60 protein-coding genes (2 of these 60 only partly in view) are annotated in these 55809 nt (G+C 60.4%); 43 read left to right on the top strand and 17 right to left on the bottom strand.

Translation table 11 applies throughout. The features are described 5' to 3' along the window. A protein-coding gene (locus HBO10_RS19560; protein ID WP_003192054.1) for a hypothetical protein crosses the window boundary here: on the top strand, positions 1-62 show its end. It extends 379 nt beyond the left edge of the window; only the last 62 of its 441 coding nucleotides appear in the window; its start codon lies off the left edge, out of view; its stop codon occupies positions 60-62. Next, entirely contained in the window at positions 59-463 is a 405-nt protein-coding gene (locus tag HBO10_RS19555) for an META domain-containing protein (protein WP_034127863.1), read from the top strand. Before HBO10_RS19560 ends, HBO10_RS19555 begins: the two co-directional genes overlap by 4 nt. A 132-nt stretch (positions 464-595) precedes the next feature. On the opposite strand, the gene HBO10_RS19550 is transcribed toward HBO10_RS19555, so the two are convergent. Further along, on the bottom strand, positions 596-1057 hold the full coding sequence (locus HBO10_RS19550; protein ID WP_003192057.1) for a TlpA disulfide reductase family protein: 462 nt from the start codon (positions 1055-1057) through the stop codon (positions 596-598). 115 nt (positions 1058-1172) lie between these two features. On the opposite strand from HBO10_RS19550, the gene arsC reads away from it, so the two are divergent. The 3 genes from arsC to HBO10_RS19535 are packed head-to-tail and all read left to right on the top strand — an operon-like array spanning position 1173 to position 2525. Further along, a complete protein-coding gene (gene arsC / locus HBO10_RS19545) occupies positions 1173-1526 on the top strand; it encodes an arsenate reductase (glutaredoxin) (protein ID WP_034127864.1) in 354 nt (117 codons plus the stop codon). After that, positions 1523-2137 (top strand): NAD(P)H:quinone oxidoreductase, encoded by a 615-nt coding sequence (gene wrbA, locus HBO10_RS19540; RefSeq protein WP_034127865.1) that lies wholly within the window; start codon positions 1523-1525, stop codon positions 2135-2137. Before arsC ends, wrbA begins: the two co-directional genes overlap by 4 nt. After that, positions 2121-2525: a DUF2069 domain-containing protein gene (locus HBO10_RS19535; protein WP_034127866.1), complete on the top strand. Its 405-nt coding sequence runs from the start codon at positions 2121-2123 to the stop codon at positions 2523-2525. Before wrbA ends, HBO10_RS19535 begins: the two co-directional genes overlap by 17 nt. Before the next feature lie 123 nt (positions 2526-2648). On the opposite strand, the gene HBO10_RS19530 is transcribed toward HBO10_RS19535, so the two are convergent. Further along, positions 2649-3320, bottom strand: a complete 672-nt coding sequence (locus HBO10_RS19530) for a DNA-3-methyladenine glycosylase I (protein ID WP_034127867.1) — start codon at positions 3318-3320, stop codon at positions 2649-2651. A gap of 67 nt (positions 3321-3387) precedes the next feature. After that, the gene (ttcA, locus tag HBO10_RS19525) at positions 3388-4212 is read right to left on the bottom strand and encodes a tRNA 2-thiocytidine(32) synthetase TtcA (RefSeq protein ID WP_014718888.1); all 825 of its coding nucleotides are present in this window, start codon (positions 4210-4212) and stop codon (positions 3388-3390) included. 362 nt (positions 4213-4574) lie between these two features. On the opposite strand from ttcA, the gene HBO10_RS19520 reads away from it, so the two are divergent. Then, positions 4575-5177, top strand: a complete 603-nt coding sequence (locus HBO10_RS19520; protein WP_014718889.1) for a Yip1 family protein — start codon at positions 4575-4577, stop codon at positions 5175-5177. A gap of 128 nt (positions 5178-5305) precedes the next feature. Further along, entirely contained in the window at positions 5306-5800 is a 495-nt protein-coding gene (locus HBO10_RS19515; protein WP_003192067.1) for a SprT family zinc-dependent metalloprotease, read from the top strand. 94 nt (positions 5801-5894) lie between these two features. On the opposite strand, the gene HBO10_RS19510 is transcribed toward HBO10_RS19515, so the two are convergent. After that, positions 5895-7070 (bottom strand): CaiB/BaiF CoA-transferase family protein, encoded by a 1176-nt coding sequence (locus tag HBO10_RS19510; protein ID WP_034127868.1) that lies wholly within the window; start codon positions 7068-7070, stop codon positions 5895-5897. Between the two features lie 157 nt (positions 7071-7227). Here HBO10_RS19510 and tusD point away from each other — a divergent pair, with 157 nt between their 5' ends. From tusD to HBO10_RS19480, 6 genes are all read left to right on the top strand, one after another. After that, positions 7228-7620 (top strand): sulfurtransferase complex subunit TusD, encoded by a 393-nt coding sequence (tusD, locus tag HBO10_RS19505; protein WP_034127869.1) that lies wholly within the window; start codon positions 7228-7230, stop codon positions 7618-7620. 1 nt (position 7621) lies between these two features. Then, complete coding sequence (gene tusC, locus HBO10_RS19500; RefSeq protein WP_034127870.1) at positions 7622-7972, top strand: sulfurtransferase complex subunit TusC; 351 nt, start codon at positions 7622-7624, stop codon at positions 7970-7972. Continuing rightward, complete coding sequence (gene tusB / locus HBO10_RS19495; protein WP_034127871.1) at positions 7972-8250, top strand: sulfurtransferase complex subunit TusB; 279 nt, start codon at positions 7972-7974, stop codon at positions 8248-8250. The genes tusC and tusB overlap by 1 nt, the downstream gene beginning before the upstream one ends. Beyond that, positions 8247-8582 carry a TusE/DsrC/DsvC family sulfur relay protein gene (locus HBO10_RS19490; protein ID WP_034127872.1) on the top strand — a complete coding sequence of 112 codons (336 nt, stop codon included), beginning with the start codon at positions 8247-8249 and terminating at the stop codon, positions 8580-8582. Before tusB ends, HBO10_RS19490 begins: the two co-directional genes overlap by 4 nt. Next, positions 8579-9580, top strand: a complete 1002-nt coding sequence (locus tag HBO10_RS19485) for a glycosyl transferase family protein (protein WP_034127873.1) — start codon at positions 8579-8581, stop codon at positions 9578-9580. Before HBO10_RS19490 ends, HBO10_RS19485 begins: the two co-directional genes overlap by 4 nt. Before the next feature lie 89 nt (positions 9581-9669). Continuing rightward, positions 9670-10665, top strand: coding sequence for a glutathione S-transferase family protein (locus HBO10_RS19480; protein WP_169922055.1), 996 nt, complete (start codon positions 9670-9672; stop codon positions 10663-10665). Between the two features lie 110 nt (positions 10666-10775). Here HBO10_RS19480 and cysG read toward each other — a convergent pair whose 3' ends face one another. From cysG to ftsK, 6 genes are read right to left on the bottom strand one after another with little or no spacing between them, the layout of a single operon-like run. Further along, positions 10776-12170 (bottom strand): siroheme synthase CysG, encoded by a 1395-nt coding sequence (gene cysG / locus HBO10_RS19475; RefSeq protein WP_034127875.1) that lies wholly within the window; start codon positions 12168-12170, stop codon positions 10776-10778. After that, on the bottom strand, positions 12171-13451 hold the full coding sequence (serS, locus tag HBO10_RS19470; protein ID WP_034127876.1) for a serine--tRNA ligase: 1281 nt from the start codon (positions 13449-13451) through the stop codon (positions 12171-12173). It lies immediately after the preceding gene. Positions 13452-13466: 15 nt separating this feature from the next. After that, the gene (gene crcB / locus HBO10_RS19465) at positions 13467-13841 is read right to left on the bottom strand and encodes a fluoride efflux transporter CrcB (RefSeq protein WP_034127877.1); all 375 of its coding nucleotides are present in this window, start codon (positions 13839-13841) and stop codon (positions 13467-13469) included. Continuing rightward, positions 13838-15163 (bottom strand): replication-associated recombination protein A, encoded by a 1326-nt coding sequence (locus HBO10_RS19460; protein ID WP_034127878.1) that lies wholly within the window; start codon positions 15161-15163, stop codon positions 13838-13840. Before HBO10_RS19460 ends, crcB begins: the two co-directional genes overlap by 4 nt. A 27-nt stretch (positions 15164-15190) precedes the next feature. Next, the gene (gene lolA / locus HBO10_RS19455) at positions 15191-15814 is read right to left on the bottom strand and encodes an outer membrane lipoprotein chaperone LolA (RefSeq protein ID WP_003174700.1); all 624 of its coding nucleotides are present in this window, start codon (positions 15812-15814) and stop codon (positions 15191-15193) included. 54 nt (positions 15815-15868) lie between these two features. Next, positions 15869-18277: a DNA translocase FtsK gene (gene ftsK, locus HBO10_RS19450; protein WP_003192084.1), complete on the bottom strand. Its 2409-nt coding sequence runs from the start codon at positions 18275-18277 to the stop codon at positions 15869-15871. Positions 18278-18753: 476 nt separating this feature from the next. Here ftsK and aat point away from each other — a divergent pair, with 476 nt between their 5' ends. From aat to infA, 3 genes are all read left to right on the top strand, one after another. Next, positions 18754-19434 carry a leucyl/phenylalanyl-tRNA--protein transferase gene (gene aat, locus HBO10_RS19445; protein ID WP_034127879.1) on the top strand — a complete coding sequence of 227 codons (681 nt, stop codon included), beginning with the start codon at positions 18754-18756 and terminating at the stop codon, positions 19432-19434. A 56-nt stretch (positions 19435-19490) separates the two neighbouring features. Further along, positions 19491-20198: an arginyltransferase gene (locus HBO10_RS19440; RefSeq protein WP_003192088.1), complete on the top strand. Its 708-nt coding sequence runs from the start codon at positions 19491-19493 to the stop codon at positions 20196-20198. Positions 20199-20298: 100 nt separating this feature from the next. Continuing rightward, positions 20299-20517 (top strand): translation initiation factor IF-1, encoded by a 219-nt coding sequence (gene infA / locus HBO10_RS19435; RefSeq protein WP_002553999.1) that lies wholly within the window; start codon positions 20299-20301, stop codon positions 20515-20517. Positions 20518-20761: 244 nt separating this feature from the next. Here the strand turns inward: infA and clpA are convergent, their stop codons facing one another. Both clpA and clpS read right to left on the bottom strand, forming a co-directional pair. Next, positions 20762-23032 carry an ATP-dependent Clp protease ATP-binding subunit ClpA gene (gene clpA / locus HBO10_RS19430; RefSeq protein WP_003192090.1) on the bottom strand — a complete coding sequence of 757 codons (2271 nt, stop codon included), beginning with the start codon at positions 23030-23032 and terminating at the stop codon, positions 20762-20764. Positions 23033-23061: 29 nt separating this feature from the next. Beyond that, complete coding sequence (gene clpS, locus HBO10_RS19425; protein ID WP_005789091.1) at positions 23062-23430, bottom strand: ATP-dependent Clp protease adapter ClpS; 369 nt, start codon at positions 23428-23430, stop codon at positions 23062-23064. A 225-nt stretch (positions 23431-23655) separates the two neighbouring features. On the opposite strand from clpS, the gene cspD reads away from it, so the two are divergent. After that, on the top strand, positions 23656-23931 hold the full coding sequence (gene cspD / locus HBO10_RS19420; RefSeq protein WP_034128147.1) for a cold shock domain-containing protein CspD: 276 nt from the start codon (positions 23656-23658) through the stop codon (positions 23929-23931). A 74-nt stretch (positions 23932-24005) separates the two neighbouring features. Here the strand turns inward: cspD and icd are convergent, their stop codons facing one another. Further along, positions 24006-25262 carry an NADP-dependent isocitrate dehydrogenase gene (gene icd, locus HBO10_RS19415; RefSeq protein WP_034128148.1) on the bottom strand — a complete coding sequence of 419 codons (1257 nt, stop codon included), beginning with the start codon at positions 25260-25262 and terminating at the stop codon, positions 24006-24008. Positions 25263-25745: 483 nt separating this feature from the next. Here icd and HBO10_RS19410 point away from each other — a divergent pair, with 483 nt between their 5' ends. The 24 genes from HBO10_RS19410 (at position 25746) to HBO10_RS19295 (ending at position 52951) form a co-directional block, all read left to right on the top strand. Beyond that, a complete protein-coding gene (locus tag HBO10_RS19410; protein ID WP_034127880.1) occupies positions 25746-27971 on the top strand; it encodes an NADP-dependent isocitrate dehydrogenase in 2226 nt (741 codons plus the stop codon). A gap of 289 nt (positions 27972-28260) precedes the next feature. Beyond that, positions 28261-28707: an NUDIX hydrolase gene (locus HBO10_RS19405; RefSeq protein ID WP_034127882.1), complete on the top strand. Its 447-nt coding sequence runs from the start codon at positions 28261-28263 to the stop codon at positions 28705-28707. A 59-nt stretch (positions 28708-28766) separates the two neighbouring features. Next, positions 28767-29891 carry a tRNA 2-thiouridine(34) synthase MnmA gene (gene mnmA / locus HBO10_RS19400; protein WP_034127883.1) on the top strand — a complete coding sequence of 375 codons (1125 nt, stop codon included), beginning with the start codon at positions 28767-28769 and terminating at the stop codon, positions 29889-29891. After that, positions 29888-30511, top strand: coding sequence for a high frequency lysogenization protein HflD (gene hflD / locus HBO10_RS19395; protein ID WP_003192101.1), 624 nt, complete (start codon positions 29888-29890; stop codon positions 30509-30511). The genes mnmA and hflD overlap by 4 nt, the downstream gene beginning before the upstream one ends. A 125-nt stretch (positions 30512-30636) precedes the next feature. After that, a complete protein-coding gene (gene purB / locus HBO10_RS19390) occupies positions 30637-32007 on the top strand; it encodes an adenylosuccinate lyase (protein WP_014718906.1) in 1371 nt (456 codons plus the stop codon). Between the two features lie 84 nt (positions 32008-32091). Continuing rightward, entirely contained in the window at positions 32092-33258 is a 1167-nt protein-coding gene (locus tag HBO10_RS19385) for a cupin domain-containing protein (RefSeq protein ID WP_014718907.1), read from the top strand. Continuing rightward, on the top strand, positions 33251-33673 hold the full coding sequence (locus HBO10_RS19380; protein WP_003192105.1) for a GNAT family N-acetyltransferase: 423 nt from the start codon (positions 33251-33253) through the stop codon (positions 33671-33673). Before HBO10_RS19385 ends, HBO10_RS19380 begins: the two co-directional genes overlap by 8 nt. 227 nt (positions 33674-33900) lie before the next feature. Then, a complete protein-coding gene (locus HBO10_RS19375) occupies positions 33901-34638 on the top strand; it encodes a secretin N-terminal domain-containing protein (RefSeq protein ID WP_014718909.1) in 738 nt (245 codons plus the stop codon). A gap of 493 nt (positions 34639-35131) precedes the next feature. After that, the gene (gene aceA, locus HBO10_RS19370; protein ID WP_003174717.1) at positions 35132-36457 is read left to right on the top strand and encodes an isocitrate lyase; all 1326 of its coding nucleotides are present in this window, start codon (positions 35132-35134) and stop codon (positions 36455-36457) included. A gap of 642 nt (positions 36458-37099) precedes the next feature. Beyond that, positions 37100-37513 carry an NADH-quinone oxidoreductase subunit A gene (locus HBO10_RS19365; RefSeq protein ID WP_003192109.1) on the top strand — a complete coding sequence of 138 codons (414 nt, stop codon included), beginning with the start codon at positions 37100-37102 and terminating at the stop codon, positions 37511-37513. A 10-nt stretch (positions 37514-37523) separates the two neighbouring features. Further along, positions 37524-38198 carry an NADH-quinone oxidoreductase subunit B gene (locus HBO10_RS19360; protein WP_003174719.1) on the top strand — a complete coding sequence of 225 codons (675 nt, stop codon included), beginning with the start codon at positions 37524-37526 and terminating at the stop codon, positions 38196-38198. A 72-nt stretch (positions 38199-38270) separates the two neighbouring features. Next, on the top strand, positions 38271-40055 hold the full coding sequence (gene nuoC, locus HBO10_RS19355) for an NADH-quinone oxidoreductase subunit C/D (RefSeq protein ID WP_003192111.1): 1785 nt from the start codon (positions 38271-38273) through the stop codon (positions 40053-40055). A 2-nt stretch (positions 40056-40057) separates the two neighbouring features. Continuing rightward, positions 40058-40555 (top strand): NADH-quinone oxidoreductase subunit NuoE, encoded by a 498-nt coding sequence (gene nuoE, locus HBO10_RS19350; protein ID WP_003174721.1) that lies wholly within the window; start codon positions 40058-40060, stop codon positions 40553-40555. Beyond that, positions 40552-41910: an NADH-quinone oxidoreductase subunit NuoF gene (nuoF, locus tag HBO10_RS19345; protein ID WP_034127885.1), complete on the top strand. Its 1359-nt coding sequence runs from the start codon at positions 40552-40554 to the stop codon at positions 41908-41910. Before nuoE ends, nuoF begins: the two co-directional genes overlap by 4 nt. Before the next feature lie 136 nt (positions 41911-42046). Beyond that, complete coding sequence (gene nuoG, locus HBO10_RS19340; protein WP_034127886.1) at positions 42047-44761, top strand: NADH-quinone oxidoreductase subunit NuoG; 2715 nt, start codon at positions 42047-42049, stop codon at positions 44759-44761. Then, positions 44758-45765, top strand: coding sequence for an NADH-quinone oxidoreductase subunit NuoH (gene nuoH / locus HBO10_RS19335; protein WP_003174724.1), 1008 nt, complete (start codon positions 44758-44760; stop codon positions 45763-45765). Before nuoG ends, nuoH begins: the two co-directional genes overlap by 4 nt. An 11-nt stretch (positions 45766-45776) precedes the next feature. Then, on the top strand, positions 45777-46325 hold the full coding sequence (gene nuoI / locus HBO10_RS19330; protein WP_003174725.1) for an NADH-quinone oxidoreductase subunit NuoI: 549 nt from the start codon (positions 45777-45779) through the stop codon (positions 46323-46325). Positions 46326-46334: 9 nt separating this feature from the next. Then, a complete protein-coding gene (gene nuoJ, locus HBO10_RS19325; RefSeq protein ID WP_003174726.1) occupies positions 46335-46838 on the top strand; it encodes an NADH-quinone oxidoreductase subunit J in 504 nt (167 codons plus the stop codon). Between the two features lie 2 nt (positions 46839-46840). Continuing rightward, positions 46841-47149: an NADH-quinone oxidoreductase subunit NuoK gene (gene nuoK / locus HBO10_RS19320; protein WP_003174727.1), complete on the top strand. Its 309-nt coding sequence runs from the start codon at positions 46841-46843 to the stop codon at positions 47147-47149. Beyond that, the gene (nuoL, locus tag HBO10_RS19315) at positions 47146-48999 is read left to right on the top strand and encodes an NADH-quinone oxidoreductase subunit L (RefSeq protein ID WP_034127887.1); all 1854 of its coding nucleotides are present in this window, start codon (positions 47146-47148) and stop codon (positions 48997-48999) included. The genes nuoK and nuoL overlap by 4 nt, the downstream gene beginning before the upstream one ends. Positions 49000-49054: 55 nt before the next feature. Beyond that, positions 49055-50587, top strand: a complete 1533-nt coding sequence (gene nuoM, locus HBO10_RS19310; RefSeq protein WP_014718913.1) for an NADH-quinone oxidoreductase subunit M — start codon at positions 49055-49057, stop codon at positions 50585-50587. Between the two features lie 7 nt (positions 50588-50594). Further along, on the top strand, positions 50595-52058 hold the full coding sequence (gene nuoN, locus HBO10_RS19305; RefSeq protein WP_003174731.1) for an NADH-quinone oxidoreductase subunit NuoN: 1464 nt from the start codon (positions 50595-50597) through the stop codon (positions 52056-52058). A gap of 238 nt (positions 52059-52296) precedes the next feature. Next, positions 52297-52647 carry a toxin gene (locus HBO10_RS19300; protein ID WP_034127888.1) on the top strand — a complete coding sequence of 117 codons (351 nt, stop codon included), beginning with the start codon at positions 52297-52299 and terminating at the stop codon, positions 52645-52647. Then, positions 52637-52951 carry a hypothetical protein gene (locus tag HBO10_RS19295; protein ID WP_003192124.1) on the top strand — a complete coding sequence of 105 codons (315 nt, stop codon included), beginning with the start codon at positions 52637-52639 and terminating at the stop codon, positions 52949-52951. The genes HBO10_RS19300 and HBO10_RS19295 overlap by 11 nt, the downstream gene beginning before the upstream one ends. A gap of 62 nt (positions 52952-53013) precedes the next feature. On the opposite strand, the gene HBO10_RS19290 is transcribed toward HBO10_RS19295, so the two are convergent. After that, a complete protein-coding gene (locus HBO10_RS19290) occupies positions 53014-53766 on the bottom strand; it encodes an outer membrane beta-barrel protein (RefSeq protein ID WP_034127889.1) in 753 nt (250 codons plus the stop codon). Positions 53767-53891: 125 nt separating this feature from the next. Then, positions 53892-54725, bottom strand: coding sequence for an arylamine N-acetyltransferase (locus HBO10_RS19285; RefSeq protein WP_034127890.1), 834 nt, complete (start codon positions 54723-54725; stop codon positions 53892-53894). 120 nt (positions 54726-54845) lie between these two features. Between HBO10_RS19285 and HBO10_RS19280 the strand changes: the two genes are divergently transcribed. Further along, positions 54846-55082 carry a DUF6555 family protein gene (locus HBO10_RS19280; RefSeq protein WP_003192128.1) on the top strand — a complete coding sequence of 79 codons (237 nt, stop codon included), beginning with the start codon at positions 54846-54848 and terminating at the stop codon, positions 55080-55082. Between the two features lie 30 nt (positions 55083-55112). Here the strand turns inward: HBO10_RS19280 and HBO10_RS19275 are convergent, their stop codons facing one another. Both HBO10_RS19275 and HBO10_RS19270 read right to left on the bottom strand, forming a co-directional pair. Next, positions 55113-55313: a DUF6021 family protein gene (locus tag HBO10_RS19275; protein WP_032902837.1), complete on the bottom strand. Its 201-nt coding sequence runs from the start codon at positions 55311-55313 to the stop codon at positions 55113-55115. A 12-nt stretch (positions 55314-55325) separates the two neighbouring features. Continuing rightward, a complete protein-coding gene (locus tag HBO10_RS19270; RefSeq protein ID WP_032902836.1) occupies positions 55326-55505 on the bottom strand; it encodes a hypothetical protein in 180 nt (59 codons plus the stop codon). 114 nt (positions 55506-55619) lie between these two features. Here HBO10_RS19270 and HBO10_RS19265 point away from each other — a divergent pair, with 114 nt between their 5' ends. Next, a protein-coding gene (locus HBO10_RS19265) for a DUF3087 family protein (RefSeq protein ID WP_034127891.1) crosses the window boundary here: on the top strand, positions 55620-55809 show its start. It continues 332 nt past the right edge of the window; only the first 190 of its 522 coding nucleotides appear in the window; it begins with the start codon at positions 55620-55622; the stop codon falls past the right edge of the window.

Below are 55809 nucleotides of genomic sequence, written 5' to 3'. Positions count from 1 at the left end.
TGGGCTGGGCCAGCGAAGGCGACAAGCACCGTTGCCCGAAATGCCAGCAGGCCGCGCAATGAAAGGTCGGCTGCTGCTCGCCGCCATCGGCATGGGCCTGGCAGGCTGCGCTGCCGATGGCGCCAAGCTCGAGCGCGACCACAGCTACGTCGTGGAATGGATCGGTGAGCGGCCGCTGATGGACTATGCGCACCTTACCGTCACCCTGGGCGCCGATGGCCGCGCCTATGGCAATGGCGGCTGTAACCACTGGTTTGCGCCGTACACGGTCGAAGGCGACAAGCTCAGCTTCGGCCCGGTCGGCAGCACCCGAAAAATGTGCGCCGAGGCCCTGATGGAGCAAGAGCATCGCTTCTTCCAGGCCCTGCAAGGCGTGCAGCGCTGGGACATCTCGCCGCTCGAGCAGACGCGGTTCTGGCCGGCCGAAGGCAAGCCGATCCGTTTGTGGCTCGAAGAAGGCTGACCTAGGCGCACTCTCCTGTACTAACGCGGTGTCCTCTGGCTCTGTGGGAGTTGGATTGCCTGCGATGCGGACGACGCGGTGTATCAGGTACACCGCAGCGATGCCATCGCAGGCAAGCCAGCTCCCATAGTTCTAGCCTTTCAGGGCCTTGAGCTTGGCCAACACCCCTTCCGCTGTCTGCTCACCCATCAACTGCTCACGCACCTTGCCCTTGTCGTCGATGATGTAGGTCACCGGCAAGGCCTCGCTGCGCGGAATCTCGAAGATCCCGTCCGGGTTCTGGGCCAGTACCGTGAACTTGATCCCCAGCTTGTCGCTGGCGGCCTTCAGTTCCTCACCCTGCACATTGTCGAAGTTGACGCCGAACACCCCGACATTCTGGCCTTTCAACTGTTCTGCCAGGGCATTGAGCTCGGGGATTTCCGTGCGGCACGGGCCACACCATTCGGCCCAGTAGTTGACCACCAGCCACTGTTTGTCCAGGCGTTCGGCCGCCACTTTCTGGCCGTATTGGTCAACGCCGTAATCGTTACCGCAGCCGCTGAGCAGCAGGGTTGTGATGATCGCCAATGCACCGATCAGTCGCCTTGTCATGGGGTATTCCTTCGCAAAAATGAACGTTGGCTGCGGCCTATCGCCTCTTACGGTTTAAGGACAGGCGCCAGCGCAGGTAGAATACCCGCCACCTTACGCAAGATGCGACCCGCACATGACCGATCTGACGCTTTATCACAACCCGCGCTGCTCGAAATCCCGCGGTGCGCTGGAACTGCTGGAAGCCCGCGGCCTCACCCCGACCGTCGTGCGCTACCTGGAAACCCCGCTGGATGCCGCGCAAATCGAGGCCCTGCTGAAAAAACTGGGGATCAGCGCACGCCAACTGCTGCGCACCGGCGAAGACGAATACAAAACCCTGAACCTGGCCGACGCCAGCCTCAGCGACACCCAACTGATCGCCGCCATCGCAGCCCATCCCAAGCTGATGGAACGCCCGATCCTGGAAACCGCCGACAAAGCCATCATTGGCCGCCCGCCCGAGAACGTGCTGGAGATCCTGCCGTGACTACGCCCTATGTGCTGGTGTTGTATTACAGCCGCAACGGCTCGGTGAGCGAGATGGCCCGACAGATTGCCCGCGGTATCGAGCAAGGCGGCATGGAAGCGCGGTTGCGCACCGTGCCAGCGATTTCCACCGACTGCGAAGCGGTGGCGCCGAGCATTCCCGACGAAGGCGCGCTGTATGCCAGCCTGGACGACCTGAAGCACTGCTCGGGCCTGGCCCTGGGCAGCCCGACCCGGTTCGGCAACATGGCCGCGCCGCTCAAGTACTTCCTCGATGGCACCAGCAACCTGTGGCTCACCGGCGCTCTGGTCGGCAAGCCAGCCGGCGTGTTCACCTCCACCGCCAGCCTGCATGGCGGCCAGGAAACCACGCTGATGTCGATGCTGCTGCCGCTGCTGCACCACGGCATGCTGATCACCGGCCTGCCCTACAGCGAGCAGGCGCTGCTCGACACCCAGGGCGGCGGCACGCCGTATGGCGCCAGCCACCATTCCGGGCCAGACGGCAAGCGTATGCTCGATCAACATGAAATCACCTTGTGCCGGGCCTTGGGCCTGCGCCTGGCCAAGACCGCCACGCTGTTGGAGAACGGCCGTGGCCAGGAAGCCTAAGGTCCTGCCGCCACGGGAGTGGCTGGAGCCACGGGTCAAGGTGGCACGCGCGCTGAGCCTGCTGGCGTTCTTGGGCCTGGTGGGCTTGTTGTGCGTGTACTACCTGTTGGTCGCCGACCTGCATGGGGCGCGCCCGTGGGTCATCCTGCTGATCGAGCTGGTGCCGCTGCTGATACTTGCGCCAGGCATGCTGATGGGCAGCGCACGCGGACATTCGTGGATGTGCTTTGTGGTGAACCTGTATTTCATCAAGGGCGCACTGGCGGCGTATGACCCGAACCGCCAGTGGTTTGGTGTTCTGGAAATGCTCGCGAGCCTGGCGGTGTTTTGCACGGCGTTGCTGTATGTGCGTTGGCGGCATCAATTGAACCGGCGACTGGCCGATTGACTGATCGTTCCCACGCTCCGCGTGGGAATGCTGCCCAGGACGCTCTGCGTCCCGGGCCTAGTGCAAGGGTGACGCGGAGCGTCACAGGATGCATTCCCACGCGGAGCGTGGGAACGATCAGTATCAATGGTTGACGGTATAGGCCAACATCATCGACAGCTGACACATCGGCCGCCCACTCTCGGCATGCCACTGGTTGAAGGCACCCTGTACTGTCGCCAAATCGCGCAGGCTGGTCGGCGCCTTGTCGACGATCTTCTGCGCATTCAACGCTGCCACCACGTCATCGCTCGGTACAAAGGTGTCCTTGCCGACCATGCGCAGGAAGCGAGGCGCCGACAGGCCGCCCAACTGGTGGCCGTGCTTGCTCAGGTACTTCCAGAGCCCGACGATATCGGTCACCGGCCAATCAGCGATAAACGCGCCGAAGCTGCCTTTCTCCTGCTCGATATCCAGGATCATCTGCGCGTTGCGCGGCACACTCTTGAGCTTGCCCAGGTGGCGGATGATGCGGGTGTCCTGCATCAGCCGTTCCAGGTGTTCGGCACCCATCAGCACGACTTTTTCCGGGTCGAAGCCAAAGAACACCTGCTCGAACGCCGGCCATTTGGCATCGACCACGCTGTGCTTCAAACCGGCGCGGAACACTCGCAGCGCCAAGGTCGACAGGTAACGGTCATCCGTTATCTTGCGCAATTGCGCCGGGGTCTTGGGCACCGGCAGATGGGCTTCCAGCTTGGCCGCCGAACCGAAGCGGTTCAGACAATATTCGTGCAGCCACTTGTAATCGCGCATGCCCTCTCCTGTCAGTCGAATTGAAAACGGCGCCCGCAAGCGCCGTGTACTAGAGCCTCGGGAAGACTCAGAGGTTCACTACATTGACGAAACGCGATGCGGCGGTCTCATCGATTTTCAAGCTGGTGAAGTCGAACAGGTTGCGGTCGGCCAATTGCGACGGGATCACGTTTTGCAGGCTGCGGAAGATACTTTCGGTACGCCCAGGGGTCTTGCGCTCCCAGTCCACCAGCATCTCCTTGACCACCTGGCGCTGCAGGTTTTCCTGGGAGCCGCACAGGTTGCACGGGATGATCGGGAATTGCTTGAAATCGGAGTAGGCCTGGATGTCCTTCTCGTTGCAATACGCCAGCGGGCGGATCACTACGTTGCGTCCGTCGTCGGCGCGCAGCTTGGGCGGCATGGCCTTGAGCGAGCCGTTGAAGAACATATTGAGGAAGAAGGTTTCGACGATGTCATCGCGGTGATGACCCAGGGCCATCTTGGTCGCGCCGATCTCATCGGCAAAGGTATAGAGCGTGCCACGGCGCAGGCGCGAGCACAGCGAGCAGGTGGTCTTGCCTTCCGGGATCAATTCCTTGACCACCGAGTAGGTGTCTTTCTCGACGATGTGATACTCGACGCCCAGTTCTTTCAGATAGGCCGGCAGCACATGCTCAGGGAAACCGGGTTGCTTCTGGTCCATGTTGACCGCCACGATCTCGAACTTGATTGGCGCGACCTTTTGCAGGTGCAGCAACACGTCGAGCATGGTGTAGCTGTCTTTGCCGCCGGAGAGGCAGACCATGACCTTGTCGCCATCCTCGATCATGTTGAAATCGGCGACCGCTTCACCGGCCAGGCGACGCAGGCGTTTTTGCAGTTTGTTCTGGTTGACTGTAAGAGTGCCCATGGCGCTTGGATCCGCAAAGGTGTGTGACGAAAAGCGCAGCATTTTACCGGTAAGACTGGCGCAGATCCAATGTGGAAGCTGGCTTGCCTGCGATAGCGGTGTGCCAGTCAACATCTCTGTTCCTGACAGGCCGCCATCGCAGGCAAGCCAGCTCCCACACTGGATCCCATGAACTCAGACAGACCACACCGCGATTAGCCCCCCTGTTTACAGCGCAATTTGCTCTAAAGGCCCTACGGTTATTCCGGTCATCCCTTTCTATACTGCGACTTGAGGTCGCACATCTATCCAGACCTTTCAGGCCATTTGGCCCGTGGGCGCTCCGATGGGGGGCGATGGTAATAACGACAGGAGTGACTGGCATGATCCATCACGTCGTGGGGCTGTTTACCCATCCCGACCAGGAATGGCGGGAAATCCGTGGCGATAAAGAAGAAAGCATCAGCCACATGTACCTCACTCATACCCTGATTCTCGCGGCGATCCCCGCCATTTCCGCCTTTATTGGCACCACTCAAGTCGGCTGGGTCATCGGCAACCGTGCCCCGGTGATGCTGACCCAGGAAAGCGCGCTGTGGATGACCCTTATGTCCTACGCGGCCATGCTGTGCGGCGTGGCGGTGATGGGCGCGTTCATTCACTGGATGGCCCGCACCTACGACGCCAGCCCAAGCATGGCCCGCTGCGTGGCATTTGCCACTTACACCGCCACACCCTTGTTTATCGGCGGGCTGGCGGCGCTCTACCCGCATATGTGGTTGGGCATGGTCGTGGGCACGGCGGCGATCTGCTACACGGTGTATCTGCTGTATGTGGGGCTGCCGACCTTCATGAGTATCGACCCGGATGAAGGCTTCCTGTTTTCCAGCTCGGTATTGGCCGTCGGCCTGGTGGTGCTGGTAGCGATCATGGCCTTTACCGTGATCGTCTGGGGCCTGGGCGTCGGGCCGATCTACACCAGTTGAACGAAAAACCCCGCAGGCAAGGCCACCGCAAGGTGGCTTTGTGCGTTATGCATGACCATTCGGCGCCTGACAGATTCGGAAACACCCAGCTTTGCGGCATACTGGGCGTCTCTGGAGATATGTACAGCATGCCCGAGCAACTCAATACCCGCGTCGAAGATTGTTTCCTGCAAGCCGAATCCTTTTTCAAACGAAGCTTCAAACGCCCCCAGGTCAGCCTCAAGCTGCGGGGCCAGAAAGCCGGTGTCGCGCATTTGCACGAGAACCTGCTGCGCTTCAACCCTCAGTTGTACCGTGAAAACAGCCAACACTTTCTCAAGCAGACCGTGGCCCACGAAGTGGCACACCTGATTGCCCACCAATTGTTTGGCGAGCGTATCCAGCCCCATGGCGAGGAATGGCAGTTGATCATGCGCGGGGTTTACGAGCTGCCGCCCGACCGTTGCCATACCTACGAGGTCAAGCGCCGGCAAGTGACTCGCTATATTTACCGCTGCCCGTGTGCGGACAGCGATTTTCCGTTTTCACCGCAGCGCCATGGGCTGGTGAACCAGGGGCGGCGGTATTTGTGTCGGCGGTGTCGGCAGACGCTGGTGTTCACCGGGGAAACTCGGGTGGAATGAGGGCCTCTTCGCAGGCAAGCCAGCTCCCACATCTGGATCTGTGAACACAATCCAAAATGTGGGAGCTGGCTTGCCTGCGAAAGCGTCGGCTCAGTCAACCTACAACCTTGGCCTGCCGCAATCGCTCTATCCGCTCAATACCGAACCCCAACTCCGCCAGCACCTCATCACTGTGCGCCCCCACCGCCACTCCAATATGCCTGGGCGCCGGCAACCCCTCTGAGAACTTCAGCGGGCAGGCCAATTGCGCTTGTGTCGAGCCATCACCCCGGGGCACCTGGCTGACCAGCTCCCGCGCCTTCAACTGTGGATGCTCCACCGCTTCGCTCAAACTCAACACCGGCTCAACACAGGCATCCGCCCCGGCAAACAACTCACACAACTGGTCAAAACTGCGCTTCTCGAACTCCACCTGCAACGCCTGTTTGAGCACGGCCTGGCGTTCGGGCGTCACACTGTGTGCCGCCAGTTCCGGGCGCCCCAAGGCCGCGCACAGCTGCTGCATAAACCCCGGCTCCAGACTGCCCACCGACATCCAGCGCCCATCGCGCGTGCGGTAATAGTCATAGAAACTCCCGCCATTGAGCACATGGTTCTCCCACCCAGGCTCGACCCCGCAAGCCAGGTAACCGGCACCGGCCATGGCGTTCAGGCTGAACGAGCAGTCGGTCATGCTCACATCCAGGTATTGGCCCACCCCACTCTGCTGCCTGGCAATCACTGCCGCCAGCAAGCCCACCACGGCATGCAGTGAACCGCCCGCCACATCCGCCAGCTGTACGCCCAGGGGCAACGGGCCGGTGTCCTGGCGCCCGGTATGGCTGGCGACGCCGGCCAACGCCAGGTAGTTGATATCGTGCCCGGCGCGGTCCTTATAGGGGCCGGTCTGGCCGTAGCCGGTGATCGACACATAGATCAGCCGCGGGTTGATCGCCTTCAGCGCCTCATAGCCCAGGCCCAGGCGCGCCATGACACCGGGGCGGAACTGCTCGAGCAGGATGTCATGGCCCTTGATCAACTCACGCACAATCTCCAGCGCCTCGGCCTGCTTGAGGTCCAGGGCCAGGCTGCGCTTGTTGCGGTTGAGGTAGGCGTGGCTGGCCGAGGTGCCACGATCATGGGGCGGCAACACACGCAACAGGTCCATCCGCGTGGGCGATTCGATACGCAGCACCTCGGCGCCCATGTCCGCCAGCATCAGGGAGGCAAACGGGCCGGGCAGCAAGGTGGAAAAATCCAACACTTTAAGGGACGCCAAGGGACCTGACATGGGGACTCCAGTTGGGTTGCGAATACCCACAGACTAGGCAGCCTGGCGCCTGCCGGCAATCGTCAGAACGATCAACCACAGTGACCGTTTTGATCACGGCGGGCTTTTTCGCGGCGGCGGCTTTATCATTGGCCGACGTTTGTTGGCAGAGTCTTCCATGAAGTTCGCGATTGCACTGTATAGCGCCGCCCACGCGCCCTCCTCGCGCCGCGCCCTGTTGTTCGCACAGGCGGCGCTGGCTGGCGGGCATGAGATCGTGCGGCTGTTTTTCTACCAGGACGGCGTGTACAGCGCGTCCAATAACATCGTCGCCCCCCAGGATGAGCAAGACCTTGCGCGTCAATGGCGCGAGTTTGTCAGCCAGCACCGGCTCGACGGCGTGGTGTGCATCGCCGCCGCGCTGCGCCGCGGGGTGCTTAATGCCGAAGAAGCTGCGCGTTACCAACGCAGCGCGATCAACCTGGAAGCACCCTGGGCGTTGTCGGGCCTGGGGCAATTGCATGACGCGATCCAGGACGCCGACCGCCTGATCTGTTTTGGAGGGCCGTGACATGTCCAGATCCTTGTTGGTGATCAGCCGCCAGGCCCCGTGGTCCGGGCCGAGTGCGCGGGAAGCACTGGATATCGTGCTGGCCGGTGGCGCGTTCGATCTGCCCATTGGCCTGTTGTTCCTGGATGACGGTGTGTTCCAACTGGCGCCGAACCAAGCGGCCAAGGCCGTGCAACAGAAAGACCTGAGTGCCAACCTGCAGGCCCTGGGCCTGTTCGGCATTGATGACGTGTTCGCGTGCAGCCATAGTCTTTCCGCACGCGGGTTGCCGCCACCCGCCAACGCACAGGTGCTCGACAGCCAAGCCATTTCCCAACTGATTGACCGTTACGACCAGGTGATTACCCTCTGATGTCGACTCTACATGTGGTGTCTCATTCCCCGTTTACCGACAGCCGCCTCGATAGCTGCCTGCGCATCTGTGGCGCCGAGGACGCAATCCTGCTGTGCGGCGACGGAGCCTACGGCCTGGACACGCCCGCCCTGCAAACCAAAGGCGTAAAGGTGTTTGTGCTGGCCGAAGACATGCAGGCGCGCAACCTGCCGCTGCCCGACTGGGCTGACAGCGTCGATTACCCAGGCTTCGTGCAACTGTCGATCGACTACGACAAGGTCAACACCTGGCTATGAACACCTTGACCGTCGGCGCACACACCCTGGAACTGGATAAGGACGGCTATCTCGTCGACCTCAACGACTGGTCCGATGAAGTGGCGAATGCCCTGGCCGCTGCCGAAGCCTTGGAGCTGACCCCGGCACACTGGGAAATCCTCACCCTGCTGCGCCAGTTCTACACCGAGTTCCAGCTGTCCCCCGCCACGCGCCCGCTGATCAAGTACACCGCCTTGAAGCTGGGCCCGGAAAAGGGCAACAGCCTGCACCTCAACAAACTGTTCAACGGCACTCCCGCCAAACTCGCCGCCAAGCTGGCGGGCCTGCCCAGGCCGACGAATTGCTTATGACCGACTTTGCCCCCCTGACTCTCGTAACGCCCCAAGAGCATCCCTTTGCGCAGTTCGTGCGCATCCTCGGCAAAGGCAAGCGTGGCGCGCGCAACCTCACCCGCGAGGAAGCGCGGGAAGCCATGGGCATGCTGCTCGACGAAAAAGTCGAGGACACCCAGCTCGGCGCCTTCCTGATGCTGCTGCGCCACAAGGAAGAAAGCCCGGAAGAACTCGCCGGTTTCACCGAAGCCGTACGTGAGCGCCTGCACGCGCCAGCGCTGAACGTCGATATCGACTGGCCCACCTACGCCGGTAAAAAGCGCCACCTGCCGTGGTTCCTGCTGGCAGCCAAATGCCTGGCACAGAACGGCGTGCGCATCCTGATGCACGGCGGCGGCGCCCACACTGCGGGGCGGTTGTACACCGAGCAATTGCTGGACAGCTTGCAGATCCCGCTGTGCCGCGATTGGCAACAGGTCGAAAGCGCCTTTGCCCACGGCAACCTGGCGTTTATCCCGCTGGGTGATTGGGCGCCACAGCTGCAACGCATGATTGACCTGCGCAACACTCTGGGCCTGCGTTCGCCTATCCACTCTCTGGCGCGCCTGCTCAACCCGCTGAATGCGCGCTGTGGCCTGCAAAGCATTTTCCACCCCGGTTACCAGGGCGTGCATCGCGATGCCAGTGGCTTGCTGGGTGACAACGTGATTGTGGTCAAGGGTGACGGCGGCGAGATCGAAATCAACCCCGACACCGTCAGTCATCTTTATGGCACCACTGGCGGCCAGAGCTGGGACGAAGAGTGGCCCGCCCTTTCCGTCCAGCGCCACGTCAAGCCGGCAACGCTTGAGCCCGAGCACCTAAAAGCGCTGTGGCGCGGCGACGTTGAGGACAGCTACCCGCAACTGGCGTTGATCGCCACCATGGCGTTAGCCCTGCGCGGCCTTGGTCACCCGCGGCAGCAGGCGTTCGAGTTGGCCCAGGAGTACTGGGACGCACGGGATAAATCGATTTAATCGATCATTCACGCCGGTTTTTTGCGCTTTTAGTTCGAACTCATCCCTTTAGACTGGGCTCCAACGCTTATCAGCCAAGGGAGCCAGTCATGGGTTTATTGATCGAAGGACAGTGGAAAGACCAGTGGTACGAAAGTAGCGCCGATGGCGCTTTCCAACGGGAACAGGCACAACGCCGCAACTGGGTGACCGCCGATGGCGCGCCAGGCCCGAGTGGTGAAGGCGGCTTCAAGGCCGAGGCCGGTCGCTATCACCTCTATGTATCCCTCGCCTGCCCGTGGGCGCACCGCACCTTGATCCTGCGCAAGCTCAAGGGCCTGGAAAGCCTGATCGACGTCTCGGTGGTCAGTTGGCTAATGCTGGAAAACGGCTGGACCTTCGACAAGGCCCACGGCTCCAGCGGCGACAAACTGGACGGTTTCAACTTCATGCACCAACGCTACACCGCCGATACCGCCGACTATACCGGGCGCGTAACCGTGCCGGTGCTGTGGGACAAAAAGCTCAAGCGCATCGTCAGCAATGAATCGGCGGAGATCATCCGCATGTTCAACAGTGCGTTCAATGCGCTGACCGGCAATACCCTGGATTTCTACCCCCAAGCCCTGCATTCGACCATCGACAGCCTCAACGAACGCATCTACCCCGCCGTGAACAACGGCGTGTACCGCGCAGGTTTCGCCACCTCACAACAGGCGTATGAAAGCGCGTTTGATGATGTGTTTGCCGAGCTGGATCATTTGGAACAGCACCTGGGCAGCCATCGCTATCTGGCCGGCGAGTACCTGACCGAAGCCGATGTGCGGCTGTTCACTACGCTGATTCGTTTTGATGCGGTGTACTACAGCCACTTCAAATACAACCTGCGGCGAATTGCCGACTATGGGAACTTGTCGAACTGGCTGCGGGAGATGTATCAGTGGCCAGGCGTGGCCGAGACGGTGGATTTCGAGCATATCAAGGGGCATTACTATGCCAGCCATCGCACGATCAACCCGACGGGGATTGTGCCGAAGGGGCCGTTGCAGGGGTTTGATACGAAGCATGATCGGGTGCGGCTGCCGGGTAAAGGTGTCTTTGGCTGATAACTCTTGTGGCGAGGGAGCTTGCTCCCGCTGGGCTGCGTAGCGGCCCCAAAATTTTGGGAGCGCTTCGCACTCCAACGGGAGCAAGCTCCCTCGCCACAAGAGCCGGTTCAGACTTGGGCCTGAGCGCCCTCGAACCACTTGAGCTTCTCACGCAACACCACCACTTCACCGACGATCACCAATGTCGGCGCATGCACTTCATGCTCCGCCACCATGCGCGGCAGGTCGGCCAGGGTGCCGGTGAACACGCGCTGGTTGGACGTGGTGCCCTGCTGGATCAGCGCCGCTGGGGTGTCCGACGCGCGCCCGTGCTTGATCAACTGCTCGCAAATGATCGGCAAGCCAATCAAGCCCATGTAGAACACCAGGGTCTGTGAGGGGCCGACCAGGTCTTGCCAAGGCAAGTCCGAGGTACCGTTCTTCAAGTGCCCGGTAATAAAACGTACAGATTGGGCATAGTCGCGATGAGTCAGCGGAATCCCGGCATAGGCCGCGCAACCACTGGCTGCCGTAATACCCGGCACCACCTGGAACGGGATGCCGTGGGCCGCCAACTCTTCGATCTCTTCGCCACCACGACCAAAGATGAACGGGTCCCCCCCCTTGAGGCGCAGCACGCGCTTGCCTTGCTTGGCCAGGTCTACCAGTTGCTGGTTGATCTGGTCCTGGGGCACCGCGTGATCGGCGCGACGCTTGCCGACGTACACGCGCTCGGCATCACGACGGCACAGTTCCAAAATCGCCGGTGCAACCAAACGGTCGTACAGCACCACGTCGGCTTGCTGCATCAGGCGCAATGCGCGGAAGGTCAGCAAATCCGGGTCGCCTGGGCCCGCACCCACCAGGTACACCTCACCGGGCGCGTAAGGCGGCGCGCCATTGACCTTTTCGATCAACAGGCGCTCGGCCTCCTCGCCCTGCCCGGCCAACTGGCGGTCGGCAATCGGGCCCTGGAACACTTCTTCCCAGAACGCCCGGCGTTGCTGCACATCCGGGTACAAACCTTTGACCTGAGCCCGAAAACGCGCGGCCAGCCCAGCCAATTGACCGTAGGTCGAGGGAATCCAGGTTTCCAGCTTGGCGCGGATCAGCCGTGCCAGTACCGGCGCGTCACCGCCGCTGGAGACGGCAATCACCAAGGGTGAACGGTCGACAATTGCCGGGAAGATCACGCTGCACAACGCTGGCGCGTCCACCACATTGACCGGCACGCAGCGACGCTTGGCATCACTGGATACTTGCGCATTTAGTGGCTCATCGTCGGTGGCTGCGATAATCAGGGTGCAACCGTCCAGGTCGGCCTCCTGATAACCGCGCAACATCAGTTCCCCGCCACTGCCCAGCACCAGCTCACGCAGCTGGCTTTCGATCTGGGGAGCAACCACCCGCAACACCGCGCCGGCGTCGGCCAGCAGCCGGGATTTGCGCAAGGCAATCTCCCCACCACCGACGACCAACACACGACTGCCGCGCAGGTTATGAAACAGCGGCAGAAATTCCATTTAGCGGATGACCTCAACGCCCGCCATGTACGGCTTGAGCACCTCAGGTACACGGATCGAACCGTCAGCCTGCTGGTAGTTTTCCAGCACGGCCACCAGGGTACGGCCTACGGCCAGGCCCGAACCGTTGAGGGTGTGCACCAGCTCCGGCTTGCCGGTTTCCGGGTTGCGGAAACGCGCCTGCATGCGACGGGCCTGGAAGTCACCGCAGTTGGAGCACGACGAAATCTCGCGGTATTTGTCCTGGCTCGGCACCCACACTTCCAGGTCGTAGGTTTTCACGGCGCTGAAGCCCATGTCGCCCGTGCACAGGGCCAGTACGCGGTAAGGCAGCTCCAGCAACTGCAGCACGCGCTCGGCGTTGGCAGTCAGGCCTTCCAGGGCCTCCATGGAGGTCGACGGCTCTACTACCTGGACCATTTCAACCTTGTCGAACTGATGCTGGCGGATCATGCCACGGGTGTCGCGACCCGACGCGCCGGCTTCGCTACGGAAGCACGGGCTGTGAGCAACCAGCTTCAACGGCAGTTGCTTGGCGTCGAGGATTTCGCCGGCGACGATATTGGTCAGCGACACTTCGGCGGTCGGGATCAGGTACAGGTCGGCTTCGCCGTCGCGGCTGATCTTGAACAGGTCTTCTTCGAATTTCGGCAGTTGGCTGGTGCCCATCAACGCCGGCGCCTGAACCAGGTACGGGGTGTAGGCTTCTTCGTAACCGTGTTCGCCGGTGTGCAGGTTGATCATGAACTGCGCCAGTGCACGGTGCATGCGCGCAATCGGGCCGCGCAACAAGGCAAAGCGTGCGCCGGACATTTTTGCCGCGGTTTCAAAATCCAGGCCACCGGTCAATTCGCCCAAGGCGACGTGGTCCTTGATCTCGAAATCGAAGGCTTTCGGCGTGCCCCAGCGGCGCACTTCGACGTTGCCTTCTTCATCTTCGCCGACCGGCACAGATTCGTGGGGCAGGTTCGGAATGCCCAGCAGGATCGAATCCAATTGGGTCTGAATGCCTTCCAGCTCGATTTTGCCATCGGACAGCTCAGTGCCCATGCGCTCGACATCCGCCATCAACGGCGCGATGTCTTCACCGCGCTGCTTGGCCTGGCCGATGGACTTGGAGCGCGCATTACGTTCAGCCTGCAGTGCTTCGGTGCGGGTCTGGACGGTCTTGCGCTGTTCTTCCAGCGCTTCGATGCGCGCAACATCCAAGGCAAAGCCACGGGATGCCAGGCGGTCCGCTACGTCCTGAAGGTTGCTACGTAACAGTTTGGAATCGAGCATGTCGGTCTCTCGTTATCAAAGTTTGGTCAAGGACAGGCCAGCCCAGGTGGCGAGCAGCCCGCCGAATACGCTGATGGCCGCATAGCCAATCGCCAGCGGCACTTGCCCGCTTTCCAGCAGGCGCACGGTATCCAGTGAAAAGGATGAAAAAGTCGTCAGGCCGCCAAGAAAGCCAACCATCAGGCCGGCACGTACCTCGACAGGCACTTCCGGGCGTAACAAAAACAGGCCGTATAACACGCCGATCAACAGGCAGCCCACGATATTAACGGCGAGCGTCGCCGCATAGAAGTGTTTCGGCCAATTGGCGTTGATCCAATTGCCGGTGGCGAAGCGCAGCAGTGTACCGGCGATACCTCCCGCCGAGACGGCGATCACCAAAGGAATCATGTTTTTCTCCGCTGCCTGGGGCTCAGACGGTCGAGGGTGGCCAGGTGGTTGAGCTTCTCGCCGATCTTCAGCTCCAGGCCACGGGGCACTGGCTGGTAGAACGGCTGCGGCTCCAGCTCATCGGGGAAGTAGTCTTCGCCGGCCGCGTAGGCGTCCGGCTCATCGTGGGCATAACGGTATTCGTCGCCATACCCCAGCTGCTTCATCAGCTTGGTCGGCGCGTTGCGCAGGTGCAGCGGCACTTCGAGGGAACCATGCTCGGCGGCCGCACGCAGGGCCGACTTGAAGCCCATGTACACCGCGTTGCTTTTGGGCGCGCAGGCCAGGTAAGTGATGGCCTGGGCGACCGCCAACTCGCCTTCCGGACTGCCGAGGCGCTCCTGCACCTCCCAGGCGGCCAGGCACAGGCTCAGGGCGCGCGGGTCGGCATTGCCGATGTCTTCGCTGGCCATGCGCACCACACGACGCGCCAGGTACAGCGGGTCGCAACCGCCATCGATCATGCGCGCAAACCAATACAGCGCGCCATCAGGGTTGGAACCGCGTACGGATTTGTGCAGCGCGGAAATCTGGTCGTAGAAGGCTTCGCCGCCCTTGTCGAAACGCCGGCGTGTGTCACCGAGCAAGCTTTGCAACAGGTCGACGCCAATCTCGCCGCCGTCTTCGGCCAGGTCGGAAGCATTCTCCAGCAAGTTGAGAAAGCGGCGCCCGTCGCCATCGGCGGCGGTCAGCAAAATCTTGAAACCTTCATCGCTGAGGCTCAGCTGGCGCTTGCCCAGCCCCTTGTCTTCGCTCAAGGCTCGGTGCAGCAGCTTTCGCATCGCCGCTTCATCCAGGCTCTTGAGCACATAGACCCGCGCCCGTGACAACAAGGCGTTGTTCAATTCAAAGGAAGGGTTTTCGGTGGTGGCGCCGATAAAGATCAGCGTACCGTCCTCGACATAAGGCAGGAACGCATCCTGCTGCGACTTGTTGAAGCGATGCACTTCGTCGACGAACAGGATAGTGCGTTTACCGTATTGCCCGGCCTGCTGCTTGGCGACTTCCACCGCCTGGCGGATCTCCTTGACCCCGGCGAGCACCGCCGAGACCGTTTCAAAGTGCGCATCCGAGACCTTCGCCAGCAACCGCGCCAGGGTGGTCTTGCCCACGCCCGGCGGCCCCCAGAAAATCATCGAATGCAGCGCACCCTGCTCCAGGGCTTCGCGCAAGGGCTTGCCCCGAGCGAGCAGGTGTTCCTGACCGACGTACTCATCCAGGTTGGTCGAACGCAAGCGCGCGGCCAACGGCTGGGCAATCGGGTCACTTCGAAACAGATCCATGGGCAGCGTTTGAAACCTCTGGGCAGTTTATTCCTGGATCACGTCGGCACCCTTGGGGATGTCGAACTTGAACTTGGACGCGGGCACCGGCTGGTTGGCCTTGACCCCGGAGAACAGGATATCGGTGCGCTGGCCGACGCTGTCGACCAGGCGCATGTTGTTGATCACGCCGTTGCCGAACGACAGGGACAGCGTGTCAAACAACGTGTCCTTGGATTTTGGCTTGAGGGTGAACTCGATGACGTTGCTGGTCTGCTTGGAGGTGATGTCGAAGCTGTCGTTGATTTTCGACACATCACCCGACAGCAGCAGTGCCGGGGTCTGGTTCAGGCGTGGATCGAGCTTCTTGATGGTCGCCTGTTCCAGGTCCGGGTCCCACAGCGTGACTTTCTGGCCGTCGGAAACGATGGTCTGCTCCGCCTTGCCTTCGGTATGCCAGTAGAACAGCCCTGGGCGCTGCACGGCCATTTCACCGGCGGTTTCCTGCAACTGGGTGCCGCCGGCATCCAGGGTCAGCTGGGAGAAGCGCGCGGTGAGGGTCTGGGATTTGTCCAACAGGTTCTTCAGGCTGGCGACGGAAGCCGGGTCAGCGTGAGCCGAAACAGCGGTCAGGGCCAAGGCTGGCAACAACAGCATGCGGATAAAGCGCATGGGAGTCCTCATTGAGTAGTCAGGGCACGCCGCGTGTTGCCACGCGGCGCGGAATCAGTCGCGCATCTGCCCGGGGGCGATGACTTCACGCGAGCCATTGGTGTTCATTGCGGTCACGACGCCGGCCATTTCCATGGCTTCGATCATGCGGGCGGCACGGTTGTAGCCGATTTTCAGCTTGCGCTGCACCGCGGAGATCGACGCACGGCGGCTTTCCAGTACGAAGGCCACGGCCTCGTCGTAGAGCGCGTCGGTTTCAGCATCATCGTCGCCACCGCTGCTGCCACCGTCGAAGCCGCTGCCGGCCTCTTCCACGCCAGCGAGAATGTCGTCGTTGTACTCGGGCGCGCCGCGCAGTTTCCAGGCTTCGACCACACGGTGGACTTCGTCATCGGAAACAAAGGCGCCGTGAACGCGAATCGGCAGGCTGGTGCCCGGCGGCATGTAGAGCATGTCACCGTGGCCCAGCAGTTGCTCGGCGCCACCCTGGTCGATGATGGTGCGCGAGTCGATCTTGCTGGAGACCTGGAACGCCATGCGGGTCGGAATGTTGGCCTTGATCAGGCCGGTGATCACGTCCACCGACGGCCGCTGTGTCGCGAGGATCAAGTGGATACCCGCCGCCCGTGCCTTCTGGGCGATACGGGCGATCAGCTCTTCAACCTTCTTGCCGACGATCATCATCATGTCGGCAAATTCATCGACCACCACCACGATGGTCGGCAGCTTGGTCAGCAGTGGTGCTTCATCGTGAATGCTTTCGCGCTTGTACAGCGGGTCGGTCAGCGGTGTGCCGGCGTCCTGGGCTTCCTTGACCTTGGCATTGAAGCCCGACAGGTTCCGCACGCCCATCTTCGCCATCAGCTTGTAGCGGCGCTCCATCTCGGCAACGCTCCAGCGCAGGGCGTTGGCGGCGTCCTTCATGTCGGTGACCACCGGGCACAGCAGGTGCGGGATGCCTTCGTAGATCGACAGTTCCAGCATCTTCGGGTCGATCATGATCAGCTTGGCGTCATCCGGCCCGGACTTGAACAGGATCGACAGGATCATGGCGTTCACACCCACCGACTTACCGGAACCAGTGGTACCGGCTACCAGCAGGTGCGGCATTTTCGCCAGGTCGGTAATCACCGGCTTGCCGCCGATGTCATGGCCGAGCGCCAGGGTGACCGGCGATTTGAAGTTGTCGTATTCCGGCGTCGACAGCACTTCGGAGAAGCGCACGATCTGGCGGTCTTCGTTGGGAATCTCGATACCCACGGTGGTCTTGCCCGGGATCACTTCCACCACGCGCACGCTGGTCACGGCCAGGGAACGTGCCAAGTCTTTGGCCAGGTTGGAAATGCGGCTGACTTTTACCCCGGCGGCCGGTTGGATTTCGTAACGGGTAATCACAGGGCCCGGATGGATCGAGTCCACCGACACTTCGACGCCGAATTCCTTGAGCTTGATTTCCAGCAGGTGGCCGACGGCCGCCAGGGATTCGGGGGAATAGTTGAGTTGTTTCTTCTCGGCCGGGTCCAGAATCGAGATCGGCGGCAAGGTGCCTTCGACGGCGCTGTCGATGAACAGCGGTGCCTGCTTCTCTTTTTGCACGCGATGGCTGGGCTCCGGCGCCTTGGGCGGTGCCGGGGCGATCACGGGCGGCACTTGCTTTTCACGGTCCGACATGTGCTTGCTCAGGGCCTGCTCGCGCTCAATCAAACGCTCCTTGACCTTGGCTTGCTCGCGTCGATCCGGCGTGCTTGGGGCCACCACCTCGTTGACACGGGTGTCCACCTCACGCAGCTGCGCCACCATTTGCTTGCGCTCGACACGGGCGGCCCACCAGCGATTGGCGGCGCCCTGGAACAATTCGAACAGGTCGAGGGTGATCTTGCCGGTCACATCCATCACCTTGAACCATGACAGGTCGGTGAATACCGTGAGGCCGAACAGGAACAGCGCGATGAACATCAGGGTGCTGCCCTGGATATTCAGGGTCCTGCGCGCCAGGTCGCCAAGGCTTTCACCCAGGGCCCCGCCCGCGCCCGCCGGCAGACCGGTCGGGGCATGGAAGTGGATATGCGCCAGCGCAGCGCCCGACAGCACCAGGAACACCAGGCCGATCAGGCGCCAGGAGAACAGCCAGCCGCTCCACTGCCACGGCTCGTGACGCTGACGGAAGATCTGCCAGGTCTTGATCGCCAGCAACAGCGGGAAAATGTAGGCGAAGTAACCCAGGATCATGAAGAGGATATCGGCGCTGTAGGAACCTACAGGGCCGCCGAAATTCTGCACGTCATCGATCTTGCTGTTATGGCTCCAGCCCGGATCGTCCTTGCCATAGGTCAGCAAGGCCATCATCAGGAACAGGCACAGCGCACCGATGGCAATCAGTGCGCCTTCCTTGAGTCGGTAATGCAGGTGCTGGCGCCAGGCCGGTACGACTGCTGCTTTAGGTGCTGCGGCGGATTTCTTCAAAACGGGTCTATTCCTGCGCCTTTAGCGCGTCCATCTGTTGAATGACTACACACGACTGCTCTATCCGGAGCAGTTGAAAAATGAACGAATGTTGCTGAATCTACTTTTAACACCCGGTGACGGATAGGTGAAATGGCGATAACGCCACAATGGCCGCATTGTACGGGTTTGCGTGCGCGATGCCACACACTTACCCTTCACCTGACTGCACGGACAATTTGAGCATGCATTGCCTTTGCTGACAAAGGCTTATGAGCTGTATTTAGCAATCCAGGCAAGCTTGGCAAATGGCCGGCATGCGCAAGACCCGATTACGACCACACCCTGTGTACAGAGTTGCAGAAACACCTGTTCATGCTAATCCTCGTCAATCGCCTATTCGGGCTGGCCCCACGGCGCAGGGTCGTCAATAATCAACGCTTGCGGTGCAGGTGCATGACCTGCCACTCCCCTCCCCTTCCCTAAGCCTGGATGCCATGCTGACCTGGTTACAACGCGACACCCTGACGTTCCCTCCCTTGGCCAAGGCCATGCGCGAACCCAACGGCCTGCTTGCCGCCGGTGGCGACCTGTCGGCCGAACGACTGATCCAGGCCTACCGCCATGGCTGCTTCCCCTGGTTCTCCGAAGGCCAGCCCATCCTCTGGTGGTCGCCAGACCCGCGCACGGTGATTTTCCCCGACGAGCTGCATGTTTCCCGTAGCCTGGGCAAATTATTGCGCCAGCAGCGCTATACCGTGACCTTCGACCAGGATTTCGCCGCCGTCATCCAAGCCTGCGCCGCGCCCCGTGCCTACGCCGATGGCACCTGGATCACCGAAGGTATCCAGAAGGCTTATCTGGAGCTGCACCAACGCGGCTATGCGCATTCCGTCGAGGTCTGGGACCAGGGCGAACTGGTAGGTGGCCTGTATGGCCTCGCGATGGGCCAGTTGTTTTTTGGCGAGTCTATGTTCAGCCGCGCCGACAACGCCTCCAAATTCGGCTTCGCCACGTTGACCCGGCAACTGCAAGCCTGGGGATTTGTGCTGATCGATTGCCAGATGCCCAACGATCACCTGCACAGCCTGGGCGCCCGCGGCATACCCCGCAGCGTCTTCGCTGACTTCCTGCATAAACATCTGGACCAACCCAACGCTGGGCCGTGGGTTTCCTAGGCGACTTTCGCGCACGTGGCTTACACTTATTTCAAAGCTTATCCCGAGGGTTGATCATGACCGAGCTGGCGCGCTTGAAGTTCTATGCCACTCAAGCCCACTCATGCAGCTATCTGCCCGACGAGCAGGCCACCACACTGTTCCTCGATCCCAGCCAGCCCATGGACGTGCATGTGTATGCCGACCTGTCCGAGATGGGCTTCCGGCGCAGCGGCGATCACCTGTATCGCCCCCATTGCCAGAACTGCAACGCGTGCGTGCCTGCGCGTATCCCGGTTGCGCAGTTTTCGCCCGACCGTAATCAGAAACGCATTCTCAAGCGCAACGCTGACCTGACAGTACACGCCACCAAACCCCAATACAGCGAAGAATATTTCGATCTCTACCAACGCTATATCGAGCAGCGTCATGCCGACGGCGATATGTATCCGCCCAGCCGCGACCAGTTTTCCACATTCCTGGTGCGTGACTTGCCTTTTTCGCGTTTCTACGAGTTCCGCCTCGACGGCCGCCTGCTGGCCGTAGCGGTGACCGACCTACTGCCCAACGGCCTCTCGGCGGTGTACACCTTCTATGAACCGACCGAAGAACGCCGCAGCCTCGGGCGCTTCGCCATCCTCTGGCAAATAGGCGAAGCGCTGCGCCTGGAGCTGGAAGCGGTGTACCTCGGATACTGGATCAAGAACTGCAAAAAGATGAACTACAAGACCCAATATCGGCCCATTGAGCTGCTGATTAATCAAAGATGGGTCACGCTTAACTAGAACCCCTTGGCTTGAACACCCTTTTTCGGGCACAATGCACGCCGCTTTTGCCTGGCGCAGTTGCACCGGGCCATTCACTGGATACCGAGGGCTTTACTGCATGTCGAAAGAAGACAGCTTCGAAATGGAAGGCACTGTCGTCGACACCCTGCCCAACACCATGTTTCGTGTGGAGTTGGAAAATGGGCACGTCGTAACCGCGCATATCTCCGGCAAGATGCGCAAGAACTACATTCGTATTCTTACCGGTGACAAAGTGCGCGTCGAGCTGACGCCCTATGACTTGAGCAAAGGGCGCATCACTTACCGCGCTCGCTAAGCAAGTCAATACAAAACGCCCGGTTATGCCGGGCGTTTTTGTGTGCGCAGGATTTAACAGTCGCCACTTGACCCTGTGGGAGCTGGCTTGCCTGCGATAGCGGTGGGCCAGTTAACGATGTGCGACTGAAGGACCGTCATCGCAGGCAAGCCAGCTCCCACAGTTGACCGTCATTGTCTCGTAATCGTATTTCAGGCAGCAAAAAGGCGCCTTTCGGCGCCTTTTGCAATGTTGCAGCTAACGATCAGGCCATTTCAGCCGTGGTCTCGAACTCGAAGGTCAGCTCGCCGTCCTTCAGGTCGATGTGTACCACCCCACCATGGTCGGAGAGTTCGCCGAACAGGATCTCTTCGGCCAGCGGCCGCTTGATCTTGTCCTGGATCAGACGCGCCATTGGGCGTGCGCCCATTGCCGCATCGTAGCCGCCCTCTGCGATCCAACTGCGGGCCGCTTCCGTCACATCCAGCTGCACGCGCTTGTCTTCCAACTGCGCTTGAAGCTCGGTGAGGAACTTGTCCACCACGCTTTTGATGACCTCATGGCTGAGGCGACCAAACTGGATAATGGTGTCCAGGCGGTTGCGGAACTCCGGCGTGAAGCTCTTCTTGATCACTTCCATGGCATCGGAGGAGTGATCCTGATGCGTAAAGCCGATCGAAGCCCGCGCCGCGGTTTCGGCACCGGCGTTGGTGGTCATGATCACGATCACGTTGCGGAAGTCTGCCTTGCGCCCGTTGTTGTCGGTCAGGGTCCCGTGGTCCATGACCTGCAATAGCAGGTTGAAGACTTCCGGGTGAGCCTTTTCGATTTCATCGAGCAGCAATACGCAATGTGGCTGCTTGGTGATCGCCTCGGTCAACAGGCCGCCCTGGTCGAAGCCGACATAGCCCGGAGGCGCACCGATCAAGCGCGACACAGTGTGGCGCTCCATGTACTCGGACATGTCGAAACGGACCAGTTCGATGCCCATGGCCTTGGCCAGCTGGCGAGCCGCCTCGGTCTTGCCGACGCCGGTCGGGCCTGCGAACAGGAACGAACCGACTGGCTTGTCCGGCGACTTGAGGCCAGCACGCGACAACTTGATCGCCGTGGACAGCGAGTCGATGGCCGCATCCTGGCCAAACACAGTGAGCTTGAGGTCGCGCTCCAGGTTACGCAGCAACTCCTTGTCGGAGCTGGTGACGTGTTTTGGCGGAATCCGCGCGATCTTGGCCACGATGTCCTCGACTTGAGGCACGTCGATGCGCTTCACGCGCTTCTCGACCGGCTGCAGGCGCTGATAGGCACCCGCTTCGTCGATCACATCGATGGCCTTGTCAGGCATATGCCGGTCATTGATGTAGCGCGACGCCAGCTCAGCCGCCGCACGCAAGGCCTCATCGGTGTATTCGATGCCATGGTGCGCTTCAAAACGCCCCTTGAGCCCGCGCAGGATACCGATGGTGTCTTCAACCGACGGCTCGGACACGTCGACTTTCTGGAAGCGACGCGCCAGGGCACGGTCTTTTTCGAAGATGCCGCGGAATTCCTGGAACGTGGTCGAACCAATGCAACGGATATCACCCGAGGACAGCAGTGGCTTGAGCAGGTTGGAAGCGTCCATCACCCCACCGGAAGCTGCACCGGCGCCAATGATGGTATGGATCTCGTCGATGAACAGGATGGCCTGTGGACGTTTTTTCAACTCACCGAGCAACGCCTTGAAGCGTTTCTCGAAATCGCCACGGTACTTGGTCCCGGCGAGCAACGCGCCCAGGTCAAGGGAATAGACGACACTGCTGGCCAGCAGGTCTGGCACCTGGTTGTCGACAATGCGCTTGGCCAGGCCTTCGGCAATCGCGGTCTTACCCACGCCCGCCTCGCCCACCAGCAACGGGTTGTTCTTGCGACGACGCGCAAGGATCTGCGCTACACGCTCAACCTCATGCTCACGCCCCACCAGCGGATCGATCCGCCCCTGGCGCGCCATTTCATTGAGGTTGCTGGCATAGGCATCCAGCGGATTGCTCGAAGAAGAAGACTCACCGCCCTCCTCGTCCTGCATATCCTGCTCACCCTCGGAATGATCGCCGTGCCCAGGCACTTTAGAGATACCGTGGGCGATGTAATTGACTACATCAATACGGGCAACGCTCTGCTGCTTGAGCAGGAACACGGCCTGGCTTTCCTGTTCGCTGAAAATCGCCACAAGCACATTCGCGCCCGTGACTTCACGCTTACCGGAGCTCTGTACGTGGAACACAGCACGCTGCAATACCCGCTGGAACCCCAGGGTTGGCTGGGTTTCGCGGTCCTCGTCATGCACGGGGATCAGTGGTGTGGTGGAGTCGATAAACTCCTGCAGGTCATGCTTGAGCTTGTCGAGGTTGGCGCCGCACGCACGTAGAACGGTGGCGGCAGCTTCGTTATCCAAAAGTGCCAACAGCAGGTGTTCGACGGTCATGAATTCATGACGCTTCGAACGAGCCTCCTTGAAGGCAAGATTGAGGGTGACTTCGAGCTCGCGGTTTAACATAGCTTCACCTCATACCCAAGTGGTCGGCGTTAACCGTCCTTCTCGATTTCACAGAGTAGCGGATGCTGGCTTTCCCTGGCGTACTGGTTGACCTGCATGGCCTTTGTCTCGGCGATGTCGCGGGTAAACACTCCACATACTGCCCGTCCTTCTGTGTGAACGGCCAGCATTACCTTGGTCGCCAACTCGCGGTTCAGGTTAAAAAACACCTCGAGCACTTCGACGACGAAATCCATCGGTGTGTAGTCATCATTGAACAAAACCACCTTGTACATGGGCGGCGCCTGTAAAGCAGGCTTGGCCTCCTGAACAGCAATGCCTGCAGAACCGTCGTCGTCATGTTCCTGATCCGGGCGATCCTGATTGAATGTTAGTCGAATCTGGCTGTTTGCATGCATGGGAAAGAAAGGTTCGTCAGTGGTTCAATTACAGTGGTGGGGGCGACCTGTCAGAATTTCAACTCTGACTCTTGGGTCACCTTGACTATCGGCGAAACGGTGTTACAACAAATAGAGCCCACAGTGGGTAAAAAAGGTCCGCGCAGTCAACCTTATTTATTCGGGTTAGGACGGATAGACAGGATGATACTCCAGTGATGGAGTCTGGTGCAGAGGGATAAGGGAATGGCTAGTGGTAAGGTCAAGTGGTTCAACAATGCCAAGGGTTACGGCTTCATTAATGAAGACGGAAAGAGTGAAGACCTCTTTGCGCATTTCTCAGCGATCAATATGGATGGGTACAAAACGCTGAAAGCGGGTCAAGTGGTCTCCTTTGAGATTACCCAGGGCCCAAAGGGCTTGCATGCGGTGAAGATCGAAGGAATCACCGCTAGTAGCCCTGCCGCAGAAAACGTTGCGGCGCCCGGCCAGAAATCACGACAAGAAAAGCAGAAGGCCTGACCAGTCACAGAACAAAGCACTGAAAGCAAACCGGCCACCCCGAATCACCAGGGCGGCCGGTTTTGTGTGCCTGTTTACATATGCTTGATCAACGCATCACCAAAGCCCGACGACGACACCAACGTAGCGCCATCCATCAGACGCTCGAAGTCATAGGTCACAGTCTTGGCCGAAATCGCGCCATTGGTGCCCTTGATGATCAGATCCGCTGCCTCGACCCACCCCATATGCCGCAGCATCATTTCCGCAGACAGGATCAATGACCCAGGGTTGACCTGATCCTTGCCCGCATATTTAGGCGCAGTGCCGTGGGTGGCTTCAAACATTGCCACGGTGTCCGACAGGTTGGCCCCCGGCGCAATACCAATACCGCCCACTTCCGCCGCCAGGGCGTCGGACAGGTAATCACCATTGAGGTTGAGCGTGGCGATCACGTCATATTCGGCCGGGCGCAGCAGGATCTGCTGGAGCATGGCGTCGGCAATAGCATCTTTGACCACCACATTCTTGCCGGTCTTGGGGTTCTTGAACTGCATCCACGGCCCGCCATCGAGCAAGGTCGCACCGAATTCTTCCGCCGCCACCTCATAGGCCCACTCCTTGAAGGCACCCTCGGTGAACTTCATGATGTTGCCTTTGTGCACGATGGTCAGCGAGTCGCGGTCGTTATCCACCACATATTGCAGGGCCTTGCGCGCCAGGCGCCTGGTACCCTCTTTGGAGACCGGCTTGACGCCAATCCCGCAATCCTGGTCGAAACGGATCTTGGTAACGCCCATTTCTTCCTTGAGGAACTTGATCACCTTGATCGCTTCCGGCGAACCGGCCTTCCACTCGATGCCCGCGTAAATATCCTCGGAGTTCTCACGGAAAATGGTCATGTCCACGTCGCCTGGTTTTTTCACCGGGCTGGGCACGCCTTCGAACCAGCGCACCGGGCGCAGGCACACATACAGGTCGAGCTGCTGGCGCAGGGCCACGTTCAGCGAACGGATACCGCCACCGACTGGCGTTGTCAGCGGGCCCTTGATGGACACCACGTAATCCTTGACCGCATCCAGGGTTTCCTGGGGCAGCCAGGTGTCCTGGTCGTAGACTTGAGTGGCCTTTTCACCAGCGTACACCTCCATCCAGGAGATTTTGCGCTTGCCGCCGTAAGCCTTTTCAACAGCGGCATCGACCACCTTGATCATCACCGGGCTGATGTCGACGCCAATACCGTCTCCTTCGATGTAGGGGATGATCGGTTGGTCAGGAACATTGAGAGAATGGTCTGCATTGACGGTGATTTTGTCGCCGACTGCCGGAACCTGAATCTTCTTGTATCCCATGCTGAACTCCATCTATGGATTGAACATCTGGCTGCGTTCGAGCCTACTCCAGATAAATGGCGACTGAAACCTCACGCCATGCTCATTTGCATCGAAAACAGCACATTTGGTGGCCTACAAGCCTGAAAGCAAAGGGAAAAGCGCCAATCTTGAGCACATCTCACCACCTCACGCACCTGCGACCTTTAGACCAATGGACGAGCCTCCTTTTGTATGAAGGCTCAGCGTAAGCATAGCGACCTATGTATAATGCCGCCGCTGACCAAAGAGTCACGACGGCGGACCGCTCTAGAACGTAGCCTTTCGCCAGAAAGCCGGACTATTACCATAGCCCACCCGCTTGACGCTCGACTGATGCAAACCAACATCACCGCGAAGAAACCTCGACATTTCGCTCATGGATGACTTTGAACGAACGCGCTCTACCCGGCGCATCTCGAGTTTCTGCGCACGCTTTCAGCAAAGAAGAGAGTTAATCCGAATATGCCCACCCGCTCGAAGATCATCTACACCTTCACCGACGAAGCCCCAGCCCTCGCCACCTATTCACTGCTGCCTATCGTAGAGGCCTTCACCGCTTCCGCTGATATTGCCGTGGAAACCCGCGACATTTCCCTCGCCGGGCGCATCCTCGCAAGCTTCCCCGAGCAACTGGGCACCAAGGCCATCCCGGACCACCTCGCCGAACTGGGCGACCTGGCCGTTACGCCTGAAGCCAACATCATCAAGCTTCCCAACATCAGCGCCTCGACCCCGCAGTTGCAAGCCGCGATCAAGGAACTGCAGGCCCAGGGCTACGCCCTGCCGGACTACCCTGAAACCGTAACCACCGACGCGGAAAAAGAAACCCGTGCACGTTACGACAAGGTCAAGGGCAGCGCCGTGAACCCGGTCCTGCGCGAAGGCAACTCCGACCGTCGCGCGCCGCTGTCGGTCAAGAACTACGCACGCAAGCACCCGCACAAGATGGGCGCCTGGGCCGCCGACTCCAAGTCGCACATTGCCCACATGAACAATGGCGACTTCTACGGCAGCGAAAAAGCCGTGCAGATCGAAGCCGCTGACGCTGTCAAAATCGCGCTGGCTGCAAAGGACGGCACCACCACCGTCCTGAAGGAAAAGACCAACGTTCAAGCCGGCGAAATCATCGACACCGCCGTGCTGAGCAAAAAAGCCCTGCGCAGCTTCATCGCCGCTGAAATCGAAGACGCCAAGAAGCAAGGCGTGCTGCTGTCGGTCCACTTGAAAGCCACCATGATGAAGGTCTCCGACCCGATCATGTTCGGCCAGATCGTTGCCGAGTTCTATAAAGACGCCCTGGCCAAGCACGCGACCGTGCTGGAACAGATCGGCTTCAACCTGAACAACGGCATCGGCGACTTGTACGCTCGCATCAAGGCCCTGCCGGCCGACCAGCAAGCGCAGATCGAAGCCGACATCCAGGCGGTCTACGCCGTTCGCCCTGCCCTGGCGATGGTCAACTCCGACAAAGGCATCACCAACCTGCACGTGCCAAGCGACGTCATCGTCGACGCCTCGATGCCAGCGATGATCCGTGACTCCGGCAAGATGTGGGGCACCGACGGCCAGCTGCACGACACCAAGGCTGTGATCCCGGATCGCTGCTACGCCACCATCTACCAGGCGGTCATCGAAGACTGCAAGGCCAATGGCGCCTTCGACCCAACCACCATGGGCAGCGTGCCAAACGTTGGCCTGATGGCTAAGAAAGCCGAAGAGTACGGCTCCCACGACAAGACCTTCCAGATCAAGGCTGACGGCGTTGTCCGCGTCACCGACAGCCAGGGCAACCTGCTGATGGAACAGAACGTCGAAGCTGGCGACATCTTCCGCATGTGCCAGACCAAAGACGCTCCGATCCAGGACTGGGTCAAGCTCGCCGTCAACCGTGCCCGCGCCAGCAACACCCCGGCCATCTTCTGGCTGGACCCCCAGCGCGCCCACGATGGCGTAGTCGTCGAGAAAGTTCAGGCTTACCTGAAAGACCACAACACCGAAGGCCTGGACATCCGCATCATGGCCCCGGTCGATGCGATGAAGTTCACCCTGGAGCGCACCCGCAAGGGCCTGGACACCATCTCGGTGACCGGCAACGTACTGCGCGACTACCTGACCGACCTGTTCCCGATCATGGAACTGGGCACCAGCGCCAAGATGCTGTCGATCGTGCCGCTGATGAATGGCGGTGGCCTGTTCGAAACCGGCGCTGGCGGTTCGGCTCCAAAGCACGTGCAGCAACTGCTGGAAGAAAACTTCCTGCGCTGGGATTCCCTGGGCGAGTTCCTGGCCCTGGCCGCGTCCCTTGAGCATTTGGGTGTGACGTACAACAACCCGAAAGCCCTGGTACTGTCCAAGACCCTGGACCAGGCCACCGGCCAGTTCCTGGACAACAACAAGTCGCCATCGCGCAAGGTCGGCAACATCGACAACCGCGGCAGCCACTTCTACCTGGCGCTGTACTGGGCACAAGCCCTGGCCGCCCAGACCGAAGACACGGCACTGCAAGCGCAGTTCGGCGAACTGGCCAAGACCCTGGCCGCGAACGAAGCAACCATCGTTGCCGAACTCAACGCCGTACAGGGCAAGCCAGTGGACATCGGCGGCTACTACGCGCCGAACCCAGAGCTGACCAGCAAGGCCATGCGCCCAAGCAACACCCTCAATGCGGCGATTGCCAAGTTGAAGTAAGGTTGTAAGGATGCAAAGAAGCCCCGGCCAAGTGCCGGGGTTTCTGTTTGTAGGGACTTCATTGAAGAAACCCAATCCAATGTGGGAGCTGGCTTGCCTGCGATTGCAGTCTGTAGGAGCGAGCTTGCTCGCGAAAAACGTCAACGATAACGCGTGCTTGCTGAATGAACGCGGCGCCTTTGAGTTTTTCGCGAGCAAGCTCGCTCCTACAAAAAAGCCTTAACTGACTGGCATTAAGGCAGCCAGCTCCCACATTGAGCATGCCACCTTCCAGATACCGAGGTTTGCAATGACCTGGCTCCCCCACATCACCGTCGCCACCATCGTCGAAGACAACGGCAAGTTCCTGATGGTCGAAGAACTCAAGGGTGGCCGCGCCGTGCTCAACCAGCCGGCAGGCCACCTCGACCCGGATGAAACCCTTACCGAAGCCGCCGTGCGTGAAACCCTGGAAGAAACCGGCTGGGACGTGGAAGCCACCGGCATCGTCGGCATCTACCTGTATACCGCACCGAGCAATGGCGTGACCTACCAGCGGGTCTGCTTTATCGCCAAGGCAGTGAAACACCACCCGGACTATCAACTCGACGAAGGCATCCTGCGCGCCCGCTGGCTGACCCGTGGCGAGCTGATGGCCGTGCGCGACGACTGGCGCAGCGAGCTGATTATCCGTTGCATCGATGATTATCTGGCCGGCCAACGCCACAGTCTCGAATTGATCCGCCCTTCTCTTTAGCCTTGCGGGCCCAGGCCTGCTAGAATCGCGTCCTTTTTCAAGACACCCGTTGAAACCCTATGCGTGATCCAGCCCCTTCTGACACACAAAAGAAGCGCGTCATCGTCGGCATGTCCGGCGGCGTGGACTCTTCCGTTTCCGCCGTTCTGCTCATGGAGCAGGGTTATGAGGTGGAAGGCCTGTTCATGAAGAACTGGGAAGAAGACGATGGAACCGAATACTGCACCGCCATGGACGACCTCGCGGACGCCCAGGCCGTGTGCGACAAGATCGGCATCAAGCTGCACACCGCCAACTTCGCCGCCGAGTACTGGGACAACGTGTTCGAGCACTTCCTGGCCGAATACAAGGCCGGCCGCACGCCGAACCCGGACATCCTGTGTAACCGCGAAATCAAGTTCAAGGCCTTCCTCGACTACGCCATGATGCTCGGCGCCGACCTGATAGCTACCGGCCACTACGTGCGCCGTCGCGATATCGATGGCCGCACCGAATTGCTCAAGGGTCTGGACCCGAACAAGGACCAGAGCTACTTCCTGCACGCCGTGGGCGGTGAACAGATCGCCAAGACTCTGTTCCCTGTCGGCGAGCTGGAAAAACCCGAAGTGCGCAAGATTGCCGAGAAGCACGGCCTGGCCACCGCCAAGAAGAAAGACTCCACCGGTATCTGCTTTATCGGCGAGCGGCGCTTCAGCGATTTCCTCAAGCAATACCTGCCGGCGCAACCGGGCGAGATCAAGACCACCGAGGGTGAAGTGATCGGCCGCCACCATGGCCTGATGTACCACACCATCGGTCAACGCCAGGGCTTGGGCATCGGCGGTTTGAAGGACGCCGGTGAAGAGCCGTGGTACGTACTGGTCAAAGACCTGGAGAACAACGTGCTGGTGGTCGGCCAGGGCAACGAGCACCCGCTGCTGTTCTCCGGCGCCCTGCTCGCTTCCGAGATTTATTGGGTCAACCCTATCGACCTGAGCACCCCGCGCCGCCTGACCGCCAAAGTGCGTTATCGCCAGAGCGACCAGCCCTGCACCCTGGAAAAGACCGCCACCGGCTACCGTGCCACCTTCGATGACCCGCAACGCGCGGTCACCCCTGGCCAGTCCGTGGTGTTCTATGACGGCGAGATCTGCCTGGGCGGCGGCGTGATTGAAGTCGCGCAAGCCTGGAGCAACCCGGCATGAGCCCGACCCAGGAGCAGTTGACAGCCCTTGGCGGTGTCTTTCTCGCTGCGGTACTGGTGGACAAGATCGCCAAGACCGGCCAGGTCACTGAAGCCGGCCTGACCTGCATGCTCGGCAGCCTGCTGATCCGCGACCCCAAGGACACCCTTGAGGTTTACGGCGGCGACGACCTGGCCCTGCGTGAAGGCTATCGCGCCCTGATCGGCGCCCTGGAGCGCGACCCCAGTACTTTGCAGCGCGAGCCGCTACGTTATGCCCTGTCGATGCTCGGCCTTGAGCGCCAGTTGGCCAAGCGCGACGACCTGCTGGACACCATCGGCAAGCGCCTGCCGCAGATCCAGTCCCAGGTAGAACACTTCGGCCCGGCCCACGAAAACGTGATCGCCGCCTGTGGTGCGCTGTACCAGGACACCTTGAGCACCCTGCGCCAGCGCATCCAGGTGCATGGCGACATGCGTAACCTGCAGCAACCCAACAACGCGTCGAAAATCCGCGCCCTGCTCCTGGCCGGTATTCGTTCGGCACGCTTGTGGCGCCAACTGGGCGGTCATCGCTGGCAGTTGGTGATCAGCCGACGCAAATTGCTCAAAGAGCTTTACCCGTTGATGCGCAACGAATAAGTCGCACCAGCAGGCTGTTTTCAAGCCATTACGCGTAATACGCCGGTCAGTTGGCGACGGACCGGCGGATTTTTTCATGTATGATACGCGCCCCATTTCGTTGCCCGACTGTCCGAGAACACCCCATGCAGCTCTCTTCGCTCACTGCGGTTTCCCCTGTTGACGGCCGCTACGCCGGCAAAACCCAGGCCCTGCGCCCTATTTTCAGCGAGTACGGCCTGATCCGTGCCCGTGTCCTGGTTGAAGTGCGCTGGCTCCAGCGCCTGGCCGCTCACCCCGCCATCAGCGAAGTGCCGGCGTTTTCCGCCGAGGCCAACGCTGTATTGAACACCCTGGCGGAAAACTTCTCCCTGGAGCACGCCGAGCGTGTGAAAGAGATCGAGCGCACCACCAACCACGACGTCAAAGCCATCGAATACCTGCTCAAAGAGCAAGCGGCCCAACTGCCGGAACTGGCCCAGGTCAGCGAGTTCATCCACTTTGCCTGCACCAGCGAGGACATCAACAACCTGTCCCACGCCCTGATGCTGCGCGAAGGCCGTGATGACGTGATGCTGCCGCTGATGCGCCAGACCGCCGAAGCCATCCGCGAGCTGGCGATCCGTTTCGCCGCCGTGCCGATGCTGTCGCGCACCCACGGCCAGCCGGCCTCGCCGACCACCCTGGGCAAAGAACTGGCCAACGTGGTGTACCGCCTGGAGCGTCAGATCGCCCAAGTCGCCGCCGTGCCATTGCTGGGCAAGATCAACGGCGCCGTAGGCAACTACAACGCCCACCTGTCGGCCTACCCTGAGATCGACTGGGAAGCCAACGCCCGCGCCTTCATCGAAGACGAATTGGGCCTGGGCTTCAACCCCTACACCACGCAGATCGAACCCCACGACTACATCGCCGAGCTGTTCGACGCGATTGCACGCTTCAACACCATCCTGATCGATTTCGATCGCGATATCTGGGGCTACATCTCCCTGGGCTACTTCAAGCAGCGCACCATTGCAGGCGAAATCGGTTCGTCGACCATGCCGCACAAGGTCAACCCGATCGACTTCGAAAACTCCGAAGGCAACCTGGGTATCGCCAACGCCCTGTTCCAGCACCTGGCCAGCAAGTTGCCGATCTCCCGCTGGCAGCGCGACCTGACCGACTCCACCGTACTGCGCAACCTCGGTGTCGGCTTTGCCCACAGCGTGATCGCGTACGAAGCCAGCCTCAAAGGCATCAGCAAGCTGGAGCTCAACGAGCAGAAAATTGCCGCTGACCTGGACGCGTGCTGGGAAGTATTGGCCGAGCCGATCCAGACCGTGATGCGCCGCTACAACATCGAAAACCCCTACGAGAAGCTGAAAGAATTGACGCGCGGCAAGGGCATCAGCCCCGAAGCGCTGCAAACTTTCATCGACGGCCTGGACATGCCAGCCGCAGCCAAGGCCGAGCTGAAACTGCTCACCCCGGCCAACTACATCGGCAACGCTGTAGAACAAGCCAAGCGCATCTGATCCAAGCAAGCTCCTTTGAGACGCCCGGCCGCGCCGGGCGTTTTTATTCCTGTCTTAAAAGTGCTTTTTTTCAATAGGTTACACATGAATCCTGATATCCCTCTTCAACTTCTGGGCGGCATCACGGCACGGGAATTCCTGCGCGACTACTGGCAGAAAAAACCGCTGCTGATCCGCCAGGCCATCCCTGACTTCGAAAGCCCGATCGACGCCGACGAACTGGCAGGCCTGGCCCTGGAAGAAGAAGTCGAGTCGCGCCTGGTGATCGAACACGGCGAGCGCCCGTGGGAACTGCGTCGCGGCCCGTTCGCCGAAGACGCTTTCAGCACCCTGCCCGAGCGCGAGTGGACCCTGCTGGTGCAGGCAGTCGACCAGTTCGTGCCGGAGGTGGCTGAGCTGCTGGAGCACTTCCGCTTCCTGCCGAGCTGGCGTATCGATGATGTGATGATCAGCTTCGCCGCGCCGGGTGGCAGCGTCGGTCCGCATTTCGATAACTACGATGTGTTCCTGCTGCAAGCCCAGGGCAAGCGCAACTGGAAGATCGGTCAGATGTGCAATTCCGAAAGCCCGTTGCTGCAACACGCCGACCTGCGCATCCTCGCCGAATTCGAAGAAAGCGCCGAATGGGTGCTCGAACCGGGCGACATGCTCTACCTGCCCCCGCGCCTGGCCCATTTCGGTATTGCCGAAGACGACTGCATGACCTATTCCGTAGGTTTCCGTGCACCGAGCGCCGCTGAAGTGCTGACCCACTTCACCGACTTCCTCAGCCAGTACCTGACCGACGAAGAGCGCTACACCGACGCCGACGCCCAGCCGGTCAGCGACCCACACCAGATCCAGGGCGACGCACTGGACCGCCTCAAGGGCCTGCTCGCCGAGCACATGAGCGATGAGCGCATGCTGCTGACCTGGTTCGGCCAGTTCATGACCGAGCCACGCTACCCGGAACTGGTGGCCGGTGAAGAGTTGGGCGAAGAAGACTTCATCAACAGCCTGCAAGACGGCGCGATCCTGGTGCGCAACCCGAGCGCACGCCTGGCCTGGTCCGAAGTGGATGACGACGTACTGCTGTTCGCCAGCGGCCAGAGCCGTTACCTGCCGGGCAAACTGCGTGAACTGTTGAAGCTGGTGTGCTCGGCCGATGCACTGCACAGCGAAAACCTGGGCGAGTGGCTGGCCGACGAAGACGGTCGCGACCTACTGTGCGAACTGGTCAAGCAAGGCAGCCTGGGGTTCGCGGATGAATAAAATTCACGTAAGTGTCGCGGACTGGCGAAAGGATATCGACGAGATTCGGCGCATTCGTGAAGCGGTATTCATCGCTGAACAATCGGTCCCGCCTGAATTGGAGTGGGACGCGGACGATGCCGGCGCCATGCATTTTCTTGCATACGAAGGCGACTTCCCGATTGGCACCGCTCGATTGCTGCCCAGCGGCGAGATCGGTCGGGTATCGGTGCTCAAGGACTGGCGCGGACTGAAAGTCGGCGACAAGCTGATGGAAGCAGTAATTGGCGAGGCCGTGAAACGCGGCCAGACCAGGCAATTCCTGAGTGCGCAGGTGTATGCGGCACCGTTCTATGAGCGACTGGGTTTCAAGATCGTCAGCGATGAGTTTCTTGAGGTCGGGATTCCGCATGTGGATATGGTGCGCGAGGGCTGATTCAAGCCCGCATCGCCTTTATCGCAGGCAAGCCAGCTCCCACAGCTGACCGAGCACATCCCTGGAATACGCTCAAGTGTGGGAGCTGGCTTGCCTGCGATAGCTATTTCAGCAACACCACAAAATGCCCTGCCTGCCAGGGCATTTTGCCGTCTACGATTCAACTTGCGACCCACCAGGCCGACAAACTGGCACTATCAAGCAAATGACTCGCAGAGATAACGGACATGTCCCTACGCACCCTGCTCACCGCCCTCGTGATGACCGTCAGCGCTTGCGCCATGGCCGCCACTGAAGTCGTCAACCTGAACAACCGCACCAGCGCCGACCTGCTGCCCGTGGCGCAGAACTTCATTGGCAAGGACGGCACCGTCAGCGCCTACGGCAACCAGCTTATCGTTAACGCTGAGCCCGCCAGGATCGAGGGCTTGCGCGCACTGCTCGGCCAATTGGATACACCGGCCAAACGCCTGCTGATCACCGTCGATACCAACGAGAACAACCAACAGAACAGCGGTGACAGCCAGACCCGCATCATCAGCTACGGCACTGCCAGCCGCGACGGTGGCGTGCAGCAGATCCAGGCCAGCGAAGGCGTGCCCGCGCTGATCCAGGTCGGCCAGAGTGTACCGCTGACCACCACGCAACAGGATAGCTATGGCCGCCTGCAAAACCAGACCCAGTATCGCAACGTCACCCAGGGTTTTTACGTGACCGCCAGCGTCACCGGCGAGACCGTCCACTTGGCCATCAGTACCAACCGTGACCGCATGAGCCAGGAACGTCCCGATGTAGTGAACGTGCAAAGCACCGACACAACCGTCAGCGGCCGCCTGGGCGAATGGATCCCCCTGGCCGGCATCAATCGTGAAACCCAGGCGGACAAATCCTCTACAACCCGCAGCTACTCTACTCAGGGCCGCGATGACCTGACTTTGCGGGTCAAGGTCGACACCCTGAACTGAGGCACCAAAAACTGACTGGCAAGTCGCATTAGACTAAAGATGTAGTGCCTTAAAAAAAGCACTACAAAACATTTGACGAGCCAAAAAAGCATGGGCATGATGGCCTCGCTCCCGCTAATCAGGGGCCCTGGCAAGGGCCTTCGGATCGCCGCTCTAAGCTACCCACCTGAGCCGATTCGTGTCTGTACCGCCCACAAGGTGTGTTTGACGTTGGTTGCGACTGGAACGAAGTTGTCCCGAGGGACGGAAGCCAACCAGGTAACCCGGCTACACACTGATGGATCGTACAAAGGCCCACGACGCCCGAAGACCGTTCGCAGTTTGCCCTTACCTGCTCAACTCCCCCTTGAGCCCCATCGTTCATACCGTCGCCTACCTCCGTCAGATTTGACTTGAACACCAAAGCTTCTGGTCAGCGAGCAACCCTACCCAGGCAACGAATGCCGGGCTGGCAAACGGATACTTCAAACAAGACGCGACGAGGTTTTTCCCCATGGCACTGACACGCGAACAGCAAATTGCAGCCCTTGAAAAAGACTGGGCTGAAAACCCACGCTGGAAAGGCGTGACCCGCGCTTATTCCGCTGCTGACGTCGTCCGCCTGCGTGGCTCGGTCCAACCTGAGCACACCTTTGCAAAACTCGGCGCCGAGAAGCTGTGGAACCTGGTCACCCAAGGTGCCAAGCCTTCTTTCCGTCCCGACAAAGATTTCGTCAACTGCATGGGCGCCCTCACTGGCGGCCAGGCAGTCCAGCAGGTAAAAGCCGGTATCCAGGCGATCTACCTGTCCGGCTGGCAAGTGGCAGCGGACAACAACTCCGCTGAATCCATGTACCCCGACCAATCGCTGTACCCGGTGGACTCGGTGCCAACCGTGGTCAAGCGCATCAACAACTCGTTCCGTCGTGCCGACCAGATCCAGTGGAAAGCCGGCAAGAACCCAGGCGATGAAGGCTACATCGACTACTTCGCGCCAATCGTGGCTGATGCCGAGGCCGGTTTCGGCGGCGTACTCAACGCCTACGAGCTGATGAAGAGCATGATCGAAGCAGGCGCTGCCGGCGTGCACTTCGAAGACCAGCTTGCGTCAGTGAAGAAATGCGGCCACATGGGCGGCAAGGTACTGGTACCGACCCAGGAAGCCGTGCAGAAGCTGACCGCTGCCCGCCTGGCCGCTGACGTTGCCGGCACACCGACCATCATCCTGGCCCGTACCGACGCCAACGCGGCAGACTTGCTGACCTCGGACTGCGACCCGTACGACCAACCATTCGTTACCGGCGAGCGTACCCAGGAAGGCTTCTATAAAGTGCGCGCCGGCCTCGACCAGGCAATCGCCCGCGGCCTGGCCTACGCGCCGTACGCCGACCTGATCTGGTGCGAAACCGCCAAGCCGGACCTGGACGAAGCCCGTCGCTTCGCCGAAGCGATCAAGAAGGAATACCCGGACCAACTGCTGTCCTACAACTGCTCGCCTTCCTTCAACTGGAAGAAGAACCTGGACGACGCGACCATCGCCAAGTTCCAGCGCGAACTGTCGGCAATGGGCTACAAGCACCAGTTCATCACCCTGGCCGGCATTCACAACATGTGGCACAGCATGTTCAACCTGGCGCACGACTACGCCCGCAACGACATGACAGCCTACGTGAAGCTGCAGGAGCAGGAATTCGCTGACGCCGCCAAAGGCTACACCTTCGTGGCGCACCAGCAGGAAGTGGGCACCGGTTACTTCGACGACATGACCACCGTGATCCAGGGCGGCACCTCGTCCGTGACCGCGCTGACCGGTTCGACCGAAGAAGAGCAGTTCCACTAAGTACCGCGTACACGGCCACTGCGGCCCCACGGAAGACCTAACCGCAGTGCCGCGCAACAATCACGCCCCGACTGGTTCGGGGCGTTTTTTTGCCTAGGAATCACCGAAAATCAATGGTGGGAGCTGGCTTGCCTGCGATGGCGGTGGGTCAGAGGCAGGTGTTTCAGCTGATCCGCCGCCATCGCAGGCAAGCCAGCTCCCACATTGACCGCGCCCTATCCATAGTTTTTTTCTAAAAACATTGATCCAGAGCGGTATCCGCGCACATCCGATCGGTTAAAAGAACCGTTGCGACAACTAAGCGACACTCAAGCAAGTAACGGTAACTTCCCGCGCCACATGAGAAACACTCGCTTACACCCCTCGCAAACAATATTCATTATCATTTGGCACCCGAAAACTTCGTTACAGCTTAAACAAAACATAATTGATGAAAAGCCCGCTAATGCCCACACCACAAGGGCTACAGCCCCAAGAAGGTGCACTATGTGCTTATTCCACCGAATAATTTCGCCCTGGGAATTTTACTTGCCCGGTGTTTAGCCATAAAATCACCGCGATTGATTGCAGTGCGACATATCGTCACTGCATCGTTACTTTTTCGAGCTCAGAGACCTTTGCTCTCTGTTAAGGATTTCCAGCATGACCGACGCGACAGGACTCATGGCCCACAACTGGGGCTTTGCCATTTTCCTTCTCGGTGTTGTAGGCCTTTGCGCCTTCATGCTCGGCGTGTCCAGCCTCCTCGGGTCAAAAGCCTGGGGCCGCAGCAAAAACGAACCGTTCGAATCCGGCATGCTGCCTACAGGTGGCGCCCGCTTGCGGCTCTCAGCCAAATTCTATCTGGTCGCGATGTTGTTCGTGATCTTCGATATCGAAGCCCTCTTTCTCTTTGCATGGTCTGTGTCCGTCCGCGAAAGCGGCTGGACCGGATTCGTCGAAGCTCTCGTTTTCATAGCAATTCTGTTGGCAGGTCTTGTCTACCTGTTCCGAGTGGGCGCCCTTGACTGGGCTCCGGAAGCTCGTCGCAAGCGGCAAGCGAAGCTGAAACAATGAGGCTTTGGCAATGCAATACAATCTCACCAGGATCGACCCGGATGCTCCTAACGAGCAGTACCCCATCGGCGAACGAGAAACCGTTTCCGACCCGTTAGAAGACCAAGTCCACAAAAACATCTACATGGGCAAGCTGGAAGACGTGCTGAGTGGCGCGGTCAACTGGGGGCGTAAAAACTCCCTGTGGCCGTACAACTTCGGCCTTTCGTGCTGCTACGTGGAAATGACCACCGCCTTCACGGCGCCCCACGACATCGCGCGCTTTGGCGCCGAAGTTATCCGGGCCTCGCCGCGCCAGGCGGATTTCATGGTTATCGCCGGGACCTGCTTTATCAAGATGGCGCCGATCATCCAGCGTCTCTATGAGCAAATGCTCGAGCCGAAATGGGTTATCTCCATGGGTTCGTGCGCCAACTCCGGTGGCATGTACGACATCTACTCGGTCGTTCAAGGGGTGGACAAGTTCCTGCCCGTGGACGTCTACGTGCCTGGCTGCCCGCCCCGTCCCGAAGCGTTCCTGCAAGGCTTGATGTTGTTGCAGGAATCGATTGGCAAGGAGCGTCGCCCACTGTCCTGGGTGGTCGGTGATCAAGGCGTTTATCGCGCCGAGATGCCGTCTCAAAAGGAACAGCGCCGCGAACAGCGAATCGCAGTCACCAACCTGCGCAGCCCCGACGAAGTCTGATCCAGCACCGCTTCTTTTATAGAACGAAAACCTGGCTTCATTCTTTACGTTGACCGAAAGCGATAAAAAACCATGACTACAGGCAGTGCTCTGTACATCCCGCCTTACAAGGCAGACGACCAGGATGTGGTTGTCGAACTCAATAACCGTTTTGGCCCTGACGCCTTCACCGCCCAGGCCACACGCACCGGTATGCCGGTGCTGTGGGTGGCGCGTGCCAGGCTCGTCGAAGTCCTGACCTTCCTGCGCAACCTGCCCAAGCCGTACGTCATGCTCTATGACCTGCATGGCGTGGACGAGCGTCTGCGCACCAAGCGCCAGGGCCTGCCGAGCGGCGCCGATTTCACCGTGTTCTACCACCTGATGTCGCTGGAACGTAACAGCGATGTGATGATCAAGGTCGCGCTGAGCGAGAGCGACCTGAGCATCCCGACCGTCACCGGTATCTGGCCGAACGCCAGCTGGTACGAGCGTGAAGTCTGGGACATGTTCGGTATCGACTTCCCGGGCCACCCGCACCTGACGCGCATCATGATGCCGCCGACCTGGGAAGGTCACCCGCTGCGCAAGGACTTCCCTGCCCGCGCCACCGAATTCGACCCGTTCAGCCTCAACCTGGCCAAGCAGCAGCTAGAAGAAGAGGCGGCGCGCTTCCGCCCCGAAGACTGGGGCATGAAGCGTTCCGGCACCAACGAGGACTACATGTTCCTCAACCTGGGCCCGAACCACCCTTCGGCTCACGGTGCCTTCCGTATCATTCTGCAACTGGACGGCGAAGAGATCGTCGACTGCGTCCCGGACATCGGCTACCACCACCGTGGCGCCGAGAAGATGGCCGAGCGCCAGTCCTGGCACAGCTTCATCCCGTACACCGACCGTATCGACTACCTCGGCGGCGTGATGAACAACCTGCCGTACGTGCTCTCGGTCGAGAAGCTGGCCGGCATCAAGGTACCGGACCGCGTCGACACCATCCGCATCATGATGGCCGAGTTCTTCCGCATCACCAGCCACCTGCTGTTCCTGGGTACCTATATCCAGGACGTCGGCGCCATGACCCCGGTGTTCTTCACCTTCACCGACCGTCAGCGCGCCTACAAGGTCATCGAAGCCATCACCGGTTTCCGCCTGCACCCGGCCTGGTACCGCATCGGCGGCGTGGCCCACGACCTGCCGAACGGCTGGGAACGCCTGGTCAAGGAATTCATCGACTGGATGCCCAAGCGCCTGGACGAGTACCAGAAAGCCGCCCTGGACAACAGCATCCTCAAAGGCCGCACCATCGGCGTCGCGCAGTACAACACCAAAGAGGCCCTGGAATGGGGCGTCACCGGTGCCGGCCTGCGTTCCACCGGTTGCGACTTCGACCTGCGTAAAGCGCGCCCGTACTCCGGCTACGAGAACTTCGAGTTCGAAGTACCGCTGGCGGCCAATGGCGATGCCTACGACCGTTGCATCGTGCGCGTCGAAGAAATGCGCCAGAGCCTGAAGATCATCGAGCAGTGCATGCGCAACATGCCGGCCGGCCCGTACAAGGCGGATCACCCGCTGACCACGCCGCCGCCCAAAGAGCGCACGCTGCAGCACATCGAAACCCTGATCACGCACTTCCTGCAGGTTTCGTGGGGCCCGGTGATGCCGGCCAACGAATCCTTCCAGATGATCGAAGCGACCAAGGGTATCAACAGTTATTACCTGACGAGCGATGGCGGCACCATGAGCTACCGCACCCGGATTCGTACCCCAAGTTTTGCCCACTTGCAGCAGATCCCTTCGGTGATCAAAGGCGAGATGGTCGCGGACTTGATTGCGTACCTGGGTAGTATCGATTTCGTTATGGCCGACGTGGACCGCTAAGCATGAACAGCACGCTTATCCAGACAGACCGTTTCACCTTGAGTGAAACCGAGCGCTCGGCCATCGAGCACGAGCTGCATCACTACGAAGACCCGCGCGCGGCGTCTATCGAAGCCCTGAAGATCGTCCAGAAGGAACGTGGCTGGGTGCCCGACGGCGCCCTCTACGCCATCGGCGAGATCCTCGGCATTCCCGCCAGCGACGTTGAAGGCGTGGCGACGTTCTACAGCCAGATCTTCCGCCAGCCGGTTGGCCGCCACATCATTCGCGTGTGCGACAGCATGGTCTGCTACATCGGTGGCCATGAGTCGGTGGTCAGCGAGATCCAGAACAAGCTGGGCATCGGCCTCGGCCAGACCACCCCGGACGGCCGCTTCACGCTGCTGCCGGTGTGCTGCCTGGGCAACTGCGACAAGGCGCCGGCGTTGATGATCGACGACGACACATTCGGTGACGTGCAGCCCGCTGGCGTCACCCAATTGCTCGAGGGCTACCCATGACCCTGACTTCCTTCGGCCCGGCCAACCTGATCAAGCGTTCGGCCGAGACTCACCCCCTCACCTGGCGCCTGCGTGACGACGGCGAGCCGGTATGGCTCGACGAGTACCAGGCCAAGAACGGTTATGCCGCCGCGCGCAAAGCCTTCGCCGACATGGCCCAGGACGATATCGTCCAGACCGTGAAGGACGCCGGCCTCAAGGGCCGCGGCGGTGCGGGCTTCCCCACCGGCGTGAAGTGGGGCCTGATGCCCAAAGACGAATCCATCAATATCCGCTACCTGCTGTGCAACGCGGATGAAATGGAGCCGAACACCTGGAAAGACCGCATGCTGATGGAGCAACTGCCCCATCTGCTGATCGAAGGCATGTTGATCAGTGCCCGTGCGCTCAAGACCTACCGTGGCTATATCTTCCTGCGTGGCGAGTACACCACCGCCGCCAAGCACCTCAACCGTGCCGTGGAAGAAGCCAAGGCCGCCGGCCTGCTGGGCAAGAACATCCTCGGTTCCGGTTTCGACTTCGAACTGTTCGTGCACACCGGGGCCGGGCGTTATATCTGCGGTGAAGAAACCGCACTGATCAACTCCCTCGAAGGCCGCCGCGCCAACCCGCGCTCCAAGCCGCCCTTCCCCGCCGCCGTCGGCGTATGGGGCAAGCCGACCTGCGTGAACAACGTCGAGACCCTGTGCAACGTGCCGGCGATCATCGCCGACGGCGTGGACTGGTACAAATCCCTGGCCCGCGAGGGCAGCGAAGACATGGGCACCAAGCTCATGGGTTTCTCCGGCAAGGTCAAGAACCCTGGCCTGTGGGAGCTGCCGTTCGGCGTGACCGCTCGCGAGCTGTTCGAGGACTACGCCGGCGGCATGCGCGACGGCTACACCTTGAAAGCCTGGCAGCCAGGTGGCGCCGGCACCGGTTTCCTGCTGACCGAGCACCTCGACGCACAGATGTATGCCGGCGGCATCGGCAAGGTGGGCACCCGGATGGGTACTGGCCTGGCGATGGCGGTGGACAATACGGTGAACATGGTCTCGTTGCTGCGCAACATGGAGCAGTTCTTTGCCCGCGAGTCCTGCGGTTTCTGCACCCCATGCCGCGACGGTTTGCCGTGGAGCGTCAAGCTGCTGATGGCCCTGGAAAATGGCGAAGGCCGCGAGGGTGACATCGAAACCCTGCTCGGCCTGGTCGGTTTCCTCGGCCCAGGCAAGACCTTCTGCGCTCACGCACCGGGCGCCGTGGAGCCATTGGGCAGCGCAATCAAATACTTCCGCCCTGAATTCGAAGCCGGCATCGCGCCAACACGCGCGGGCGAACTCACTCAGGTGGTATCACCGACCATGGTCGGTGCGTAGAGCTTAAAGAAGCGAAGGGTCCGTGCCCTTCGCTTTTCTCATGTGCTGACGCCGCAAAGGCTGTGTAGATGCACATGAATAACAAGATTCCATTAGCCACGCCCGCTGACAACGGGCCAACGAAGAACTTTGAACCATGGCCACTATCCACGTAGACGGCAAAGCGCTCGAAGTCGATGGGGCGGACAACCTGTTACAGGCATGTCTGTCACTCGGCCTCGACATCCCGTATTTCTGCTGGCACCCCGCTCTCGGTAGCGTCGGTGCCTGTCGCCAGTGTGCGGTCAAGCAATACACAGACGAAAACGACACCCGTGGTCGTATCGTCATGTCCTGCATGACCCCAGCCACCGACAACACCTGGATCTCCATCGACGATGAAGAGTCCAAGGCGTTCCGCGCCAGCGTTGTCGAATGGCTGATGACCAACCACCCCCACGACTGCCCGGTCTGTGAGGAAGGCGGTCACTGCCACCTGCAAGACATGACGGTGATGACTGGCCACAACGAGCGCCGTTATCGCTTCACCAAGCGTACCCACCAGAACCAGGACCTCGGCCCGTTCATTTCCCACGAAATGAACCGCTGCATCGCCTGCTACCGCTGCGTGCGCTTCTACAAGGACTACGCCGGCGGCACCGACCTGGGCGTCTTTGGCGCCCACGACAACGTGTACTTCGGTCGCGTTGAAGACGGCGTGCTCGAAAGCGAATTCTCCGGCAACCTCACCGAGGTCTGCCCCACCGGTGTGTTCACCGACAAGACCCACTCCGAGCGCTACAACCGCAAGTGGGACATGCAGTTCGCACCGAGCATCTGCCATGGCTGCTCCAGCGGTTGCAACATCTCGCCGGGCGAGCGCTACGGTGAATTGCGCCGTATCGAAAACCGCTTCAACGGTTCGGTCAACCAGTACTTCCTGTGCGACCGTGGCCGCTTCGGCTATGGCTACGTCAACCGCGAAGACCGTCCGCGCCAGCCGCTGCTGGCCGATGGCGCCAAGCTGAGCCTGGACGCCGCGCTGGATAAAGCCGCCGACCTGTTGCGCGGGCGCACTATCGTCGGTATCGGTTCGCCACGCGCCAGCCTCGAAAGCAACTTCGCCTTGCGTGAACTGGTGGGTGCAGAGCATTTCTACAGCGGCATCGAAGCCGGTGAACTGGAGCGCATCCGCCTGGTCCTGCAAGTGCTGAACGACAGCCCGCTGCCAGTGCCGAACATGCGCGACATCGAAGACCACGATGCGATCTTCGTACTCGGTGAAGACCTGACCCAGACCGCTGCACGCATCGCGCTGTCGCTGCGTCAGTCGGTCAAAGGCAAGGCCGAAGAAATGGCCGACGCCATGCGCGTACAGCCTTGGCTTGACGCCGCCGTGAAGAACATCGGCCAGCACGCGCTGAACCCGCTGTTTATCGCTTCCCTGGCTGAAACCAAGCTCGACGACATCGCTGAAGAATGCGTACACGCCGCGCCGGACGACCTGGCGCGCCTCGGTTTCGCCGTGGCCCACGCCCTCGACGCCAGCGCACCCGCCGTTGAAGGCCTGGACGCTGAAGCTGTCGAGTTGGCTCAGCGCATTGCCGACGCCCTGCTGGCGGCCAAGCGCCCGCTGATCATTGCCGGTACCTCGTTGGGTTCCAAGGCGCTGATCGAAGCCGCCGCCAACATCGCCAAGGCCCTTAAGCTGCGCGACAAAAATGGCTCCATCAGCCTGGTGGTGCCGGAAGCCAACAGCCTGGGCCTGGCAATGCTCGGTGGCGAGTCCGTGGACGCGGCGCTGCAAGCGGTGATCGACGGCAACGCCGACGCCATCGTGGTGCTGGAAAACGACCTGTACACCCGCACCGCTGCCGCCAAGGTTGACGCTGCACTGGACGCGGCCAAAGTGCTGATCGTCGCCGACCACCAGAAGACCGCCACCAGCGACCGCGCCGACCTGGTGCTGCCAGCCGCCACCTTCGCCGAAGGCGACGGCACACTGGTCAGCCAGGAAGGCCGCGCCCAGCGCTTCTTCCAGGTGTTCGATCCGAAGTACATGGACGCCAGCATCCTGGTGCACGAAGGCTGGCGCTGGCTGCATGCCCTGCGCGCCACCCTGCTGAACCAGCCGATCGACTGGACCCAACTCGACCACGTGACCGCTGCCACCGCCGCCAGCGCGCCGCAGCTTGCTCGTATCGTGGATGCCGCGCCTTCTGCCGCGTTCCGCATCAAGGGCCTGAAACTGGCACGTGAGCCGCTGCGTTACTCCGGTCGTACCGCCATGCGTGCTGACATCAGCGTGCACGAGCCACGTACCCCGCAAGACAACGACACCGCGTTTGCCTTCTCCATGGAAGGTTATTCGGGTTCGGCCGAACCCCGTCAGCAGGTGCCGTTTGCCTGGTCGCCGGGCTGGAACTCGCCGCAAGCCTGGAACAAGTTCCAGGACGAAGTCGGTGGTCACATCCGCGCTGGCGACCCGGGCACTCGCCTGATCGAAACCAGCGGTGACTCGCTGAACTGGTTCGCTGCGGTACCGCGTCCGTTCAACCCGGCGCCGGGCACCTGGCAAGTCGTGCCGTTCTTCCACCTGTTCGGCAGCGAAGAAACTTCTTCCAAGGCCGCGCCGGTTCAAGAGCGCATTCCTGCCGCCTATGTGTCCGTGGCCAAGTCCGAAGCCGACCGCCTGGGCGTCAACGACGGTGCCCTGCTCAGCCTCAACGTGGCCGGCCAGACCTTGCGTCTGCCGCTGCGTATCAACGATGAGTTGGGTGCCGGCCTGGTTGCACTGCCTAAAGGCATCGCCGGTATTCCGCCAGCCATTTTCGGCAAAACCGTTGACGGTCTGCAGGAGGCAGCGCAATGACTTGGTTCACGCCGGAAGTAATTGACGTGATCATCTCGGTGGTCAAGGCCATCGTGATCCTGTTGGCCGTGGTCGTCGCGGGCGCCCTGCTCAGCTTCGTCGAACGCCGCCTGCTGGGCTGGTGGCAGGACCGTTACGGTCCGAACCGCGTTGGCCCGTTCGGCATGTTCCAGATCGCTGCCGACATGCTGAAAATGTTCTTCAAGGAAGACTGGACCCCGCCGTTTGCCGACAAGGTGATCTTCACCCTGGCACCGGTGGTAGCCATGAGCGCCTTGCTGATTGCGTTTGCGATCATCCCGATCACCCCGACCTGGGGCGTGGCGGACCTGAACATCGGTTTGCTGTTCTTCTTCGCCATGGCCGGTTTGTCGGTATACGCGGTGCTGTTCGCCGGTTGGTCGAGCAACAACAAGTTCGCCCTGCTGGGCAGCTTGCGTGCCTCGGCCCAAACCGTATCCTATGAAGTGTTCATGGGGTTGGCACTGATGGGCATCGTGGTGCAGGTTGGCTCGTTCAACATGCGCGACATCGTCGAGTACCAGGCGCAGAACCTGTGGTTCATCATTCCGCAGTTCTTCGGCTTCTGCACCTTCTTCATCGCTGGCGTGGCCGTGACTCACCGTCACCCCTTCGACCAGCCGGAAGCGGAACAGGAACTGGCCGACGGTTACCACATTGAATATGCCGGCATGAAGTGGGGCATGTTCTTCGTCGGTGAGTACATCGGCATCATCTTGATCTCGGCCCTGCTGGTCACGCTGTTCTTCGGCGGCTGGCACGGTCCGTTTGGCATCCTGCCGCAGTTGGCCTTCTTCTGGTTCTTCCTGAAGACCGCGTTCTTCATCATGCTGTTCATCCTGCTGCGCGCCTCGATTCCGCGCCCGCGCTATGACCAGGTGATGGATTTCAGCTGGAGATTCTGCCTGCCGCTGACCCTGATCAATTTGCTGGTGACGGCTGCCGTCGTGTTGTTGAACACGCCCGCTGCCGCGGTTCAGTGAGGATTTGACCCATGTTCAAATATATTGGCGACATCGTTAAGGGTACCGGTACCCAGTTGCGAAGCCTGGTGATGGTGTTCGGTCACGGCTTTCGCAAACGCGACACCCTGCAATACCCCGAAGAAGCGGTGTACCTGCCGCCGCGCTATCGCGGCCGCATCGTACTGACCCGCGACCCCGACGGCGAAGAGCGTTGCGTAGCCTGCAACCTGTGCGCCGTGGCGTGCCCGGTGGGTTGCATTTCCCTGCAGAAAGCTGAAACCGAAGATGGTCGCTGGTACCCGGACTTCTTCCGCATCAACTTCTCGCGCTGCATTTTCTGCGGCCTCTGCGAGGAAGCTTGCCCGACCACCGCGATCCAGCTGACGCCGGATTTCGAGATGGCCGAGTTCAAACGTCAGGACCTGGTGTACGAGAAAGAAGATCTTTTGATCTCTGGTCCCGGTAAAAACCCTGATTACAACTTCTATCGTGTTGCAGGTATGGCCGTTGCCGGTAAGCCAAAAGGCGCCGCACAAAACGAAGCCGAGCCGATTAACGTGAAGAGCTTGCTGCCTTAAGGAAGAAAGATGGAATTCGCTTTCTATTTCGCATCGGGTATTGCAGTGGTGTCCACGCTTCGCGTGATCACCAACACTAACCCCGTGCACGCCCTGCTCTACCTGATCATTTCGCTGATCGCCGTGGCCATGACCTTTTTCAGCCTCGGCGCACCGTTCGCCGGTGTGCTGGAAGTGATCGCCTACGCCGGCGCCATCATGGTGCTGTTCGTGTTTGTGGTGATGATGCTCAACCTGGGGCCGGCTTCGGTCGCCCAGGAGCGCGTCTGGCTCAAGCCCGGCATCTGGCTCGGCCCGGTTGTCCTCGCAGCCCTGCTGCTGGGTGAACTGCTGTATGTGCTGTTCGCTCACCAGAGCGGCCAGGCCATCGGCCACACCACCGTAGACGCGAAAGCCGTGGGCATCAGCCTGTTCGGCCCGTACCTGCTGGTGGTCGAACTGGCTTCGATGCTGCTGCTCGCCGCAGCCATCACTGCCTTCCACTTGGGCCGCAACGAAGCCAAGGAGCAATGACGATGCCTGCTATCCCTTTGGAGCATGGTCTGGCGGTCGCCGGCATCCTGTTCTGCCTTGGCCTGGTCGGCCTGATGGTTCGCCGTAACATTCTGTTCGTGTTGATGAGCCTGGAAATCATGATGAACGCTGCGGCACTGGCGTTCATCGTGGCAGGCGCACGTTGGGGCCAGCCGGATGGGCAAGTGATGTTCATCCTGGTGATCAGCCTGGCAGCCGCCGAAGCCAGTATTGGCCTGGCGATCCTGCTGCAGCTGTATCGTCGCTTCCACACGCTTGATATCGACGCTGCCAGTGAGATGCGCGGATGAACATGATCTTTCTGACTTTCGTATTCCCCCTGATCGGTTTCCTGCTGCTGTCGTTCTCTCGCGGGCGCTGGTCGGAGAACCTCTCGGCCCTGATCGGCGTGGGCTCCATCGGCCTGTCGGCCATCGTGGCCGCCTACGTCATCTGGCAATTCAACGTGGCGCCGCCCGAAGGTGGTCACTACACCCTGGTGCTGTGGCAGTGGATGGCGGTCGAGGGCTTCAAGCCCAACTTCGCCCTCTACATCGACGGCCTGTCGATCACCATGCTCGGCGTGGTGGTGGGTGTGGGCTTCCTGATCCACCTGTTCGCGTCCTGGTACATGCGCGGTGAAGCGGGCTACTCGCGCTTCTTCTCGTACACCAACCTGTTTATCGCCAGCATGCTGTTCCTGGTGCTGGGCGATAACCTGTTGTTCCTGTACTTCGGCTGGGAAGGCGTGGGCCTGTGCTCATACCTGTTGATCGGTTTCTACTACAGCAATCGCAACAACGGTAACGCAGCACTCAAGGCGTTTATCGTCACCCGCATCGGCGACGTGTTCATGGCCATCGGCCTGTTCATCCTGTTCCAACAGGTGGGCACGCTGAACATCCAGGAACTGCTGGTGCTGGCACCGCAGAAATTCCAGGTCGGCGACTTCTGGATCACCCTGGCTACCCTGATGCTGCTGGGTGGCGCCGTGGGTAAATCTGCGCAACTGCCGCTGCAAACCTGGCTGGCGGATGCAATGGCCGGTCCTACCCCGGTATCGGCACTGATCCACGCCGCCACCATGGTAACCGCCGGTGTCTACCTGATCGCCCGTACCCACGGCCTGTTCACCCTGGCGCCGGACATCCTGCACCTGGTGGGTATCGTCGGCGGCGTGACCCTGGTACTGGCCGGCTTCGCCGCGCTGGTGCAGACCGACATCAAGCGTATCCTCGCCTACTCGACCATGAGCCAGATCGGCTACATGTTCCTGGCCCTGGGCGTCGGCGCCTGGGACGCGGCGATCTTCCACCTGATGACCCACGCGTTCTTCAAGGCCCTGCTGTTCCTCGCCTCCGGCGCCGTGATCGTGGCCTGCCACCACGAGCAGAACATCTTCAAGATGGGCGGCCTGTGGAAGAAATTGCCACTGGCGTACGCCAGCTTCATCGTCGGTGGTGCCGCCCTGGCGGCCCTGCCGCTGGTAACCGCAGGCTTCTACTCCAAGGACGAAATCCTCTGGGAAGCTTTCGCCAGCGGTAACCAGAACCTGCTGTACGCAGGCCTGGTAGGTGCGTTCATGACCTCGCTGTACACCTTCCGCCTGATCTTCATCACCTTCCACGGTGAAGCCAAGACCGAAGCGCACGCAGGCCACGGCATCTCCCATTGGTTGCCACTGTCGGTGCTGATCATCCTGTCGACCTTCGTCGGTGCGATGATCACCCCGCCACTGCACGGTGTATTGCCACAAAGCGTCGGCCATGCCGGCGGCGAAGCCCAGCACAGCCTGGAAATCGCCTCGGGCGCCATCGCCATCGCCGGTATCCTGCTGGCGGCTCTGCTGTTCCTCGGCAAGCGTCGCTTCGTGACTGCCGTGGCCAACAGTGGCATTGGTCGCTTCCTGTCGGCCTGGTGGTTCGCTGCCTGGGGCTTCGATTGGATCTACGACAAACTGTTCGTCAAACCTTACCTTGCGATCAGCCACGTGCTGCGCAAAGACCCGCTCGACCAGACCATCGGTTTGATCCCGCGTGCCGCCAAGGCCGGTCACACCGTCCTGAGCCGCAGCGAGACCGGCCAATTGCGTTGGTATGCAGCGTCCATGGCGGCGGGTGCCGTTCTGGTGATCGGCGCCATCGTCGTGGTAGCGGTCTGACTATGTTTAAGTGCACTGCGTACTTTGCGAACTTGCGAAAGGAAACGAGCCCGTCATGATTCTGCCCTGGCTAATCCTGATCCCCTTTATCGGCGGCCTGCTCTGCTGGATGGGTGAACGCTTCGGCGCCACCCTCCCCCGCTGGATTGCGTTGCTGACCATGTCCCTGGAACTCGCGCTCGGCCTCTGGCTGTGGGCCCATGGTGACTATTCATTCGCTCCGGCACCGGGCGTCGATCCCACCTTCGCGCTTGAATTCAAGCACGTGTGGATCCAGCGCTTCGGCATCAACGTGCACCTGGCCCTCGACGGCCTGTCGCTGTTGATGATCCTGCTGACCGGCCTGCTGGGTATCCTCTCGGTACTTTGCTCCTGGAAAGAGATCCAGCGTCACGTGGGCTTCTTCCACCTGAACCTGATGTGGATCCTGGGCGGCGTTGTCGGCGTGTTCCTGGCGCTGGACCTGTTCATGTTCTTCTTCTTCTGGGAAATGATGCTGGTGCCGATGTACTTCCTCATCGCGCTCTGGGGTCACAGTTCTTCGGACGGCAAGAAAACCCGGATCTACGCAGCGACCAAGTTCTTCATCTTCACTCAGGCTTCCGGCCTGATCATGTTGGTGGCGATCCTGGGATTGGTACTGGTGAACTTCAACAACACCGGCGTGATTACCTTCAACTACGCCGATCTGTTGAAGACCAAGATGTCGCTGACCACCGAGTACGTGCTGATGCTGGGCTTCTTCATCGCCTTCGCGGTGAAGCTGCCGGTGGTGCCGTTCCACTCCTGGTTGCCTGATGCCCACGCCCAGGCGCCAACTGCCGGTTCCGTGGACCTGGCCGGTATCCTGTTGAAGACCGCTGCCTACGGCCTGCTGCGTTTCGCCCTGCCGCTGTTCCCGAATGCTTCGGCCGAATTCGCGCCGATTGCCATGACCCTGGGTCTGATCGGGATCTTCTACGGTGCGTTCCTGGCTTTCGCGCAAACCGACATCAAGCGTCTGATTGCCTTCTCGTCCGTTTCCCACATGGGTTTCGTACTGATCGGTATCTACTCCGGCAGCCAGCTGGCGTTGCAAGGCGCAGTGATCCAGATGTTGGCCCACGGTGTTTCTGCCGCTGCGCTGTTTATCCTGAGTGGCCAGCTGTACGAGCGCCTGCACACCCGTGACATGCGTGAAATGGGTGGCGTGTGGTCGCGCATCGCTTACCTGCCGGCGATCAGCCTGTTCTTTGCCGCCGCGTCGCTGGGCTTGCCGGGTACCGGTAACTTCATCGGCGAGTTCCTGATCCTGATGGGTGCCTTTGTGCAGACGCCGTGGATCAGCGCCATCGCCACCTCCGGCCTGGTGTTCGGTTCGGTCTACTCGCTGATCATGATCCACCGCGCCTATTTCGGCCCGGCCAAGTCCGACACCGTCCTGCAAGGGATGGATGCGCGCGAACTGATCATGGTGCTCGGCCTTGCGGTGTTGCTGATCTTCATCGGCGTGTACCCGCAACCGTTCCTGGACACTTCTGCCGCAACGATGCATGGCGTGCAGCAGTGGTTCGGCACCGCCTTCTCTCAACTCGCTTCGGCCCGGTAAGAGCGCTATGGAATTCACGATCCAACACTTTATCGCGCTTGCGCCGCTGCTGATTACCAGCCTCACCATCGTAGTGGTGATGCTGGCAATCGCCTGGCGCCGCAATCACTCGCAAACGTTCCTGCTGTCCTGCGCCGGGTTGAACCTGGCCCTGCTGTCGATCATCCCGGCCCTCAAGGTCGCGCCACTGGCAGTCACGCCATTGATGATGGTCGATGACTTCGCGCTGCTGTACATCGCCCTGATCCTGGTGGCGACCCTGGCCTGCGTCACCCTCGCCCACGCCTACCTCGGCGAAGGCGGCACCGGCTACCCGGGCAACCGCGAAGAGCTGTACCTGCTGATCCTGCTGGCTGCGGCCGGCGGTATCGTGCTGGTCAGCGCGCAGCACCTGGCGGGCCTGTTCATCGGCCTGGAACTGCTGTCGATCCCGACCTACGGCCTGGTGGCCTACGCCTTCTTCAACAAGCGCTCCCTGGAAGCCGGCATCAAGTACATGGTGCTGTCGGCCGCCGGTTCCGCGTTCCTGTTGTTCGGTATGGCCCTGCTCTACGCCGAAGCCGGCAGCCTGAGTTTCACCGGTATCGGCCACGCGCTGGCCGCCACCAACAGCCCGGCGCCGATTGCCCAGTTGGGCCTGGCGATGATGCTGATCGGCCTGGCATTCAAGCTGTCGCTGGTGCCGTTCCATCTGTGGACCCCCGACGTGTACGAAGGCGCCCCGGCGCCGGTGGCCGCGTTCCTGGCGACTGCGTCGAAAGTGGCCGTGTTTGCAGTGATGGTGCGTCTGTTCCAGATCTCCCCTGCCGCCAACACCGGCGTGCTGAGCAACGTGCTGACGGTGATCGCCATTGCGTCGATCCTGTTCGGTAACCTGCTGGCCCTGACCCAGAACAACCTCAAGCGTCTGCTGGGTTATTCGTCCATCGCCCACTTCGGCTACCTGCTGATCGCCCTGGTGGCGAGCAAAGGCCTGGCTGTAGAAGCCATCGGCGTGTACCTGGTCACCTACGTGATCACCAGCCTGGGTGCGTTCGGCGTCATCACCTTGATGTCGTCGCCGTACAAAGGCCGTGACGCCGACGCCCTGTACGAATACCGCGGCCTGTTCTGGCGCCGTCCGTACCTGACCGCCGTGCTCACCGTGATGATGCTGTCGTTGGCCGGTATTCCGCTGACGGCGGGCTTTATCGGCAAGTTCTACATCGTCGCGACCGGTGTCGAAGCCCACGAATGGTGGCTGGTTGCCTCGCTGGTACTGGGCAGCGCCATCGGCGTGTTCTACTACCTGCGCGTGATGGTCACCCTGTACCTGATCGAGCCAAACCTGCGCCGTGTGGATGCCGAGCTGCATTGGGAACAGAAGGCAGGCGGCGTCATGCTGCTGGCCATCGCCCTGCTCGCGTTCTTCCTGGGCGTTTACCCACAACCGTTGCTCACCCTGGTGCAGCACGCGGTGCTGGGCGTTTGATCGCTTAGGTTGATGCAGTAAACAGAACGGCGCCTTTGGGCGCCGTTTTGCGTTTCTGTAGCTTGGCTTTTTCCCTTCCCTACTCGCTGAAATTTCTTCTTCAATCTGCCTCCTCATCCGGCATCTACCCCGCTGGATGCGGCCTTAAGGTGTTTGCGTTTTAAGAAAGTTCCCACAGCTTGGGCGCTTGACCCATAGAGAGTGGGCCACCAAACTATACGCAGGCTACGTACAGAACATGGATGCTCTATTTATCGAACTGCCGGCATTCGAACGGCATCGCAGGGACTATCTGAGCGATGAGCTTTTTCACGGTTTTCAGCAGGAGTTGATGAAAAACCCAGAAGCGGGAGACGTGATCGAGGGAACGGGCGGGTTGAGAAAGGTTCGCTTCGTCGATGAGCGACGAAACAAAGGCAAGCGCGGTGGCCTGCGGGTCATTTACTACTGGTGGTCAGGCGGTACGCAATTCTGGTTATTCACTTTGTACGGCAAACACGAACAGAACGACCTGACGCCACAACATAAAAAAGCCCTTAAACACATGCTAGACAGGGAAATCAAAGCGAGAACACACTATGAAACGTGAAATCTTTTCCGAACTGGTCGAAGGCTTCGACGCCCTGGCTGATGAACGCCAGGGAAAAATCACCCTGCGCACCCACAAAGCGCACCTCAACAAGCTGGCGCCACTCAGCGCTGACGAGGTAATCGCCGTACGCCAGCAACTCAACCTGTCCCGCTCGGTATTCGCCATGTACCTGCGCACCAACACCCGCACCCTGGAGAACTGGGAGCAAGGCCGGGCCAAGCCGAATGCGCAGGCTGTCACGTTGATACGACTAGTGGCGCGCTTTCCGGAAACCGTGGCGCAACTTGCCGCATTGGGCTGACCGGCAATAGCCGCACAAAAAACGCCCCGAGCATTCGGGGCGTTTTTGCAGCGCAAACAGCGTCAGAACGCGATACCCACCTTGAAACCATACTCATCACGCTTGAGCTTGGTGTTGTCGGCCACATAGGAGTCGTTATCGAGCTTGTACTCGGTGCGGGTGTAGTACAGGCCCGCCATCACTGGCAGGTCACCTTTCTGGTTCATCAGCAGGCTGACTTCGGCGTAAGGGTTGGTGCGGTCCTTGAGGTCCACGCTGTCGCTGCCAACGCCGTCAACCTTGAGTTTGGCGCGGCCGTCGATGGTGTGACGGGCGCCGGCTTCAACGCGCAGGGTCATGTCATCGAACTGGTGGTTGTAGCCCAGGGCTGCCTTGGCAAACGGCGACTTGTTGGTGAGTTTCATGTCGTAGCCATTGGTGTCCGGCTCGTAGCGGGTCCAGGTGTAGCCACCGCCCACGATCACATCGACGAAGTTGCGCGCATCCAGCGCGGCGCGCCAGCCGAGGTCGAGGTCGGCCTGGCCTTCCTTGAGTTTGTTATCGCTTTTTTCGCCGTACTTGGCTTCGATACCGGCCTGGTAGATAAAGCCCGACTCGGCGGTGAGCTTGTTGCCGAAGTTGTAGAACAGGCCGGCTTCGGGCATGTGGTCCTTGTCGCTTTCGCTGCCGCCTTCAAGTTTGAAGTCGTTGTAGCTGCCCATGATCCCGAACGTGGAAATCGGATCGGTGGAAGGTGCTGCGAACACCACGCCAGGCGCAGCCACCAGGGCCAGCAACGAGGTGTTCTTGAGGAATTTTCCGAATAGTTTGGACATCGTTTTACATCTCCATTTTAAGGTGGGCAAAGTATTCAGGAATCGGTTCGAACCTTGGTGTTTGCAAAAAGTTCGAACTGATTTGCACCAAAATGGAGAAAAAACGGTTCAGCGAAGGCTCTATCTCAATACTCTTCGAGATCGGCCCTGATCAGGTGCTCAACCGCTTCGCGAAGTTGCGGCTGGGCCGGCAAACAAATGCCGAAGGTGTCGCGCAATAACGTCAGCAACTCATCAGCACTCTCCAGCTTGCGCTTCTCGCTGGGCCGATCCAGGTAATGAACCGCATAGCGGGCGTTGGCCAACGTATGGCGCCTGCCAGGCGCAAGCAACGCGGCTTTCAACTGCCCTACAAACGGGGAGCCTGGGTGCGTGGAGACGTACCAGTTGCCGATTTCATAGTCGATGTCGGCCTGGGTTTGCAGATCGAACACGTACAGGCCACGCCACTCCTCGCCCACCTGCGCCCACAGCGTGTAGCTGCCGTGTTTGAGCGTCAGGCGATAAGGCTCATGAGCGGTGGCCTGGGGTGCGTCGTTGTCCAGTTGCAACGGGCTGCTAGGCACCATGCCGCCAAAACCGACATCGGTGATATAGCGCACGCCGTCGAGGGTCACCAGGCTCAAGCGATGGGTGCGCCCAGTGTGGGCGTCCGGTGGGCCGCCGATCACCACACGCCCGGTGATGCCACGGGCGTCGAAGCCCAGTTCCTGCAAGAGTGCCAGGAACAGCTGGTTCAACTCGTAGCAATAGCCGCCGCGCCCCTCGTGCAGCACCTTGCGCTCAACGCTGGGCAGGTCGATCGGTACCGGTGCATGCATCAACGTCGACAGGCTTTCAAAGGCAAAGCTGCACACATGGCGCAGTTGCAAGTCCCGCAGGGTTTGCAGGGTGGGCGGCGGTGGCGAGGCATAGCCCAGGCGTTGCAGGTACAGGCGGCTATCGGTGAGTGTGTGCATGGCGCGATCCTTGGGCGCAGGGCAAGAGCGTCACTATGCCGCGCCTCTGCGTGCGTTGTCATTTTGAATGAACCTTTTGGAGCGCCGGCCTATCCATCTATAACAAGATTGGGAGGCAGCATGAGTACCGCAAAAATCTACACCGTCCACTATCAGCTACACGGTAAACCCAAGTCTTTCGTGGTGCGCGCCGAAGTGATGAACAACGCCGAGGCCTGGCATTGGGCGGCCGTCGATGCCGACATTGCCCATGTCAGCCGCATCGGCCGCGTAGGTCACGAACAGGTGAAAAAGACCACCCGGCCCTGGGCGGAAAAATACGGTATCAGCGACGTCAGCTGGTCGCCGCCCAGGTAAACAAAGCCCCGCACAACGGCGGGGCTCGGTTCATTGCTTCAAGTCGCCCAACGGATCGTAGGGCGGCTTTTTTTTCGCTGTCTCGTCGTCCTTTTTGTCCAACGGCGCAATAGCCGGGCCGATGGGATCGACCTGTGGGTCGGCTACATCCGGCGAATCCGGGTCGAAGCCCAGTTCGTCCTTGCCACTGGCGTGTTCGTTGGAAGAGGGACCATCGGTAGGTTTGTTCATCATATTCTCCTGCTAAAGCGGGCGGGCTCTGTCGTGGAGGTTTTCCAGGTCTTCTTCGACGCGCTCGACATCGTTGTCCGGACCGCGCTCTTTGGGATCGTTGGGGCGCAACGCATCGTTATCACGCTCCTCCTCGCCCGGCGTACGGTTCGGATCCGGTGTACCTGGCGGTGGCTGCTTGTGTTCAGACATGATGACTGACCTCATGAGGGGTTCACCATTTTAGAGAAACCGCCCCGCGCCATCGTTCAACTTCATTGCACCAGGCGTGAGAAGATGACCGCCCTTTTTGGAGACGTGCCCCGGATGTTCGAACTCAAACCCTGCGACCCCACTGCCTATCGCCAACAGACCCGCCGTAGCACGTTGATCGTCGCGGTGCTGTTCCTGGCCTTGGCCATGCTGCTGTCGAGCCTGGCGGTGATGCTGTTCGGTGAGCCTGGCGGTGACAATTTTCGCTTCAATGTCGGCGGCGTCTTCGCCGGCGTGTTGATCA

Origin of the sequence: Pseudomonas sp. WS 5503, from assembly GCF_012985385.1 — a bacterium.
GTDB classification, from domain to species: domain Bacteria; phylum Pseudomonadota; class Gammaproteobacteria; order Pseudomonadales; family Pseudomonadaceae; genus Aquipseudomonas; species Aquipseudomonas paracarnis.
This window is presented reverse-complemented; position numbering and strand designations above follow the sequence as displayed.

Coding starts and splice junctions, on each gene's coding strand:
- tusC (WP_034127870.1), top strand. CDS start 7,622: ATGTCCAGATCCTTGTTGGTGATCAGCCGCCAGGCCCCGTGGTCCGGG.
- clpA (WP_003192090.1), bottom strand. CDS start 23,032: ATGTTAAACCGCGAGCTCGAAGTCACCCTCAATCTTGCCTTCAAGGAG.
- nuoF (WP_034127885.1), top strand. CDS start 40,552: ATGACCCTGACTTCCTTCGGCCCGGCCAACCTGATCAAGCGTTCGGCC.
- HBO10_RS19275 (WP_032902837.1), bottom strand. CDS start 55,313: ATGAACAAACCTACCGATGGTCCCTCTTCCAACGAACACGCCAGTGGC.
- cspD (WP_034128147.1), top strand. CDS start 23,656: ATGGCTAGTGGTAAGGTCAAGTGGTTCAACAATGCCAAGGGTTACGGC.
- nuoL (WP_034127887.1), top strand. CDS start 47,146: ATGAACATGATCTTTCTGACTTTCGTATTCCCCCTGATCGGTTTCCTG.
- HBO10_RS19530 (WP_034127867.1), bottom strand. CDS start 3,320: ATGCGCGATTACAAGTGGCTGCACGAATATTGTCTGAACCGCTTCGGT.
- cysG (WP_034127875.1), bottom strand. CDS start 12,170: ATGGAATTTCTGCCGCTGTTTCATAACCTGCGCGGCAGTCGTGTGTTG.
- tusD (WP_034127869.1), top strand. CDS start 7,228: ATGAAGTTCGCGATTGCACTGTATAGCGCCGCCCACGCGCCCTCCTCG.
- nuoE (WP_003174721.1), top strand. CDS start 40,058: ATGAACAGCACGCTTATCCAGACAGACCGTTTCACCTTGAGTGAAACC.
- purB (WP_014718906.1), top strand. CDS start 30,637: ATGCAGCTCTCTTCGCTCACTGCGGTTTCCCCTGTTGACGGCCGCTAC.
- HBO10_RS19515 (WP_003192067.1), top strand. CDS start 5,306: ATGCCCGAGCAACTCAATACCCGCGTCGAAGATTGTTTCCTGCAAGCC.
- HBO10_RS19480 (WP_169922055.1), top strand. CDS start 9,670: ATGGGTTTATTGATCGAAGGACAGTGGAAAGACCAGTGGTACGAAAGT.
- HBO10_RS19360 (WP_003174719.1), top strand. CDS start 37,524: ATGCAATACAATCTCACCAGGATCGACCCGGATGCTCCTAACGAGCAG.
- tusB (WP_034127871.1), top strand. CDS start 7,972: ATGTCGACTCTACATGTGGTGTCTCATTCCCCGTTTACCGACAGCCGC.
- mnmA (WP_034127883.1), top strand. CDS start 28,767: ATGCGTGATCCAGCCCCTTCTGACACACAAAAGAAGCGCGTCATCGTC.
- nuoG (WP_034127886.1), top strand. CDS start 42,047: ATGGCCACTATCCACGTAGACGGCAAAGCGCTCGAAGTCGATGGGGCG.
- HBO10_RS19375 (WP_014718909.1), top strand. CDS start 33,901: ATGTCCCTACGCACCCTGCTCACCGCCCTCGTGATGACCGTCAGCGCT.
- HBO10_RS19385 (WP_014718907.1), top strand. CDS start 32,092: ATGAATCCTGATATCCCTCTTCAACTTCTGGGCGGCATCACGGCACGG.
- ttcA (WP_014718888.1), bottom strand. CDS start 4,212: ATGGGCACTCTTACAGTCAACCAGAACAAACTGCAAAAACGCCTGCGT.
- HBO10_RS19485 (WP_034127873.1), top strand. CDS start 8,579: ATGACCGACTTTGCCCCCCTGACTCTCGTAACGCCCCAAGAGCATCCC.
- HBO10_RS19300 (WP_034127888.1), top strand. CDS start 52,297: ATGGATGCTCTATTTATCGAACTGCCGGCATTCGAACGGCATCGCAGG.
- arsC (WP_034127864.1), top strand. CDS start 1,173: ATGACCGATCTGACGCTTTATCACAACCCGCGCTGCTCGAAATCCCGC.
- HBO10_RS19380 (WP_003192105.1), top strand. CDS start 33,251: ATGAATAAAATTCACGTAAGTGTCGCGGACTGGCGAAAGGATATCGAC.
- infA (WP_002553999.1), top strand. CDS start 20,299: ATGTCGAAAGAAGACAGCTTCGAAATGGAAGGCACTGTCGTCGACACC.
- HBO10_RS19270 (WP_032902836.1), bottom strand. CDS start 55,505: ATGTCTGAACACAAGCAGCCACCGCCAGGTACACCGGATCCGAACCGT.
- nuoH (WP_003174724.1), top strand. CDS start 44,758: ATGACTTGGTTCACGCCGGAAGTAATTGACGTGATCATCTCGGTGGTC.
- clpS (WP_005789091.1), bottom strand. CDS start 23,430: ATGCATGCAAACAGCCAGATTCGACTAACATTCAATCAGGATCGCCCG.
- HBO10_RS19460 (WP_034127878.1), bottom strand. CDS start 15,163: ATGGATCTGTTTCGAAGTGACCCGATTGCCCAGCCGTTGGCCGCGCGC.
- HBO10_RS19295 (WP_003192124.1), top strand. CDS start 52,637: ATGAAACGTGAAATCTTTTCCGAACTGGTCGAAGGCTTCGACGCCCTG.
- nuoM (WP_014718913.1), top strand. CDS start 49,055: ATGATTCTGCCCTGGCTAATCCTGATCCCCTTTATCGGCGGCCTGCTC.
- HBO10_RS19280 (WP_003192128.1), top strand. CDS start 54,846: ATGAGTACCGCAAAAATCTACACCGTCCACTATCAGCTACACGGTAAA.
- HBO10_RS19490 (WP_034127872.1), top strand. CDS start 8,247: ATGAACACCTTGACCGTCGGCGCACACACCCTGGAACTGGATAAGGAC.
- nuoC (WP_003192111.1), top strand. CDS start 38,271: ATGACTACAGGCAGTGCTCTGTACATCCCGCCTTACAAGGCAGACGAC.
- lolA (WP_003174700.1), bottom strand. CDS start 15,814: ATGCGCTTTATCCGCATGCTGTTGTTGCCAGCCTTGGCCCTGACCGCT.
- aat (WP_034127879.1), top strand. CDS start 18,754: ATGCTGACCTGGTTACAACGCGACACCCTGACGTTCCCTCCCTTGGCC.
- serS (WP_034127876.1), bottom strand. CDS start 13,451: ATGCTCGATTCCAAACTGTTACGTAGCAACCTTCAGGACGTAGCGGAC.
- hflD (WP_003192101.1), top strand. CDS start 29,888: ATGAGCCCGACCCAGGAGCAGTTGACAGCCCTTGGCGGTGTCTTTCTC.
- HBO10_RS19405 (WP_034127882.1), top strand. CDS start 28,261: ATGACCTGGCTCCCCCACATCACCGTCGCCACCATCGTCGAAGACAAC.
- icd (WP_034128148.1), bottom strand. CDS start 25,262: ATGGGATACAAGAAGATTCAGGTTCCGGCAGTCGGCGACAAAATCACC.
- HBO10_RS19410 (WP_034127880.1), top strand. CDS start 25,746: ATGCCCACCCGCTCGAAGATCATCTACACCTTCACCGACGAAGCCCCA.
- HBO10_RS19510 (WP_034127868.1), bottom strand. CDS start 7,070: ATGTCAGGTCCCTTGGCGTCCCTTAAAGTGTTGGATTTTTCCACCTTG.
- aceA (WP_003174717.1), top strand. CDS start 35,132: ATGGCACTGACACGCGAACAGCAAATTGCAGCCCTTGAAAAAGACTGG.
- nuoI (WP_003174725.1), top strand. CDS start 45,777: ATGTTCAAATATATTGGCGACATCGTTAAGGGTACCGGTACCCAGTTG.
- nuoK (WP_003174727.1), top strand. CDS start 46,841: ATGCCTGCTATCCCTTTGGAGCATGGTCTGGCGGTCGCCGGCATCCTG.
- HBO10_RS19520 (WP_014718889.1), top strand. CDS start 4,575: ATGATCCATCACGTCGTGGGGCTGTTTACCCATCCCGACCAGGAATGG.
- HBO10_RS19290 (WP_034127889.1), bottom strand. CDS start 53,766: ATGTCCAAACTATTCGGAAAATTCCTCAAGAACACCTCGTTGCTGGCC.
- HBO10_RS19550 (WP_003192057.1), bottom strand. CDS start 1,057: ATGACAAGGCGACTGATCGGTGCATTGGCGATCATCACAACCCTGCTG.
- HBO10_RS19440 (WP_003192088.1), top strand. CDS start 19,491: ATGACCGAGCTGGCGCGCTTGAAGTTCTATGCCACTCAAGCCCACTCA.
- crcB (WP_034127877.1), bottom strand. CDS start 13,841: ATGATTCCTTTGGTGATCGCCGTCTCGGCGGGAGGTATCGCCGGTACA.
- nuoJ (WP_003174726.1), top strand. CDS start 46,335: ATGGAATTCGCTTTCTATTTCGCATCGGGTATTGCAGTGGTGTCCACG.
- nuoN (WP_003174731.1), top strand. CDS start 50,595: ATGGAATTCACGATCCAACACTTTATCGCGCTTGCGCCGCTGCTGATT.
- HBO10_RS19555 (WP_034127863.1), top strand. CDS start 59: ATGAAAGGTCGGCTGCTGCTCGCCGCCATCGGCATGGGCCTGGCAGGC.
- HBO10_RS19285 (WP_034127890.1), bottom strand. CDS start 54,725: ATGCACACACTCACCGATAGCCGCCTGTACCTGCAACGCCTGGGCTAT.
- HBO10_RS19365 (WP_003192109.1), top strand. CDS start 37,100: ATGACCGACGCGACAGGACTCATGGCCCACAACTGGGGCTTTGCCATT.